The 57,671-nt window shown below is 29.8% G+C and carries 25 protein-coding genes (1 of these 25 running past the window's edge); 14 read left to right on the top strand and 11 right to left on the bottom strand.

Annotation, left to right across the window (positions count from 1 at the left end; translation table 4 throughout):
• The 6 genes from ACWXVN_RS02245 to ACWXVN_RS02220 form a co-directional block, all read left to right on the top strand.
• On the top strand, positions 1–7,878 hold the 3' portion of the coding sequence (locus ACWXVN_RS02245) for a hypothetical protein (protein ID WP_455978984.1). The gene continues 825 nt to the left of window position 1, outside the view; 7,878 of the gene's 8,703 nt are visible here — the last part of the coding sequence; the start codon falls outside the window, past its left edge; its stop codon occupies positions 7,876–7,878.
• 17 nt (positions 7,879–7,895) lie between these two features.
• Positions 7,896–8,117 (top strand): hypothetical protein, encoded by a 222-nt coding sequence (locus ACWXVN_RS02240; RefSeq protein ID WP_455978983.1) that lies wholly within the window; start codon positions 7,896–7,898, stop codon positions 8,115–8,117.
• Between the two features lie 349 nt (positions 8,118–8,466).
• Positions 8,467–16,506, top strand: coding sequence for a hypothetical protein (locus tag ACWXVN_RS02235; protein WP_455978982.1), 8,040 nt, complete (start codon positions 8,467–8,469; stop codon positions 16,504–16,506).
• Between the two features lie 89 nt (positions 16,507–16,595).
• Entirely contained in the window at positions 16,596–19,097 is a 2,502-nt protein-coding gene (locus tag ACWXVN_RS02230) for a hypothetical protein (protein ID WP_455978981.1), read from the top strand.
• Entirely contained in the window at positions 19,097–19,333 is a 237-nt protein-coding gene (locus ACWXVN_RS02225; protein WP_438341772.1) for a hypothetical protein, read from the top strand. The genes ACWXVN_RS02230 and ACWXVN_RS02225 overlap by 1 nt, the downstream gene beginning before the upstream one ends.
• Complete coding sequence (locus ACWXVN_RS02220; RefSeq protein ID WP_455978980.1) at positions 19,305–20,150, top strand: hypothetical protein; 846 nt, start codon at positions 19,305–19,307, stop codon at positions 20,148–20,150. The genes ACWXVN_RS02225 and ACWXVN_RS02220 overlap by 29 nt, the downstream gene beginning before the upstream one ends.
• Positions 20,151–20,174: 24 nt before the next feature.
• On the opposite strand, the gene ACWXVN_RS02215 is transcribed toward ACWXVN_RS02220, so the two are convergent.
• From ACWXVN_RS02215 to ACWXVN_RS02195, 5 genes are all read right to left on the bottom strand, one after another.
• Positions 20,175–20,474: an MMB_0454 family protein gene (locus ACWXVN_RS02215; RefSeq protein ID WP_455978979.1), complete on the bottom strand. Its 300-nt coding sequence runs from the start codon at positions 20,472–20,474 to the stop codon at positions 20,175–20,177.
• Position 20,475: 1 nt separating this feature from the next.
• Positions 20,476–21,039: an elongation factor P gene (efp, locus tag ACWXVN_RS02210; protein ID WP_438341769.1), complete on the bottom strand. Its 564-nt coding sequence runs from the start codon at positions 21,037–21,039 to the stop codon at positions 20,476–20,478.
• A gap of 15 nt (positions 21,040–21,054) precedes the next feature.
• Complete coding sequence (locus tag ACWXVN_RS02205; RefSeq protein WP_438341768.1) at positions 21,055–21,672, bottom strand: signal peptidase II; 618 nt, start codon at positions 21,670–21,672, stop codon at positions 21,055–21,057.
• Entirely contained in the window at positions 21,665–24,316 is a 2,652-nt protein-coding gene (gene ileS, locus ACWXVN_RS02200) for an isoleucine--tRNA ligase (RefSeq protein ID WP_455978978.1), read from the bottom strand. The genes ACWXVN_RS02205 and ileS overlap by 8 nt, the downstream gene beginning before the upstream one ends.
• Positions 24,317–24,417: 101 nt before the next feature.
• A complete protein-coding gene (locus ACWXVN_RS02195; protein WP_438341766.1) occupies positions 24,418–25,110 on the bottom strand; it encodes an NAD-binding protein in 693 nt (230 codons plus the stop codon).
• A 565-nt stretch (positions 25,111–25,675) separates the two neighbouring features.
• On the opposite strand from ACWXVN_RS02195, the gene ACWXVN_RS02190 reads away from it, so the two are divergent.
• The 5 genes from ACWXVN_RS02190 (at position 25,676) to ACWXVN_RS02170 (ending at position 46,800) form a co-directional block, all read left to right on the top strand.
• On the top strand, positions 25,676–27,112 hold the full coding sequence (locus ACWXVN_RS02190) for a potassium transporter TrkG (RefSeq protein ID WP_438341765.1): 1,437 nt from the start codon (positions 25,676–25,678) through the stop codon (positions 27,110–27,112).
• 19 nt (positions 27,113–27,131) lie between these two features.
• Positions 27,132–41,420: a GDSL-type esterase/lipase family protein gene (locus ACWXVN_RS02185; RefSeq protein ID WP_455978977.1), complete on the top strand. Its 14,289-nt coding sequence runs from the start codon at positions 27,132–27,134 to the stop codon at positions 41,418–41,420.
• A gap of 377 nt (positions 41,421–41,797) precedes the next feature.
• On the top strand, positions 41,798–42,193 hold the full coding sequence (locus ACWXVN_RS02180; RefSeq protein ID WP_455978976.1) for a hypothetical protein: 396 nt from the start codon (positions 41,798–41,800) through the stop codon (positions 42,191–42,193).
• 490 nt (positions 42,194–42,683) lie between these two features.
• On the top strand, positions 42,684–43,928 hold the full coding sequence (locus ACWXVN_RS02175; RefSeq protein WP_455978975.1) for a DNA cytosine methyltransferase: 1,245 nt from the start codon (positions 42,684–42,686) through the stop codon (positions 43,926–43,928).
• Positions 43,912–46,800, top strand: a complete 2,889-nt coding sequence (locus ACWXVN_RS02170; protein ID WP_455978974.1) for a GmrSD restriction endonuclease domain-containing protein — start codon at positions 43,912–43,914, stop codon at positions 46,798–46,800. The genes ACWXVN_RS02175 and ACWXVN_RS02170 overlap by 17 nt, the downstream gene beginning before the upstream one ends.
• Positions 46,801–46,884: 84 nt before the next feature.
• On the opposite strand, the gene ACWXVN_RS02165 is transcribed toward ACWXVN_RS02170, so the two are convergent.
• Positions 46,885–47,259 (bottom strand): NUDIX domain-containing protein, encoded by a 375-nt coding sequence (locus tag ACWXVN_RS02165; protein ID WP_455978973.1) that lies wholly within the window; start codon positions 47,257–47,259, stop codon positions 46,885–46,887.
• Positions 47,260–47,348: 89 nt separating this feature from the next.
• Here ACWXVN_RS02165 and tpiA point away from each other — a divergent pair, with 89 nt between their 5' ends.
• Positions 47,349–48,110, top strand: coding sequence for a triose-phosphate isomerase (gene tpiA, locus ACWXVN_RS02160; RefSeq protein WP_455978972.1), 762 nt, complete (start codon positions 47,349–47,351; stop codon positions 48,108–48,110).
• 49 nt (positions 48,111–48,159) lie between these two features.
• Here tpiA and ACWXVN_RS02155 read toward each other — a convergent pair whose 3' ends face one another.
• From ACWXVN_RS02155 to ACWXVN_RS02140, 4 genes are all read right to left on the bottom strand, one after another.
• Entirely contained in the window at positions 48,160–48,819 is a 660-nt protein-coding gene (locus ACWXVN_RS02155) for a ribonuclease HIII (RefSeq protein ID WP_438341756.1), read from the bottom strand.
• Positions 48,809–49,759 carry a Cof-type HAD-IIB family hydrolase gene (locus ACWXVN_RS02150; protein ID WP_438341755.1) on the bottom strand — a complete coding sequence of 317 codons (951 nt, stop codon included), beginning with the start codon at positions 49,757–49,759 and terminating at the stop codon, positions 48,809–48,811. Before ACWXVN_RS02150 ends, ACWXVN_RS02155 begins: the two co-directional genes overlap by 11 nt.
• Before the next feature lie 70 nt (positions 49,760–49,829).
• Positions 49,830–50,135, bottom strand: coding sequence for a hypothetical protein (locus ACWXVN_RS02145; RefSeq protein WP_455978971.1), 306 nt, complete (start codon positions 50,133–50,135; stop codon positions 49,830–49,832).
• A gap of 44 nt (positions 50,136–50,179) precedes the next feature.
• Positions 50,180–52,555, bottom strand: coding sequence for a phosphoketolase family protein (locus tag ACWXVN_RS02140; RefSeq protein WP_455978970.1), 2,376 nt, complete (start codon positions 52,553–52,555; stop codon positions 50,180–50,182).
• A 174-nt stretch (positions 52,556–52,729) separates the two neighbouring features.
• On the opposite strand from ACWXVN_RS02140, the gene ffh reads away from it, so the two are divergent.
• Positions 52,730–54,079, top strand: coding sequence for a signal recognition particle protein (gene ffh / locus ACWXVN_RS02135; protein WP_455978969.1), 1,350 nt, complete (start codon positions 52,730–52,732; stop codon positions 54,077–54,079).
• A gap of 108 nt (positions 54,080–54,187) precedes the next feature.
• Positions 54,188–55,867: a hypothetical protein gene (locus ACWXVN_RS02130; protein ID WP_455978968.1), complete on the top strand. Its 1,680-nt coding sequence runs from the start codon at positions 54,188–54,190 to the stop codon at positions 55,865–55,867.
• 43 nt (positions 55,868–55,910) lie between these two features.
• On the opposite strand, the gene ACWXVN_RS02125 is transcribed toward ACWXVN_RS02130, so the two are convergent.
• Positions 55,911–57,671 (bottom strand): hypothetical protein (locus ACWXVN_RS02125; RefSeq protein ID WP_455978967.1); only part of this gene is annotated, 1,761 nt, incomplete at its 5' end.

The raw sequence follows: 57,671 nt of genomic DNA, 5'->3' as shown, positions 1-57,671 counted from the left end.
CAAAGTGCACAATTAGACGAAGCAACAAAAGACTCGTATATTAAACAAGCTTCAAGCTTCAAGCAAGCAATATTTGATTCATATGCCAAAATTCCTGCTAACAACTTAACAGTTAAAGAAGATATTAATGACTTTATTGACACAAGTTTTTCAAAAATCAGTGCTAATTTCTTGTCACAAAATGATTTAAAACAAGCCATTCAAACTCTACAACAATATTTTGCTAACAACGCTCAAAACTATGGAATCTTAACAAATTGAGTAAATGACAACATTGTCAATGTAGACATACAAAATCCAAGTGTGCAACTTTATAACCAATTGCAAGACAAAAAAGTTTTATTCAACCTTGCTTGACGTTACACACAAAAACTTCATGAAGTCTTAGAAAACGCTAAAGATACTAATTTAATCACTTTAGAAGATTTTGAAAAACTTGCAAATGACCAACTACTAAAAACCAATGTTGATAATATTGGTGATTTTATTACTAACCTTTCAAATGTGTACAATAATTTAATCAGCACTATTGCTTATAATCAACAACTAGTAAATGAAATCAAAAAATTACAAGATCAAGTAAAAACATCAATCAAAAACGAAGAATTCACTGGCTTAAATGTTGAAGATAAGCAAAAACTTACTTCATTAGATAATTCAATTACAAACCACTTGTCTGTTCCACAAACTATTGAAGCGAATACCAAATTTTTAGCAAGTGCAATTGAATCATTGCGCGCTATTAACAAAGATGAAATCAAAAACTTGGTGCTAAATTTAAAAGCTATTCAAAACGATATTCCTGACGTTTCAATAAAACAAAATGTTCAGACGTTTGTTAATAAATGAGAGTTAAATGATGTTTATTTAGTTACAAGTCTTTACGATGGTGCTACTCGTCAAGAAATGCAAAATGATATTAATTGAGCGCAAGAAACTTTATTAAACCAAGAAGCTGCTATTAGTAGTGCAAAAGTGCAAAAACAAGTTGAGGATGCCAAAAAGACAGTTAATGATAAATTTGGTGACAATTCAAATGGTGGCAAAGAAAAATTACTTAACTTATTAGATGCTTTAAAAGCGAAAGCTGATTTAATTTCAAAAAATAACGATTTAACTTTAGAACAAAAAGAAGAACAGCTAAAAGCTATTGAAAAACAAATAGAATCAGTAACTACCAATCTTGATAAATACAAAACACTTGATGATTTGTTAAAACAAGCAAATGATTTAGTTGACAAATACAATCAAAATCCCGATCCTAAATTTAGTCAGGATATTAAAAATATCAAACAAATCATCAAACAAGCTGACGAATCATTCAGTAATCCACAAAACACTGATAAAACCATAGATTCAATTCAAAAAGCATTAGATGATGCAATCAAAAACACTGAAACAAAACAAAACCAAACCAAAGCAAATGAAATTTTTGATTCTAATTTAAAAGCAATTGTTGATGCTTTTAAAAATGCGCATGAAATTTCACAAACTCACGCAGTCGAACAATCATTTTTAAATAAACTTGACAAACTATCTCAAGATTATTCAAATGCTGAAAACGAAGAACAAAGAAACAATGTAAAAGCACAAATCGAAAAATTAAGTCAAAATGCTCCAAGTGGTGCAAGTTTAGAAATTTCACTAGCAAAATTACAACAAAGTTACGAACAAGCATCAATCAAGAAAGTTGACTTAGATAACACTGATAGCCATAAAGATTTTGATCAAGCATACCAAAAAGCAAAAGCACTTTTAGATCAGTACAACAAACCAGAAGCTTTTAATCAAAAAGAGGTTAGTGAACAAAAACAATACCAAGAAGTACAACAACAACTTGATGAAAGCAATAATGAACTTAACAAACAATTATCACTAGCTCTTCTTGATAAAAGCGAAAGAGATCTAAGTGATGCACTATATGAAGAAGATGAGCAAAATTCTCAGGAATCACCTTATAAAGAAGTAAATGAAGTAATTAAATCACTTTTAAATGAAAAAGAAAATTTACTTTCTTCTGCTGATCCTAATTTGGAACAATTACAACAATTAACAGATAAAATCAAAAAAGTTCTGCCACTTGTACAAAAATTGTCTAATGCTTTAAATTCATTAGATGATATCAACAAGGATGAAAATCCATATGCTTGGCAACATCTAAAAGATGCAATTTTAGACTCTTTACCAAGCGATAAAGATGATGATGACCAAATAAAACAAAAAATTGATAATCTAAACAATGCTCTTTCAAAAAATAAAGATTATATTGAAACAGAAAAGGCTATCAATAAAGCTAAAAATGTATACACAGATAAAGAAAAGAACTCACCAAATTTTGCTACTAAAGCTTCAGAATTAGAACAAAAGATAAATGATCTAGAAACTAAGGTTTTAAACAAAGATGCTTCAATTTTAGATCTAAAGAAAGCAAAATTGGATGCCGAAACATTGTATGACGAAGCAACAAAAGATAAAAATGATTTCTACAACAAACTAGAAGAAGTAAATTCTGAAATTTCTAAAAAAATCAATTACTTATTAAAAGATTCTTCACTGCGTGGAATCCAAGTTCCAACTCTTGAGTCTGTTATCAATCAATACAATGCCGATAAAAACTCTCCGGAATCTAACAGTGAAAATCTAAAAGCATATTTACAAAAAATGGATGACGCTTACCAAAAAGATATATTTAATGCTAAAAAAGACGAGACATTAAATAATATAAATTCTTTAAGGGAACATCCATACACTAATAATCCACTTGCTTCTGAAGTTGCTCAAAAGCTAGAAGAATATGTGCAAAATATTGTCAACAAAGCTAATGCTTTAAGCAGTTCGGATAAAGAAGAACTAAGCAAGTTAAAAGATAAATTAGATGCAATAAACTCTTTAGTGAAATCACAAAAAGAGGCTTTTGATCGTATTCAAAATCTTAAAAATCAAAATAATGATACTGATAACCAAAAAGCTGTTGATCTTGAAGATAAAATTAAACAATCACTACCATCTACAACTACAGATGAAAGTTCGCAAGAAATATTAAACAAAAAGCAAGACCTTGATAATGCAGTAATTCAAACCAAAACGTCACCAGAAAACAAAGAAGATATAACAAACAAAGTAACAGATGCTAAAAATGATTTTGACCAAGGTTCATTTGAAAATTTAGATCCTGATTTCAAACAAAAAATGGACGACCTTTTCAATGGGTTGCAAACTGATGCAAATAATATTACAAATAATGAGCAAGCTATTGAAGTTAACACTAAGTTAAATGATTTGATTGATTCAATTGATAATAGCAAGCAAATTGCTAAATTAGTTAAAGATACAAACGATTTTTATCAACAAAAAATGTCTGAAGTTGAAGATGAGAATCACGAAAAAACTCAATTGATCGAAAAAGCCTTAACCGAACTAAATAAAGCAAATGAGCAGTTAAAAGACTTATATGGTTCGAAAGATTTAAATGACAAAGATGTCTATGATTCAAAAGAAAAAATTGAAAATTTAAAATTACTAGTTGATTTAACAACAAGATTGCGTGAACTTTACCTTCTTTCTTTACAAAAAATTAATAGCATTAAATATCCAGAAGGAACTGGTAATTTTGGCTCAGCAAACGATGAGCAAGAGGCTTTTGAAGATTATGTTAATAGATTGTATTCAGGAGCAACAAGTGAAGTATTGAGTCGTGAAAACATAATTGGTTACATTGAAAAATTCAACGACATAATTAATTTATTAAACAAACAGGAAGAATTGATTACTAAGCAGCAAGAAGTAGCAGCATCAAGACTATACAGAACCGTAAAAGATGTAGTAGACGCCAAAAACATGGCTGATGCAATTTTAAGAAGTGTTCCAGTTGATGCTGTCTGAGGAAAACCTGCTATAGGCGATGTTGTTAAACCTGTTAATTACATTTTGAGTCTTCAAAAAGTTTTAGAAAACGATTTTGCAAAACTTTTGAATATTGCAAATTTAAGACAGCACATTGCTGATGACATTATTAACAGAAACCAAACTAACTTATTCGATTTAATTGAAGAACGTTATGACGAAATTTATTGAGTTGACCTAAATGAAACCGCTTCAAAACAATACATTAAGGCTTACTATGAAAACCTTTTAACTGAATTATCAAATGCTAATTTAGATTCGCTAACTAAAGCTCCTAGTGATTCAAGTTTTAGTAATTTAAACAATAAACTTGAAGAGATTAGAGCAAATGCTTTTGATAAATATGCTAATCTCTACTTCTATGAAGCAATTATGACTAATGTGAAAGCTGTAAAAGAACAAAATGATTACTTAAAAAGTCTTTATCCTGATGCTTTCACTGACTCAGAAGTTATTAAACAATACACTGAAAAACTATTTGGCTCAGCCCAAGATGTAAATCCTCCTGTTGTAGGTTTAGTAAATAAAATTACTGACAATTTATTAAATGATGACATTTCTAAAGATACACTGATTGAGTGAAGTAAAGAAATGTTAACAATCTCAGCTGCTTACATACCGGCTCTATATTATTCAAAAAACTATTATTTCACTGCATGACCACAAATCAAGTTATCAGACGAACAAAAAGCACCATTAAACGAAATAGTTGATCTAGCGTTACAAAAACTTAAATCACGACTAATTGTCAACGATCAAAATTATGATATTGTCATTCCTAGAAGACAACTAGAGTTAAAATATCTTCAATTTGTTCCTAATACTTACAAAATTGAAGTTCCAACAAATGGATCATGATCAGAATTGTATGTAAATAAAGATGCTTCTAATGCTTATACATTCAATCAAGCATTCTGAGACACATACAAATTGCAAGCCAACATCCAAATTGCTCAATCTTGATATGCACTAAAAGATACTTATGCTCAAGATGACACAATGAAAGCTGTTTTTGAAGAATTGAATCAAGCTATTCAAAGAGCAATTCAACACACAACTGAAACACTAGAACAAATCAAGCAATCAGATCCAGGCATTACTACTGACGATCAAGCAATTGTCGAAATGAGTAAAAGAAAAAATGCCTCATTCGAAGAACTAAGAAATATGCAAACAGGATTGTCGCACAAACTAAAACAAACCAAACTGGACCAAGCTAAAACCTTAGCAAACAACTTTGTAAAATTGAGCGTTTTAATGCTTCAAAATAATATTAGACCAACACTAGAATACTCAAGCGATCCAGATTTTACATACTTGTCTTCAGTTAAGGGTATCAATGATAAGGATACGTTCAATGAAATTTCTGAAAAATACAACTCATTACAACAAAAATACCAACAAAATGTCTTGAAATTGTATCAAGGTCTAAAAGCTAGAATTTATTGAGAACATAAATGATTAAAAGACTTTGCTGATTTAATAAATAGCGTCGAGGGAACATCAAAACCACAAGATTGAGAAGATTTAACTAAAGCACAATTGCTAAAAATTATGCAAGCAAGTGAAGATGATTTAAACTCACTAAACACATTCTTAAATGAGTTCAATTTTGACCTAACACAAGAATTAAGTGATGAAACCGTTAAACCAGGAAGCGACCTTTACGAAAATGTGTTTACTACTGCAGTTGATTCATACATGGCACAAATCAAATCACTTGATACACAATTACAAACACTGAATACTAAATTCATTAGTCCATTAAATAAATTAGCAAGAGAATATAGTGATTTCAAAAGTGATTTTGCCGCTAAACAAAATAATGATGCGTATGCAAATTACTTTACAACTATCTTAAAAAGCATTAATAAATATAGTGATATTGAATCAAGTCTAAATAGTTTTAAAGACGAAAGTCTAGATGCGGCCACAATAAGTGTTGTTGAAACACTTAGCTCGCTTGTTTCATCTCTAGCTAATAACGATTATACAGATACTTCAGTACAAGCTCAGTATCCACAAACTGGCGACCAAGTTCAAAAAATGAACAACGTAAAAGAAAAGCTACAAACACTAATTGGTCAAATTTATAAAAACCAAAAACAATTCAACAACCTAGTTTATGGTGCAAATGATAACGCTAATTCACTTGTAAAAATTTACAAAGACTACACTGAAACTTATTCTAATTTTGGTTTGCTATTTTCACAAGTTGTTAATAATATTAGCCCTTACAACATATACGAAAATAGCAACAATATTTCTAGTCGAAATCCAGATTTCAGTAATTTCATTAAAAATTCATATAAAGAAAAAGATGCAGTTGAAAAGTTAAAAACTGATATTTTAGCCAACTGACAAAAAGACGTTACTCCTTTCGACATGGTATTGAAAAACATTGAGAGTTCATACAATTCAATTAAGCAATTAAAAGATTGAATTGGTTACAAGGATAATCTAAATGAAATTTTTAGCTATTTAGATGTCGTTCCTGACTGACAAAAACCAAATGAAGCAAATTACAACGATATCGTTGTAAAAGAAGGAATTTGTGCTGAAGATATCGTTGAGAAATGAAATCAAGTAAATACTTCAAATGTTGAAGATCCTAATGAACCTAACCCAGAATATGACTATGCTTCTATTAAGGATAAAACTGAATTTTTAGACTTGTTCAATAAGTTCAATATTCTAAAGTCTAGTGAAAATCAGAAATTTAACCTAAATAATGTTGATGTTCAATTCTATAAAGCTAAAACTGATTCTCAATACATTAAAATATTCAACCAAACCGATGGTTTAACTAAGAAAATTAAATTTAATTTAAGGTTCATTTACAAAAAACCTGAAGGTAGTTCATCTTATCCAGGCGTAGATTACATTGCAAAATACTATGACGGTGTAACCATTTCAGTAAATACTTTGGACGAAGTTTTTATAACACAACAAAGCTTAGGTTCTAAAACAAAAGAAAAAAGCAAAATTTTCGACTGAAATAAAGCAGGTTGAAATGCACAAAATGTTATAAATAATTATGTTGGCGCATTTGCTAAATATTCACTCCTAGACATGGCAAAGCGTAATATAGACATATTTTCTTCAGAAGTAAAAAATTATGGAAATATAAACAATCCTGAATCAAGTACAAATAGCAGAGAAGATGCACAAAACGACAATTTAAAAGTAAAAGTGAAGTTAAAAGACGATTTTCTTTTAACATTACGAAAAAAAAGTCAGGCTGAACCACTATTCGATGGCGACTCATACAAACCATCTGTGTCTAGTGATGGAAATCAATATATTTATTGAACTGTTAAAGATATAAATATTAAAAAATATTCAGAATATGTTGATTATATGATTAAACTTCGTATAGCCTTTCCTATGGTAAAGGTCAAAAATTATGAAGAAGGTGAATTTAAAGATAGAGCAGTTTTAATTCTTGATTTAGATTTAGGAAATAGCCTTTATAAAAATAGTGACGAGGGAGAAACTAATCTTCTTACTGGATATATAAATGACAGCAATAATTATGTAAAAAAACCTAATACTTCTGCTAATTGAATGTTCAAAACTTATAACTTTGGAACTCTAGATGATAAAGCAACAGAAAAAACAGTACATCTAAATGATGGGACAACACAAACTTATAAAACCCAAATCAAAGCAGACAAATTAACTGAGTATTTAAATATGGCAAAGGCCGAAGATTTGTTGAATGATCTCGATGCTTTTAACACCAAACTTTTACTTAAAGATTCAATTGTGAATAATGATGAGACTTACATAAAAAGATTTGGTTATTTTACTGGCGAGAGCTTTTATTCTTTGTGACGCCCTTCACATGACAATCCAGATTTTGGGGGAGGGGTTTACGAAACTGCAATTACTCCAGAGGGTGAAATGACATCTGAAGTTTTTTCTTATAAGACAAACATCGACAAACTAGAAATCAAATTGAAATTACACTAATTTAAGAAAGGTAAAACATGACAAAATCAAGCAAAATATTATTATCACTAAGTGGAATTCTAGGTATTGCGGTTTCATCTTCAACAATTGCACTAGCTTTACAAAAGCAAGATTTTGACAAAAATAAAAATGACTTTTATAAAACTTTTGACCAGTCAAAAGATCAATTTCAAACATACAAAGATGTATGAAATTTCAGTCCAGAAGTAAAAGAAGAGTTAAATAAAAAAACTTACTAGTGCTCAAAATTATTGAAATGATGATAATAAAAATTTCAAAGAAAAAGTTACTGCCATCAATGATTTTCAAAATTCATTCTTTTCTAGTGTAATCGATGATTTACAACAAAATACTAATAGCAATCTAACTCAAGATCAGACTGTTGAACTACAAAGTTTTCTATATACTCAAAGAAGCAGAATACAGGAACAAAGTATTTATTCATATTATTTTGCCAACAATCCGCAATTCTCAACTGATATCGATAATTTTGTCTCAAACTGAAACTCGCTTTCGGTACAACAAAGACAAGAAAAATTAGCGGCTTTTAAAGATTTATTCACTACTTCAGTAGAAAAGCAAGAAAAATTGCTAAATGATGTACTTGAATCTAATGAGAGTGACTATTTAGCATCACTAAAAAGTGATATCAACTCTTTACCAAGTCAAGCGCTTAAAAACCAAGCCAATTCTTTAATAGATAATATTGAAGCCAAGTTGGTACAAAAATCATTTAGCTACAATGAAATCAATATTTTAAAAAATGATGCTAAAGAAATTGTTAATGTTTACAAGAAAGATAAACAATCTATTGACCAAACAGTTTATGAAATTAATGGTTATTTAGATCAATTAAATTCTTATTTGAAAAATAGCGATGCAAATAAAGAAATTGCTTCACAATTGCAGCATTTAATTTCTTCATTTAATGTTCGATTAAATTCATCTACCTCAAAAGATGATTTTGAGCAATTGAAAATTGACTTACAAAACACTGTTTCAAAAGTTTTTGACAATACTAAAAACATTGAAGAAATTAAATATAACTGAACCTCATTTCTTGAGATCCAGAAAAAACAAATTAAGCATTTGACTAAACAAGTAGAACAAATGCAAAATTCGAGTGCTTATGAAGACTTCGTTGCAAGTACCGAATATGATAAAGTTATCGAAGAGAAAGCTAAATATAGTGCTCAGCTTTCACAATTAAACTTATTAGATAAGAAAATTTCAACTATTCTTAAAAATTTAGATGAAAGTCAAAAACAAAACCTAATCAGTTTAGATAAAAATCATGAGTACAAAAATGCTTTAAATAATTTGATTAATAGCAATCTGACAACTGAAAGTTTAGACAAACAAATTAATGAAATTGCTAACAATGTTTTAGCCGATGTTAGTGCACAAGTTTATGCAAAGGAAACTAAAAATAACATCGAACAACTACTAAACGCCTTGAATGCTTATGCTGATCTAGGTTTAGCAAAAGAAAATAAACAACTTTTCAGCGCTCAATTGCAAGAAATGTATCTACAATTAGATTCAATCTTCAATAGCGATAAACTAAAACCTACTGATGCTAAAAAATTAAGTACTGCCCTAGAAGAAAAATGTCGTCAAGCATTGCTAGGAATGTTAAAGACTTTGGACGATACACTAGCCAAATTTTTAGCTTCAGTTTACAATGATGCAAACTCAGCTGACATTGTGAAAAGAATTCAAGATTTCATTGATCAAGAGTACTCACAACAAAATATTACTTCTGACACAACAAATAGCTCACAAGCATACAAAAACGCAATCATTCGTCGTTTAAAAGAATTAGCACGTTTACCTTTAATTAAAAAAGCCAGTCAAATTAAACAATATCTATCTAATACTACAGATAATGCTTACATTACTTATAATCGTAAAAATGATTTAATTTGAAAAAGCTCACAAGACATCCAAGAGCAATTACAACTTCTAAATGATTATCAATCTCAATTAGATAGTTTAACTAATGATGCCTGAAATGGTGAACCAACTGAAACAACAGCTAAAAATTTGGATGCTTTAAATGAAAAAATAGCATCATATGCAAAAAATATTGATGCTCTAAATAATTTAGATACAATCAATGAAAAAATCAATGACTACATTCAAGAAATTTTCAAAGATACAATTGGAAACGAAAAACTTGAAAAACAAATTATTGCTATTAGAAGTCTTCAAAATAGTTCACATAATTTATTTAAAGATGACAATGTTGATTCTTCAGCAATCAAAGATGTAAGTGACAAATTAAGTCAAGCCTTCAATCAATTACAAAGTACAAAAATCGATTCTAACTTATCTTCAAAAGCTGAAGATGCTAAAAAAGAATTAGACAACCTTTATCCAGATGAAGAAGATAAAAAGTTGACAAGTTATCAAAAATTAAGTCAAAAATTAAATGATTTAAGCAACAAAATTCAAAATCAATCACTTTCACAAGATGATGTTGATGCAATTAACAAAAACATTGATAATTTAGAGCAAGCCTTACCTTTGATTCGTAATTTAGAAAAAGGGACTCAATCATTAAATGATGCTGAAAATGAAGTATCTAACGATTCAGATGCCGGACAATATGTAAATAAAGCAAAAGAAGAAAATGATAAACTAAAACAAAAAATCAATGACTTAATTAATAATGTCAATACCGACGAAAACATCAATCTTGAAAATCTTCAAAACTTGCTAGACTCACTAAAAGAACGTCTACAGGACACAAAAAACAGTCTTTTAAAAGATAAAATTGCCAAAGTTAATGCTCAAATCAAAGACACAAAACCTTCAGACTATGTTGCGGGTGTTGCAATTAAGTATAAAAATGAAAAATCAAAAATCACTGATGGCTGATTTGAAAGTTTAATGAATAGCAATTCAGATGAAAAATTAAAAGATGCACTGCAAAAATTTGAAGCAATAAAATCTCTAAATGATTCACTAGTTGAAGCACAAAACTGAATTTTGCAACATAATAAAGAAACAAAATATCAAGAAATTATTGACAAATTAAGTGAACAAGTAGCAGATAATATGTTTGCTTATGATGATACTGTCGAAAATTCACAAAATAAAAAAGCAGAAATTGATAAAAAATTAGCAGAAGCAAAAGCTAAAGTTGAATTACTATCTTCAATCGATAATTTGAAGGCTATTTTAGGCAACCAAAATGACCAACAAAAAGCAATTTATCATGATTTGTCAAACGAAATCAAACAATTAGAAGCAGAATATAGTTCATACTTGGAATCTAATGATTTAACTAGTGAACAACTAGCCAACAAAAAAGCTGAATTAGATGCAAAAATTACTGAACTAAAAGCAAAAAAAGAAGCAATTGATACACAGTTGCAAAATCTAATCAATGATATTGACGCAAACGTTGTTAATAAGACAGATAAAGCAATTGAAGCATTGAAACAAGTAAGTGGTAATGAAAATGATTCATTCCCATTGTATGAAACAACTAAAGCTGATTATGAACAACAAAAAACTGATCCACAGATTGCTTTAGATTCGCTAAATAGTTTTAAAGATAAAATGCAAAAGGCGTTTGCTAAAGATAAGCTAAACAACAAATTAAATAAATTAGCTAAGTTAACAAATCTAGATGAGTTCGACACAACTAATGTCGAAAATCCAGCTTTAGATGCAATTAACAGTGTCAAAAAAGGCATTCAATCATTTGCTGAAGACTTAAAAAATAGACTAAGCCAAGACGATTTAAACCAAGAAGATTTTGATAAAATTAATGGCCAAATTGATAAGTATTTAGATTTAATTAATACTCAGAAAAAAGTCGCAAAACAACTAAAAGACTGATTAGCTACTGAAGATAGTCAACAGAAACAAAGTCTTCAAAATGCAATTCAAACATTATCAAAAGCATTGCAAAATTCACAACCAAGCATTGAAAAAAACTATGATGATACAGAAGCAAAAAATTCACAATTGCAACAAGTTTATGATTCGCTAAAAGATCAACAAAGTAACAAAGATGAAAACAAAGATGCAATAGATAATCAAGAAAATGGTTTAAGACAAGTACTTCAAAATACTTTAGCTGAAAACGCAAGCGACGTTGATAGTGAAGCACAAACTAAAATTAACCAACAATTAGATGAGTTAGTTAACAAAAACAATGGTGCAACATCTGATGAAGAAATTCAAAAAATTAAAGATTTTATCAATGACTTAAAAGCAAATAAAGATAACGTAGTTGAACTTGCTAAAGAAGTAAAAAATGCCCAAGACGCACTGAATGCAACAACTGATACTGACAATTCACACATTAATCGTCTAAAAGATAAAGTTAAAGATTTAATTAAGAAAGCTCAAGAAAATTATGTGCCACAGAATTTGGACACAACTACTCTATCAAAACTAAAAGATGAGCTTACTAAAGCAGTAAAAGAATTGAAAGATTCGACTGAACTTCAAGACTTAATTAAACAAGCAAAACTTATCCTAAATGGTGATAAAACTCAAGAAGGTATTGAATTCTATACATATAAAGGTCTAGAAGACAAATATCAAAAAGCAAGAATCAATCAATTTTTGGATAACATTCAAGCAGATTCATTAAACGAAGACGGAAGCCAAAACTCAGCCATTTTACCTCAACTAAAAGCAAGAGTTAGTGCAACAATAACCTTGCTAAACACATTAAAAGCCATATCACAACAAATTAATCAATGAAAAGGTGAACAAACTGATAAAAATGAAGTTTACAACATCGATATTGAAGCATTAATCGATACATTGTGAACTAACAGTCCACAACCAGAACAAAGATATCAGGATGACCAAGATAATGCTAAAATTTCGGCTAAAAACACAGCAGCATCTCAAAAAGAAAATGAAATCAAACAACTTCACAATCACAGACTTGCAAACTACAATTTAGCCAAAGAAATTTTAGAAAAGGCTGAGTCAAATGACTTAGCAAATTCACTTCCTGAATTCAGTCAAACGATTGCCAAACGTGTAAAAACATTGATGGCACTGAATGTATCTTCAACAGATGATAGTGTATTATTCAGTCAAAGTAATTCTGAAGCTATTAATCAACAACTACAAGTAATTAAAGATTCTTTTGACACCTTAAAACAACTAGCAACAGTAATTAAATCAATTGAAAATGATGGTTCATCAACTAAATATGCATTTAATAATGACAATGAAAACATCAAACCATTCTATGATGAATTTACAAACTTAATTGCTAGTGCTAAAAATCTATACAACACTAATGATGTAGCAAAAGCACAAGAGTATACTAAAAAATTGGCTTGATACCAAAAAGTTGCTAACTCATTTTTACCAAGTTATGTAAAAAGTATCAAAAAGGTTAATGGTAATGAACAATTATCAGATAAAAACTTGAACACAAAATTAGTGGAAAAATTAACATCGCAATGACTAGAAGCTAAAAATATTTCTCTCGATGCTAGTGAAGAAGATTTTGAACATGCACAAAGTGATTACGAAGCAAAAAATAATGCTGTAGTTGATTTAAAAAATGCCTTATTTGAATTAGATGAGGCTTTAATTGATGCGCAAAATTTCCTTGATTTTGAACCAACAAGACAAAATCAAGAATACATTCGTAGCAAGCAAACAAAACAAAGCATTGAAGCACTAAAACAAACAGTTGCGCAAGCCAGTGCAACTTTCCACAGTAGTGATTTATCGCTAGAAGTAGTAAAACAGGCTAAAAGTGATGTTTTAGATAAAAGCAATGAAGTAGCAATTAATATTTCGCATGATGTTGACAAATTAAAAGAAACTTGTCAAGCTCTTTACGACTATGTAAAAGCTAAAAATAATGATTCAACAACATGAAATGTAACCATTCCTGACGGATTCACATATGAAGTTTTAGATAGACTTAATAAAGCTAAATCAACAAATATCCATGACCATTCTTTCATAACTACTGAAATTCTTGACTATGGAATTAGAAAATTAACTGAATTCATGAATGATGTTTTCAATTACGAACAAAGCAGAATGTTTGAAAAAATTAAACTTCTCCAAGCATACAAAGATGCGTTCAGTAGTTCGAAAACAAGAGACTATGAAGGTGTGCAAGATGCATACGATGAAATAGTAAGCACACTCACTGATTTACAAAACATCAGCGATGCAAGTTTATTCAATGTATTTGGGTATGCTTCAGTTGATGCAACAAAATCTTTTGAAAGTGATTTTGTCGATACTGTGGAACAAAAAATTAGTGCAGTTCAATCTAAAATTAATGCCTTAGTGTCTAAAGCAAAAGAATTTTTCAGTATGTTATTTGATAATACTGCGGATAGCCCTCTTGAACAAGGTTTATTCTTTAGATTTGAAATTACTTTCTTAGGTGAGTATGCTTCTTATGAAATGCTTTATGCAATTGAACCTTACAAGATGATTAATATTGAAAATCCAAATTTAGACGTTTACAAATTTTTAGGCTTCAATGAATCACGAAGAATTTGAGTTGAAAAAATTCATCCTGCAATGCAAAAATATGCAAATTTGCTAAAGCAAGATAAACTTCTAAGTGGTTATGCAAGTGCCACAACCCTAGCAAAACTTATGCTAAACACAAATTCAACATTGAATGATTTTTATGATTTTTGAGAAACTCTGTTAAAAGAATATAGTGCGAAATATGAAGAAATTAGAAATTATTCTTTACTAAAAGAAGCAATGGCTGATATTTACGCAACAAAAGACATTAATAGTAATGACGCTAACATAGAAAGTATCAAATCTTCCATTAATAGCATATATAGCAATTATTTGGACTTAATACATGTAACAAGAACATGACGTGATTTGGTAAATCTCTTCTGAGTAAGTTCTAAAATTCCTGGAACTAATGAATTCTATGACTCAAAACAATTGTGATTTATAACTGACATTTCAAAATTAGCGCAGCTATCTACAATGATGAGAACAGTTAATGAGCAAGATCCAAGCGATGGACGACTTAATAGTTACTTTGCTTCATTAATGTCAAAATTAATGAAATACGACTACACCTATGGTCGAGGATATTTAGCCATAAGTGCTTCAAATACTGCTACAAGAGAACAATTCTATCAAGCACTGATGAAATATTCAAAACCAGGTGATACAGAAATTGACATCACCGAAAATGATGAAATCCTTTCACTATTTAATTTATTTGCATTTACTAAAAAAGACAAGTCAAGTGATCCATCTGATTTTAATTTAAAAAATGTAAGAGTTAAAATTGTAAAACAAGATGATGGTTCTTGATACAAAATACCTAACGCATCAAATTCTCGAAATATATCATTTAGACTTAAATATGAATATACCCCAAGCTACTTACCGGACTATATAAAAGTAGATCCAGTGTTAAGTATAAGAACGTGAAATTGATATGATCAAAGATCGATGGAATCATTGATAAAAAACGACAGCACAAGATTTTGAACTTCCGAAGAGGCTTCTGAGTTTCCGGCACAAAATAAATTTGGTGATGCTTCTGTCAGCTTCGTGGCTGCAGGTGGTTATGCTGGTACTGATGAAGACAAGCCTTTTACTGAAAGCAATAATAAATTTGGTTATGATGCAAAAACACCTTTCTTTGATGTGGCAACTTCAAGTTGAGACAAAAACTTAACCAAAGATCAATATGAGCAAAAGATTTCTGAAGACATTGCATGAGCAATTAAAAATTCAACTAACAGCCAGGCACTAACAAAAGTTTTCGTTGATAAAGAAAATAATGCTATTTGACAAGACGCGTCTTATGACAATAATCAAAGTAAGTTTGACATCAAGTTCACAAATCCTAGATTTATTAATTATCAAAATAATGGACACAGTGCTACATATCTAGATTTAGAGCATCAATTCCAAATTATGCAGATGAATATCAATAAAAGAGAATTAACTGTAATTCAAGCAATTCCAGGAGAGTTTATATCGGCTCCTTATAGAAATACAGAAGCTGACTCAGAATTCAATGATCTAGTTGGACTGGGCAAAGCATTCGTTCCTAGTGATGAAACCAGCGCTTACTCATACGTTAAGGAATATAATTCACCAACGGTTACAGTTTATTACTACAAATTCAATTTTGAATATAATGAAGAAGATAAAAAAATCTACATTTGAAATAGTTGAATGGAAAATCAAACATTCTATAAGAATTTTACAGTATGATCGACAGGCAAATTTTACGCACCAATGTTTACTGAGCATAAAGTTACTTACCCAGGACAAACTAGTGAAAAAACCATACACACAATATCACCAGTCGATGCAGCAATTCTTTTCTCTAGAGGTGATGTTATGCAACAAATGGGATTAGGAACATCAAAATCTTGAAACTATGATGATGCTAAAAAAGATACATATATCGACATAAGGGAAAATACAGATCATGTTTTAACAACAGAAGATGCTGCTGGAAAATATAATTCATTCAAAGTTTTCAAAAACGATATGAGTGGAAAATTAGTGTGATCAGATCCTGACAATCCTAAAAACACACACGTTACTGACGATCATACTAAAAAATCAATTTTATATAATGCTGGATTAATTAAATTCAAAACCCAAATTCAATAATACTTCAACGTGACACTCCAAAATTACTTGGAGTGTTTTTATTTTTAAAATTGGTTTCATTTTTTACTTTAATAAGTGAAAGGAGGAAAATGCAGAGTGCTGCAAATATTTACAAAAACACAAGAACAAATCCCAAAGATCGCAAAAAAATATTTGCATTTATCGCCTTAGGCTTAATGGCATGTGCAAGTGTAACAACATTTACAATTAGTGCTATTACACAAGTACAAAAAAAGTCAACGTTGCGCAAAAGCAATGAAAAAATAACGGATTTAAGAACTGAATTAAATGACTTAAATAAGCTTTTAATTGAAAAACAAAATCATAACAATGCACTTTTAGAACAAATAGAATCATTCAAGCAAAATGCTTCTTCTGACGAAAATCAAAAAATTGCTCTTAGTGAAAAATTACAATCTTTGACACAATTAGTAAAGAAATTAGAATTAGAAAATTTACAAATAAACAAAACGTTGCTTGAATCGAACAGCAAAATTTCAACACAAAATTCATCGCTAGAAGATTTAAAAACACAAAAGCAAAACTTATTAGTTGCTTTGTCAAAAAGCAAAAGTGAAGTTCAAAAATATAAACAAGAAATAGAAAACGTTAAAAGTGACTTAACTAAATCTGCAATAGAAGCTAAATTAATGTCCGATAAACAGATAAGTCAATTAGTAAATCAATTAGAACAATACAAAAAAGATTATGTTCTACTCACTGAAAAATACAATAAAAATCTTGCTGAGTACAATGCTAAGCTTATAACTAATAAACAAGTTTCAGATGAAGAAATACTTAGATTACAAAATGTTTTAAATGGTTTGAATGCTAAATATGCGGCTGAAAAAAATGAATTACAAGCAAGAAACAATACCTTAAATGAACAACGTGATAGAGAAAGACAAATCTATGAGTCGCGTATTGATGTTATTACAAACGAAAATGAACGCAATAAAAAGAACATTTCATCACTGAACAAACAAGTGGAATCTTTAAATAATGAAAAAAGCATTTTGACCAAAAAAATAGCTTCAGCTATTGAAGACAAAAAACAAACTGAAGATAAGTATAAAAGTATGTTAGGAGCTTTGAATACGAAAATAGACGAATTAAACAACGCTAATTTTGGTTTAAACAATAATTTGATAGCTTTACAAAAAGAAAATGAAGAAGCAATTAAGAAGATAAATGAGTTGCATGAATCAGAAACAACGAAGCTCAATATTTTAATTACTCAACTTAAAGCAGACAATTCAAAATACACAGAAAACGCAAAAGCATATGTTTTAGTAATTAAGGCAATAATTGAGAAAATGCTAATAAATGTTGAAACTACGTTCGCATCTGCTAAAGAAATTTTCAAAGGCTCAAGTTTTGAAAAACTTAAAGACTTTTATGGTAATACTGAAACATTTATAACATTTTTAAAAACATTCAAAAGTGACGTGCAAGCCATGATAAATGAAAATAAATTCATTCAAAAGGAAAAAATGATAACGAAATCCGAGACTATGATGTTGAATTTTGAGTCATGATTAAAATCTTACAATCTTTTGAATTGAAACGTTGTTGATGTTTATTTTAAACATCGTCAGACTATCTTGGAATTAAGAGACGAAGCAGCAAAACTTAATCAAAAAATCGGATTTCTTCAACAAACTATAACTAATAACCAAAACTTGCTTACTACATCACAAGGTAACTTAAACAAAATAAGCCGGGACTTATCTGTTGCAAGATCTGAAATTATTGGCTTAAAACAAGATGTAAAATCTAAAGAACGTACAATAAGTCAAAATGAATTAACAATCCGAAATTTAAAAGACGACATAAGTAAGTTAAAAGTTGAAAATGGTGATTTAGTAAAATACAAAAAACAACTTTCAGAAATGACTGCTAAATTTAACAAATCAAATGATGACTTAAAACTCGCTTTAAGTGAAATAGAAAACAAGAAAGCACTTATAGAGACACAAAATCAAAAAATTCAACTTTTAACCAACAAAGAAACAGAATTAACAAAACAAGTTCAATCATTAATTAAGGAAAAAGAACAACTTGCCACAAGTATTGCTGAATTAAAAACTAAAATTCAGTCAGTAGAAAGTTTATTGCTTCGCGCCCAAAGCAAGTGAGCTAAGGCAATAATAGATGCTAAATTTCAAACATGAAAATTATATTTAAACGATATCAATCGATATATTGGCTTCCACAACAATTTAAGTTCTAACTCATTTAGTGGTATTAATGCTAGAGCATACGAAATATACACATTGAATCAATTTGACGGCAATGAAAGTATTTTCATAAAATTGGATGGCGATTTTAGTGATGCATTGAGAAAATATTACAACACTTCTTACTATGAAGTAAACGATATGGATGACAAAATAAAAACACTAGCACAAAATATTAAAGCAAATAAATCAAGTTTATCAAAAGGATATGGCATTACCACTGCTAATCAATTAATCGATGGCATTAATAGACATATTTCAAATGATTTTTCATTTTTAAGTAGTCTTAGACTAAGTACAATGCAAAATCCACCAAAAGTTAGAGGAAGACCAAAAGGACCATACCATTAATGAATAATTTCAAAGAAATAAGTGACACAAATGCAGCAAAAATTCAAGTTGGAAGCTTGATAACAGTTCTTACTACACTGATACCGCTTGGAATAAACTTAATATCTTCACTGATTGGGATAGGTAAAATGGCAACATCACAAAGCGGAGAAATTAAAACAAAAGATGTAACATATAAGTGAACTAACGAAGCTGCCAAGGAAAATTATGTATTTCCAGTCCATTACAACATCTAATTTTGCAAATTACCAAGTTAGCAAAGAAGTTAGTGACGCTATTGATTATGCTAAAAAGAAAAATAATCATTTTTTTAGCTCAAAACAAAACTTGATAGCATCTTTAAAATATCTTTCACACTTATTACCTTACGATTTAATTAATATTTGACTGCTTGAAAAATATCAAAGCAAAGGTTTGGTTCATGATGATTTTGAAGGTTGAAAAAAACGTGGTTACTATGTTAAAAAAGGACAAAAAGCTTCCTACATAGTAATGCTTAAGAATGTTTCATTTTTGATTGATAAAGAAAATAATGATGTAAGTTTAGTTGAATTTAAAAGGGCTAATTCAGATCAGATCAAGAAGTATCAAAATGGCGAACTATTTCTGTTAAAAAAGAAAATGTATACGCTTGTACCTGTTTTTGATGAAAATCAATTAAACAAACCTTTTGAAAATAAAATTAAAAACGTCAATTTTGATACTTTCAAAAAGATTATTATCCAAATTGCTAAAGAGCTAAATTGCTACGCGGAATTTGATTTTAGTGACAATCAAAAATTTAAAAAGCAATTTTACAATGTGTTAAAGCTTGTATTTGATCTAAACAATTCTAATAAATCGATTGCCAGTTACAATTTAAACTTAGAAATGATAGCTTACTTGTTGTTAGAACATTTTAATTTAAATGATGTTAACGATTGATCATATGACTTTGAATTTTTGCAGTGATATGATAAGAATTTAGATGAAATAGAAAAAGAAAAATTAATTATAACAGTGCATAACATAGCTTTATTTTTTGCACAGAAAATTAAAAAAACCCTAGCCTAACATCTGGCTGGGGTTTGTGTTTAATTAATATGTTCCGCAATATTCTAAATTAACATTAATAGGTTTAACATTGATTAAGCTGAATGTTTTTTGTTCAACAAAAAAGATTAGATTCTTAGTTTCGAAAACAAAATCAGCATTTTTCTTTACTTTGTATTTAATTTTGTAAGAAACATTATTTTTGTTGTTATCAATACTAATTTGAAAATCATCTAGAATGTTAATATTTGCATGTTTTTGCTCACAAATGGCTTTTTTTAGTACATCGATGTGAACTGAATAAGTTACATTCATGCCTGAATTAACATTAATTCATTCTTTCATTTTATTTGTTTGCTCTTCCAACATATTTACCTGATTCAGTTGATACTAAAATTGTTTCTCCTTCTTTAATGAACATTGGAGTTTCAACTTCGAAGTTAGTTTCAACAATAACTTTCTTTTGTGGGTTATTTGCTGTGTTTCCTTTAACAGCTTCAGGTGCTGAGATAACTTGCAATTCAACGTTAGCTGGCAATTCAATGTCTAAGACTTCTGTTTCATATTTACGTACTAAAACTTTTAGTGAAGGTTTCAAGAAATTCATTTCTCACTCAACTTTAGCAACTGGAATTTCAATTTGCTCGAAAGTTTCTTGATCCATCAAAATAATGTTTTCTCCATCGCTGTATAGATAGTCCATTGAAGATTTTTCAATTCTAGCAGGCTTAACTTTATCTCCACCGGTGAATGATTTGATTGTAGTTGAACCACTACGTAGATTTTTAACTTTTGCTTTAACTGTTGCTTGTCCACGCCCTTGTTTTGAGTGTTGCGATTCTAAAACAACATAAATATCACCATCTAATTCAAATGTGATTCCTGGTTTAAATTCATTAACATTTAACATATTGTCTCCTTATGATTATTTTAATTGTTGATGTTGTGCACTAGTGTGTGCTGATTGGTTTTGATTTTGGTGCTTTTTAGAGTCTAAAACTCAAAAAACAATGTTTGAAATAACAACGTATAATGATGTGAAAATTGCTCCACACACTAAGCTTAAGTCTGCTCAGTTGAATACTCCGTGACTAGCTCAAGGAACGATAAAGATATCTCTTACTCCATCGTAGTTAATTCTGTCAGCCATATTTCCTACTGCACCAGCACTAATACTTGCTAGTCCAATAATAATCGCTAAATTTCTTTTGTTTGTTATTGATACCGTAATACCATAACTTAATAAAACTATTACAATACTCAAAAAATGTAAAAATCCATATGAAAGTGAAGAACCAAAGAAGGTTGTTCCAGGATTAAGAACATGTCTTAGGCCTCATAATCTTCCATAGTCAACTGCCAAGGTGGCATCGTTTTTATTATAGATTGAATATTTAGTTGCTAAGTCAATAACCAGCATTAATCCAAAAACAGCAAAAAAGATAGTTGTGTTTACAAGAAATGTGTAAAAAGTGATTTTTTTGTAGTGAGCAGCAATATCATGAGCTGCCTTTTTTAGTCATTTTTTAGCATTATTAAGCATTGATGACCTCCTCACATCTTGAACATAAATCATCTTTGATTTCACTAGATTCAAAATGGTTTCAACATCTCTGACACTTGATACTATCTTTTAATGGTTGTACTTTTGTTTCGTTAGCAAAATCTACTTTAGCTACCATCAATAGAGAAACTAAATCTAAAGACTTGATAAATTCACTGTCAGTTTTAATTGTTACGTAAGCTTCATTCACTCTCTTGAATTCTTGGTTTTTAATAGCATTTTCAATTAGTCTGTAAACTTCATCCTTTAGTTCAAAGAATTCTTTTCATTGATTTTCGATTGTAAAATCAAGTGATTTAGCTTTGAAAAAGTCAAGCAAGTGAACTGAAGATTTTTTATTTTGGTGTTTAAAATATTTATAAATTTCTTCGGTTGTAGTTGGCAATATTGGCGCCAAGGCAGTAATTAATGTTTCAATGATTTTGTAGAAGTTGTATTGAATTTGTAAACGATTTGCATTATTTTTAGCATCTGCATATAAACTATCTTTCGAAATTGAAATATAGTAAGAACTTAGATCAATAACGAAATTGTTGATATCCTTGATTACGTTAATGAAGCGATAATTTTCGTAATTTTCAACAATTTTAGCCTCAAGGTTTTTTCTTCTTTCATCGATTAAAGCATGGATTGATTCAAGTTTAGTTTCGTGGAACTCATTATCACTAATTGCTCCCAACATAAACTTAAATGTGTTTCTTAATTTACGGTAAATTTCAACATTTTGGTCAAGAATTTTGTCATTAATTGAAATATCAGAAGTGTATTCACTATTTGCAACTCAAAGTCTTAAAATGTCTGCTCCGTATTTTGAAACGATGTCCAAAGGTTTGATGATATTTCCCTTTGATTTTGACATTTTCTCACCCTTACCATCTAGTAAGAAACCATGTGATACTAATTGTTTATAAGGTGCTGTATCTCTTCAAGCAATTGAGTTGATTAGACTAGAGTTAAATCATCCACGATATTGGTCACTACCTTCAAGATATAAATCAAAAGGCGCCTTAATCCCTTCTACATCCAGACCAATTGAAGTTGAACCCGAGTCAAATCAAACGTCCATAATGTCATTTTCTTTGGTGTAGCCTAAATTACGGAATTTTTCTGGTAATAATTCATCCGCACTTAGTTCATATCAAATATCTGTTCCATGTTTTTCAACCAACGCAATAATGTGATCCATAATTTCATCGTTGAATACTGGTTCTTTATTTTTGTCATAGAAAACAGTAATTGGGACTCCTCAAGATCTTTGTCTTGAAATAGTTCAACTTTCTCTTGCTTCTAGCATTAGTGACAATCTTTTTTTGCTTCAATCATTGAAAGTTTGGACATTTTGAATAGCATCCATTATTTCTTTTTTGATTGGTTTTAAAGATACGAATCATTGTGGTGTTGCACGGTACATTATTGGCAAGTGTGTTCTTCAATCGTGTGGGTATGAGTGTTTAATTTTCTTGAACGCAAGTAGTAAACCTTTTTCTGTTAGAAGTGCTCCCACTTTTGGATTAGCATCATCATAGAATAAGTTAGCAAATTGACCTGCTTTATTATTTAATGAACCATCGTCTTCAACATGCATAATCATTGCTAAATTGTTCTTTTTCCCAATTAAAAAGTCATCTTCACCAAAAAGTGGAGCCATATGCACTAAACCTGTCCCACCGTCCAATGTTACGTGGTGACCTTCAACAATTGGACAAACTAAGTCATTCACTGGCGAAAGGTACTTAGCATCTAAAAGTTTTTGTCCTTTAAACGTGTCTAAAACTTGGTAATTTTCTCACTTAAAAATTTCAACTAAAGACTCAAGCAACTCTTTTGCAACAACGTAATTTTGATTATTAGCACTAACCTTAACATAGTCGAATTCTTTACTTACTGCTACCCCACTATTGGCAATTAGAGTTCAAGGAGTAGTTGTTCAAATTACAACGTTATCGTCTTTGGCTAAGACTTCATTTCCTTCAACAATTTTGAAAGCAACATACATTGATGGAGAGATATGATCGGCATATTCAACTTCTGCTTCAGCTAAAGCACTTTGACTCGAAGGCGATCAGTAAACTGGCTTTAAATCTTTGTAAATTAATCCGCGATTAATCATTTTTTGTAATAAACGCAATTGATCCGCTTCCATTTTTTTATCTAAGGTTTTATAAATGGTTTCAAAATCTGTAAGTAGTGATAATTGTTTGAATTCTTCTTTTTGTAATTCAATTTGACTTAGTGCATATTCGGCACAAGCTTTTCTTAGTTCTACAACACTGAAATCATTTTTATTTTTCTTAGCTTCAGAAAGCATTTTGTGTTCAATTGGTAAACCGTGAGTATCTCAACCAGCAACAAAAGGAGAATAAAATCCGGCCATATTTTTTTGACGAACAATGATGTCTTTAAGCACTTTATTCATTGCGTGTCCGGTGTGAATATGACCATTTGCATAAGGTGGTCCATCATGTAACACGAAACTTGGCAAGTTCTTGTTTTTAGCTAAAATTTGACGATACAACTTATCTTGTTCTCATTGTAAACGGTAACTTTTTTCTTTGTTAGCCAAGTCTGCTTTCATTGGGAAATCAGTCTCAGGCATTAACAACGTATCTTTGTAATCTTTCATATTGCTCCTCGTTTTAAAATCAATCATTTTTTACAATTTGACGTATTATGTAATATTTTACCAAAATATTAAAGAAAAACCGACAAGCAGTCGGTTCACTCTTAGCTCTTCACTTCTGAAAATCAGTCAATGATATTGATAATGTCTTCCAATTTTGCAATTACAGTAACTAAATCTCCTTCTTCGATGACGAAGTCCCCTTCAGGTAAAAAGCTTGAAAGTCCACGTTTTATTAACACAATTGATGCATTTTTGCTACGAACATCTAGTTCACGAATGGTTTTTTTAGCTAGTTTTGGGTTCTTAATGTAGGCTGAACCAAACACAAAGCCATCCCCAGCGTCTTCTAAGTCTTGCGAGTATGAAATTAGCGATTGGTTGGCAACAATTAAAGCAGTTTTAATTCCCGCTTCTTCTTCAGGACTAATAATGACATTTACTCCGATTTGCTTTAATACCCGTGAGTGACGTACTGAATTTGCTCTGGCAATGATGTTTTTAATTCCAATTTCTTGTAACGCTGCCACAATTTCAATGTTATCTCCAGTTGCAACAACAACGGTTTCAATGTCGTTAATTGCCATTGCCATTAGCGCTTTAGGATCGGCCGCATCTGCCACAAAAACTTTATTTACTTCATCCCGGAAAGGAATTAAATTCTTTTCACTTTCGTCAATTAAGGTTAGGTGTAATTTATTATCATAAGTTTTAATTAAATTTTGGACAACACTTTGTCCATAACGACCCATTCCGATGATGCAAATTTCAACAATTTTTGACTTATTTTTTTTCATTTTTACCTCTGTTTTTTGCAAAATATTGCACTTTTTACGTTAACTATTATAAATATTTTAATTTGTGTTAAGCAATTTAGCACAATTTTAGTTTCTTAAAAGTCCAAAAACAGATTTTTTAAAGCCTTTAATCCTTATTTTTGGTATACTTACTTAAAATTTTTTTGTTCCTAATTGGCAAAAAACACAAATCCTCTTTCAAATTATTTATTAATAAATAATTGAGACCTATCAATCCTGATAATTTGTTAAAAAATACGTTTCGAAGCTAAAAATTAGCCTTTTTTTGCCTTTTTTTGCCTCGAAAAGACCTAAAAAATATTTTTTTATTTACTATGTAAACAAACTAAAAGAGTAAGTTTCGGATATTTGTAGTAAAATCTTCAATATGAAAAAAATAGCCAGCAAAGGTAAAGTAGTCAAAAAGATATTTAATTTCTTTAACTACTTTAAGCGAATGGGAAGTATCAAACATATTTTTCTCATTTACCTATTAATAACCTTTATTATAAGTTTTCTCTTGTATTCGAAAATTACTTGAAATCTTGATAGTAACGGACAACCTATGGGAAAAAAAGATTTTTCTTATAGTGATGCTTTATTTTTAGCCGCTAGTGCATTTAGCGATACCGGGCTAAGTTCTGTTAATATTAGTGAACATTTTAATGCCCTAGGTCAAGCGATAATTGCAATTGGCATATTAATTGGAGGTTTTGGTTTTTTTACCTTGAAGCTTTATTTCTTCAACTTGGTAATAAGACACTTTGGATGAAAAAGTACTAACCATGATGTCTCTTTAACTCAATTTGAAAGAGGAACGGCCGTCATTGGTGATACAAAAAGACTAGTTAAAGTCAGTGTGACCACCTTATTTATCACAATTATCATTAGTTCGATTGTTTTATTTTTATATTTTTACTTTTCAAATGATGGTTTTTATGATGATAAAGCTTGAGTACAAGACTGAAAAGCACATCATAAATTTGATCGAGTAAGTAGTTTTGATCCGATAGTAAGTGGCAAGTTCGACCCTAAGGGTAATATCGAAATGTCGCTACGGTATGCTGTTTTTCACTCAATCAGTGCAGTTAATAATGCTGGATTAGACATTTTAGGTGGTAAATCTTTACAAGTTTATTACACAGGATACGGAATTCAAATCATTTTACTAATTTTATTCATTATTGGGGGAGTTGGTTTTCCTACTATTTATGACATCTATCGTAAATTAGAATCACTAGCCACCAAAAAGCGTTACCGTATCACTTTATTTACAAAACTGAATATCACAACATGATTAATCATTTCAGTAGTTGCTATTGCCTTGACTTTTGCTTTAGAAACAACGGCATCCAGTCGCATGGCATTCTGAAAACAAGAACAATATGGTTCAACAGCTAACAAAAGCCTAGCTATTTTCTTCAATACAATGGCAACTCGGAGCGCTGGATTTTCAACTATTGATTTTTATGTTTTGACCCAACCAACCTTAGTTTTACACGGAATTTTAATGTTTATTGGGTTTGCTCCTTCGTCAACAGCTGGAGGGGTAAGCAATATCACTATTGCAATACTATTTTTAAGTATTTTTAGTGTTATCCGGGGAAGAAAAAATATTGTTACTTTCCGTCGTCAGATCGGAAAAGAAACCCTTATCAAAGCAATTAATGTTTTTGTAATCGGGTTAGTTTTAGTATTTATTGGTATGTTAGTAGTCACAACTTCAGCAAACGGACTAACAAATGAATCATGAAAAGATTATGACGGTTCACAAAAGAAATTTAATTTCGTTTTAGTGTTTTTTGAAACTTTATCAGCTTTCGGTAGCTCCGGAATATCAACTGGACTATCGGCTAACCTTAATATTTATTCAAAAATAACACTGATTCTATTGATGTTTATTGGACGGATTGGAATTAGTTCAACAATTCTAATATGAGGAAGACAAAAACACTATAGTTCAAGAATTCAATACATTTATGAGGATATTTCAATTGGATAACTTGGAATAGGAGATTAGTATGCAAAAGAAAAGAAAAATTGCTGTTGCTGCTTCATTAGGGCTTTTAGCACTATTAGGAGCAACAATTCCTACATCGATTTTATTGACAAAGAAAAACTCAAAAGAAGAACCTAAACCACCAGTAGTAGAAAATAGTTATGCTATTAGTGGAAATATCAAATACGCTGCTTTAGGAGACTCTATTGCAGCTGGTTTTAATGTTAAACTAGGATTTGATCAAGGTGGATATTACGATAGTGAAAACAAAGAAGTACAAGGAATGTCTTATTCTTCTTTTATTGCCAATGCAATTCGTGAAACCAATCCTAATCGCCTTGAAAGCTTTTATAATTTCGGTTTGTCAGGAACAACAATCACGGATTGACTATATCTTTTAGACCCACAATCTGCAAGCGAAAATGAAAAGCAAAAAGCTACTTCGAACTTGAAATTTGACTTAAATATTGATAGTGACAGCAATAATCCAATCACTATCCAAGGACAAAAAAGATTGCAATATTTATTCAATAATTTTGAACAAGCTAACAATGAGTTTGGTATTTTACAGCAACAAATTAAGAATGCTAATTTGATGACTATTTCACTTGGGGCAAATGATTTCATTAACCAAGTTGACTTATTCAGTATTCTTTCAACGTTAAGTTTTGATGAAACAAATAATTCTGAATTAATCAAAAAATATTATGATGATTTTATTTCACAAGCTCAACAAGCAAGCCAAAACATCATTGAAAATTACACAAAATTAATTACCAAACTTAAAGCAATCAATCCGGATTTAAGAATTAATTTAATTTCTTATCCAATGCCTTTTTTAAGACTTTCACCACTTATTGATAAAAAATTCAGTCTTTTAACTACTGATTTGACTGAAAAAGCATTAGATATCTTAAATGGTGCAATTAAACAAACAGCAGCTAATACCGATGTTCAATACATCAATACTTTTGACAAAATTTACTGACTAAAAAACGCTAACTTGTTATCAAGTAATATTTTTGACATTCACCCAGATATTGCTGGATACAAAAAAATGGCACAAGATATCTTCTTGAAAATGTCATTAACTCAAGATGAAGAAAACGGTCAAATAGTGGCTGATAAAGATTATCTAGATAGTGATGCAAATAGTTTTAAACAAAGTCTAAAATTTGCCAAAAGCAATATAGAACTAAAAAGAATTGTGTTGAAATTGAGTGCTTCAGGAGTGCAAAACACCGATTCTATTGATGTTAGATATGACTTTGAACAAACCGTTTATAACAAAGCAATTTACAATTTCTTATTAAAAAATCCAGTTGTTGATTATGGAAAATTAATTAAATTCTGAACTAACGATTCGGCCTTATTATTTGAAAAAGAAAATTTTGAATCTTTACTAAAACGAATGTTTAAAAATATTGGTGTTGACTATGATCAAATGCCAAATATTAAAGCATTTTTTGCTAAATTGATTGCCGACAACAAGCAATCTTCATTTATGTCGAAATTAATTGATGCATTTGTTGAATCAAAATATATCGATAAGCTTTTTGCTAATTTACAAGCTGATTTAGACAAATTAATCAGTGAAAAACAAATTGAAAACATTTCAGTTAATGAAATTCAAAACGTTTTTGAAAAAAACATTTTCAATTTGCCACTAATTTTTGCAACCTTAAAATCGATTTACAAGTCTGATGTAGTTAAAAATGAGGAAGATAAAAATTACTTCAAATCATTACAAAATGCAATCGTTAAAGATTTGTTAACAAGCAAAATTGTCTTAGAACTAATCGATAAAGATCACAAAGATGTTGTTAATGCAATTTTAAATGATGAAAAAATCAATAATTCTATTTCTTCTGCGGCTTCAGCAGTTTTAGATGATTTTATTGATAATTATGATTTTTATTTTGCTTCTTCATACTCAATGACCGACTTATTAAGCAAAGTTTACGAGCGCCACGGCGCAGAGATTCGTAAAGTTATTGCTACACTTATCGACTTTTTAGCTAACAATAGTTCATTTGAAAAGTATGTTTCAAACGTTGTAATTAATCAATTAGAAAATACTTTTGCAACAAAATATAGTGATGAACAAAAGGCCAATATTGCCCACTTTGCAGTTCAAAGTTTAAAAGTTATTCCAAGCAAACCATATTTAGATGGAATGCTAGATTTAATCATTTCTAACTTTATAAAAAGCATTGAAAACAACAACTTTAACTTCAAAAACTTTATGCTTCAAAGCATTTATGGTGCAATTTTAAAACCATATAAAGGTAATGAAAATGCTGAAGTTATTTTAGATTTTATTAACCAAATAGGTAATGATGAAAAATATGCAGCAGGTCTAAAAGATATTCTTGAATCATTCGTTAACAGTAACTTGATTACTGATATTTCATTCACTGACTTAGGACAAAGTCAAATTAGTGTCGAAGAAATCAAAAAATTAGCAGTAATCTTGATTAATAATGAACAGCTAGTAACTAATGAAAATCTAAAACAAATCCTAAAAGATATTTTCAAATTATTAGTTGAATCAAACGTTTTAAGATCTGACTTAATTCCACAATTTTTAAGTGCCTATGCACAAGGGAATTTAGTTAATAAAGTTTATGCCTTCTTAGATAAAAACAACCTAGTTAACGGACTTAATTTACGTTATCTAAATCAAGGTGGACTAAGAGAAGCACTAAATGAATGAGTTTCAGCGTTATTAAACGATATTTTTAGCAGTTCTAAATTTAGTGATGCATTAGTAGAAATTTTCAATAATTTTATTGATAATATCGCTAAATTCAAAGGTGCTACATTTGAAGAAATTCTGGCTAACTTAGTAAAAAATATCGATTTATTGAAACCAGAAAAAGTACTTTCAGCTCTAGCAGATGTAATTAACCAGGACTCAAAATCAAAACAAAAAGGTTTAGATCTTTTCTATAACGCTTTAGAAGTTTATTTTGACATTGAATTATCAGGACAACAAAAAACCTTGTTGCAACAAAATATTGCAGCTGTTCTTCAAAATTTACCAAATACTGTTTTATTTAAAGAATTAATTCAAAAAGTAACACAAACTGAAATTCAAAACAAAACTTCAGCTGATTTTTTTGAAGAACTCGCTAAAAACATTAATAGTATTTTCAAAGTTAATACAATCGAACTGATTAACAAGTTTTTTGGTGTAATTTTTGCAAAAGATAATAACAACAACGATTTTGTTAATGTTAAATTAGACAAATGACTATTAGCATTGCAACCAATCGTGCAAAGCCCTAAATTCTACAATGTTGTATTCGATAATTTAAAACTTAAAGACAAATTAATTAGTTTAATCAAAAATATCGATCTAAGTTCATTACAACTAGAAGATAGTTTAAGACAACAATTGCAAAACATCATGAACCGTTTAGGTTATGTAGTCGAAGAAAAATTTGACACATTAGTTAAAGAAGCACTTGAACAAATTTTTGCTTCTTTATTCAATGAAGAATCAATCAAAAGAGCACAAGCCAGTCCACACAATTGATACAAAGACTATGCAACAGTCAAAATCACTGAAGCAATTGATAAACTATTAAACAATGTTTTAAGTACTTTACTAAATGATTCTGAAAATACTCAAAGCATTGCTTCATCAGTAGCTGATTTCATTGTAAATTACTTAAAACAACACATTCAAGCTACACAAAGTGATTTTGACACTATCAAAAAACTACTTGAAAAAGTTTTTGCTGAACTTACTCAAAAAGATTTTGTTCGTTCAACAGCTAAAAGTATTTTTGACAAATTATTGAACTCAATTAATCTAAGTGATGATTTAGTTGTTTCACTTCAAAATACAAATTTAAGTAATTTATTGAATGTAAAAAGTGTAATTAACACTATTTTGATTGATAACATTGATAAATTACTAGATCTTCTAACTGATAAAGAAATTAACACCATTGTTCGTGTATTAGACAATAACTTCGATACTGTGGCCAAACTTTTAATGCCGAAAGAAAACAAAAATTCTGAAACTAATGCTGAAGTTAATAGTGGAATCACAGATAATGTTGAAGTTAACATTCAAATCAATGGTGAAACAATATTTAAAGTAATTAAAGCGTTTAACAAAAAATTAACTGCTTCGCAATATAGTCAAGACACTAGAAATCACTTGAATAGTTTAGTTGATAAACTTTCAAATAATGACTCAATTAAAGACTTTTTTGTTCAAAAAATCGCTTCTCTACTAACTATTGACGAACAAAAAGGTGAGGAAATTTGAAACTTACTAGCACAAGATAGTCAAACTAAGACTATTCTAAAGGATGTTTTAAGTCAAACTTTAACTGCTAACAATTCAGAAGTCAACAAAGCTAACAACTTTGCTAATTTAATTACTATCTTTGTTAACAAGAACAGAGAAGAACTTTCATCATACATCGATTCACTAGTTCAAAAAATTAACAATGTTTCAGTAATTAGAGATTTTGTTATTGACAAAATCACTGATTTGATGAAAAAAGAGTTAAAAATCGACTCATTAAACAAAGAAGTAACTACCGATATCAAAGAAATTCTTTCGCAAGTTATTTCTAAGGCTAATACATTGGATGTTTACCAAAGTTTAAAAAAACAAGTACTTGATAATTTCAATAAACTAGATCAAAAAGATATTAATGATTTAAATTCAATTACCTGAGCTAATTTATTCGAAGGCTTAACAGTTGAAACATTATTAAATAAACACGACATTAACTTGCTAGTTAATGCTCTTTTCACTAATGAAAATGTAGCTCGTTTAACTAGAATTTGACTGGCAATCAAAAAACCGGTTCTGGATTTAGTGTTAAGCGAAAAAACTAACGAACAATCACAAAATCAAGAAGCAAGTGATGAAAAACAACAACAAAGCAGTCAAAACACAGATCCATACATTGGAATTATCAAGAAAATTATTAATTCTGTAAACTTTGAAAACGAACAAATTAAAACTAATTTGACTTCGTTTATAACTTTTGCTATTAAAGATTTTGTTGAAAATAACTTATTTGATATCAAACAAATTAAAGATGCTTTAACTGAAGATCAAATTACATTAATTAAGCAATTAAGCATTAATTTCGTTAGTGATCCAGATTTTAACGAACTAGTAAGCTCATTTGTTACAAGTGTTATTGCTTCAAATCGTTACGAAAATGTAACATCAACAAAAGATTTTGTTAATCAATTAGTAAAAGACAATGTTGACAAGGTCATTAATTTAGTCAAAAAATCATTATCACAAAGTTTAACTACAGAACAAAATCAACAAGCTTGAATAGATTTAGTAAACGAATTAATAATCAAAGAATTAAAACTAAATGATGAACAACAAGCGACTTGAAAACAATACTTTGAACAAGTTGCTAAAAGATTACTTTCTGTTATTCCTTCAACTGAACTTTACAATAGTGCATTCGCAAAAATAAGTGAAATTTTAACTAAAAACGATTTATTAACTAGCCTAACTGAGATTAATCAAGAATTAGTAAAACTTATCAAACAACAATTATTAAATGTTGATTTTGTATTTGATTCAACATCGAAACCAGACGTTGATAAGATTCTAAATGCTTTATTTGTTTCGACTGACACTGAAGATCAAGATGTTGAATCAATTTATCAATTATTGGTAATTGTTATTGATTCTCTAAAAGATGAAGAAGGTGAACCTTTAGACTGGAAATCACTAGTTGTTAAAATAGTTAAATTAGTAAGCAATTCAGTAACTAGCAATGGTGAAATAATAGCCCACAAACTAGTCAAATTAGGTCTAAAACTAGCTGATGGCGAAATTCAAAATCAAATCAATAAGCTAGATCTTTCAGAAGAGATAAAACAATTAATCAATGATTTTGAAAAACAAGCTTTAGAAAATAAACAAATTATTTCGCTTCTAGAAAAAACAATTTACAATGTAATTTCTAGTCCTGACTATCAAGGAATTGAAACTTTTGATGCTTTAGTTAATAAAGCATTTGAACTAAACAAAAATGATTTCATCTCAACAATTAGTTCAGTTGCAAAAGACTTCATTTCACAACCAGATAATAAAGCAAAACTGGCTAAAATCATTGCTTCTACAATTAATGAAAAACTTAACAATTTAGCAAGCAAACAAGAAAAAAACGCTTTGCAGAATTTAGTGCAAAAACTTCTTGAATTTGTGTCTTCACAAGACATAATTGATACTATTAGCAAACGAGTTCAAACAGTTCTTGAAAACCAAAATAATTTAATGGTTGATGGCAAATTGAATACTGATGTTTTCCAATCCGTTATCAATGGATTATTGAATGAAGAATTTTTAACTTCAGTCTTTAATACTGAAAATGTACAATCTTTATTACAAAAAGTATTGGGAACTGAAGAAAATGACACTGAATTAGATGATTTAGTAAATATCTATCATTACGTATTAAAAGTTGTAAAAGACCAAAACAAATCTTCACAAACTAGTGATCAAAATACTCAAACAGATTCACAACAAACAACAGGTAAAAACACTATTTCAATCCCTGAAATCAATTGGGCAAAAGTAATAATCAAAGCATTTAGTAACTCGTTACCTGATAGTTTTGACAAAAAAGATGTTTTAGTTAACAAACTAGTAACTTTATTAACTAAAGTTGCTGCTGATTATCTAGACAATGAGTTAACAAAATTAGATTTTTACACATCATTAACTCAAGAACAAAAAGACTTATTGCAAAAAGTTAAAGCAAAAGTTTTAAATTCTTCAAATCTTCAAAACACTCTAAAAACTGTTTTATCTGACTATTTATCAACAGATAAATATCAAAATGAAGAGACTGTTGCTGATTTTGTAAATGATTTTGTTAAAAACAATAGTCAAGTAGTTCTAGATTATGTAAAAAATGAAATTTCTTCATTACTAGGTGATAATGAAATTGCACAATCTTTAAATGATGTGCTTCTTCACTTAATTGAAGAGAAATTAGAAATTAAAGAAGAAGATAAAGCAACATTTGAACAAAATGCTGCACCTTTAGTTTCGCGTCTAATTGCTAAACTAAGTTCTAGTGACTTGTATGCTAAAGTATTCGAAAAATCAAAGGAAATTTTCGATGCAAAAGATTTACTAACTCCAGAACTTGCAATTAATCAAGAATTTGTTGAAGCATTCAAAAAACTTTTTGGCTCAATCAATTTTGTATTTGACAATGCTTCTAAAGGTGATGTCAAAGTTTTAGCAAACATCATTTTTGACGTTAATGACAAAGAAGATAATGATGTTAAACAACTAGCAAAACTTTACAAAATTCTATATCCAGAAATTGTTAAATTAATCAATAAATCGCAACAAAACGAAGGTTCACAAGGTTCTGAAGATAGTCAAGATAAACAGACTTTAGACTGAAAAGACTGAGTCGTTAAAACTGTTAAAATGCTAAATAATTCAGTGGATGAAAACGCTGATATCATTAGCAAAAAAGTTGTTTTATTGGGACTAAATATTGCAAGCGAACAATTAAATGATTTAGTAGATAAGAGTCAAAATCTAACTCAAGAACAAAAAGACTTAATCAAACAAGTTATTGAAAACGGTTTTGCAAATACTAAATTCAATGAATTTTTAACCAGTGCAATTCAACAATTAATTAGTCAAAATGACTATGATGATTTAACTACTTTTGATGCCATAGTTAATAAAGCTTTTGCCTTAAATAAAGAACAATTAGCTCCAATGCTAGAAAACTTAGTTTCTGATTTAATGCAAAATGAAAATTTAAAGACTAATTTAGCCAAAATAATTGTCGATTTAATCAATACAAATCTAAATAACTTAGCTTCAGAGCAAGATAAACAAGCAATGATCAATGTGGTGCAAAAACTACTTGATTTTGCAAACCAAAATTCTGTGTTAAATCCAATTATTGAAAAAGCCACTCAAGTTCTAAATGCAAATGAAACAATCATTAGTGATGGAATGTGGAACAAACAAGTTGTTCAAGATATTGTTAATGCTTTAGTTGATAAAGATTTCATTAATAGTCTACTAACTGATAAAAATATTCAAGCACTAGCTGAAAAAATCTTGGGAACAGGACAAGGAAAAGATGAGCTAAATGATTTAGTTCAAGTCTACCGTTATGCTCTTAAAGTTGTTAAAGATAAGGCAAATAACCCGCAAGAAGCAAATACTGATTCACAACCAGAAAATACTAACGAAACAGATAGCAATCAATTCAAAATAGAGTTGCCACAAATAGATTGAGGCTTACTAGTCTTACAAGCTTTCCATAACTCAATGCCAAATGATTATGCAAATCAAGAAGTAATCATCAATAAACTTTTAGATTTAGCTAAATTAATTAGTCAAGATTATTTAGATAACGAGTTTAAAGAAACTGCAACATTTAAAAACTTGACAACCGAACAACAAAATCTATTTAATGTTCTAGAAACAAAACTATTAGTTTCTGAAAATGTCGATAATGGACTAAAATCAGTTCTAAAAGATTATCTTGCTAGCGACAAGTACAAGACTAAAACTTCAGCAGCAGACTTCGTTAATTCACTAGTTAAGGCTAACGTACAAACTGTAACGACTTCACTAAAAAGCGAAATTACTAGTCTTTTAAGTGACAACGATGTTAAAGAGTCGATAATTCAAGTTGTCTTAAAACTAGTTGAAAAAGAACTAAAAATTGAAACTGAAAAAATTAGTGATTTTGAGCTTAATGCAACTCCACTTCTAAGCCGTTTACTAGCTAAAGTTTCAACAACTACCTTGTTCCAAAAGGCATTTGAAAAATTTGCTTCAATCACTGAAGCTAACGACTTGTTAACAGCTTCACTAGAGTTGAACAACACTCTTGTTGAAGAATTGAAAAAAGAATTCTTAACTTTTGATTTTGTGGTTAAAAATACTGCAAAACAAGATATCAATGTTGTTGCAAACACAATTTTTGACTCAGCTGATGCACAAAATCATGATGTTGAACAATTATTTAAACTTTACGAAATTGTTTATCCAAACTTAAAAGAGTTATTAACTTCAAAACAACAAGAATCAAAATCTACAGATGCTGAAATCAGTCAACCAGTTGATGAGAATTCACAAGCCAGTCAAGGTCAAACACAAGAACAATTAACCTGAAAAGATTATGTTGTTAAAGTCGTAAAACTTCTTTCAAATTCAGTTTCAGATAATAGTCAACAAATCAGTCAAAAAGTTGTGCTTTTAGCGCTAAAAATAGCTAATAAACACTTAGTTGAATTCTTAGATAATGAAAACAACAACACTCTTAGCCAAGCACAAAAATCACTAATTGCTTCACTAAAAGATGTAGCAATTGAAAATCCAAAACTAAACCAAACCCTTGCGAATGCTGTTGCTAACTTAATTGCTTCTGAAAACTATAAACAATTAGAAGATTTTGATGCAATAGTTAACAAGGCATATAACTTAAATAAAGAAGCTATCATTGATTCACTATCTTCAGTCATAGCACAAAGTTTAGCAAGCGAAGACATCAAACAAAAACTATCACAAGTTATTACTGAAGCAATTAATACTTCTTTTGATAAACAAGCAAACGAACAAGATTTACAAGCATTAACTAACCTAGCAAATAGACTAATCGATTTTGTTAGTGAACAACAAATCTATGACTTAGTTTTAAATAAAGCTAAATCATTCCTAGCAACAAAAGATAGCATTATTACAAATTCCGCTTGAAACACTAACCTGGTTCAAGAGTTTGTTAACGACGTAATAAATGAAGAGTATCTAAAAACCATCCTTAGTGCACAAAATATTCAAAAATTACTTGAAAAAGTACTTGGATTAACTGCTATTGAGCAAGAATTAGATGACTTAGTGCAAGTTTATGACTATGCATTTAAGGTAATTAAATATAAAAATGAAAACTCTTCACAGGAAGCTAACACTGAAAGTCAGGAAACTGTTGATAATAAATTCCACTTATCAGTTCCGAGCTTAAATTGAAGTTTAGTTATTGCTAAGGCACTTCATGGATCACTTCCTGAAGAATATGAAAACAATGCAATCATAATTTCAAAAATAGCAAAATTAATTAACAAAGTTGCTAACGAATTTGTTAACAAACAATTAAAGGATTTACCAGAATATGCAAATCTAAGTCAAAATCAGAAAGACTTGATCGAGCAATTACGTCAAAAAGTTTTAAATCAAGATGATTTGATTAGCCTAGTAAAAGATTTAATTAAAGATTTTGCTTCAACTCACAAATATGAAGAAAAACAAAGTATTGAAGAATTTGCTAATGCTGTAATAAGAGCAAATACGCAAAGAGTGATTACATATCTAAAAGAGAAAGTAGCATCTCTATTGCAAGATGATGTAGTAAACAATTTAGTCGCTAAATCGTTAGCAGATGTAGTACAAAAAGCAACAAAACACAATTTTGTCGAAGACCAAAGAGAAAGTTTTGAAAGATTAGCACAAAGAATTCTAAAAACAGTTGCTAGTGTTCCTGCATACAACGTAATATTTAATAAGATTTCAACAGTCTTGAGTGAAAATGATATTTTTGCCTTAAATTGAAAAGTTAAAGATGAATTCATCAGGGCAATAAACAATATTTTTAGCTCAAGTCAAGCAATTGGTGAATTGTTAGATCAGCCAAGTCTAAAAGCAGTAATTAATGCTATTTTTGACACTGAAAACGATATCGATCAAGCGCAAGACGACATCTTAAATGTTTATAAATGAGCAAGAACTATTGATAACAAACAATCTTCATCAAACAACACTCAAGAACACTCAAATACTGATAAAAATACTGATTCAGAAAATCAAGACACTGAGCAAGATACTGAAAATAGTCAAAAAATTGATTTAACATCACTTGCAACGAACATCATTAAAACCTTAAATGGAGTTATTGAACAAGATAATGTAAAACTAAAAAGTGCAGTTGCTAATGTAATGTATAACATTGCTAAATTTGAGATTAGTAATTTAGACTTAAAAGATGTATTGAAAGATTATGCTTCGCAAGAAACTAACATCAAAAACTTGTTATTGGCAATTTTGGAAAATCAAAAACCAACAGATCTTGAGTCAATGAATACCAGTCTTTTAACTTCATTGATTTTCAAATTCTTAGATAAAAGTTATGATTTAACGCCAGCTCAAAATGCCAACGAAGTAATTAAAACATTCATTAAACTTGCTAAAGGTGATGTAGTAGTAGGAATTGAAAACTTTATCAATTCAGTTCTTTCAGATGAAAATATCAAGTCTTCATTAAAAGAAATTCTTATTGAAGTACTTGCTAAATATGTTGGTGTAGAGCAATTAACTGATGACCAAAAACAAGCAACTAGAAATGTTTTGGAAAGTTTATTCACCTTTATCAAAGGCACAGATGTTTACACAACAGCCTTAACGAAAATACTAGACAAACTGCAAGATGTTGACTTTATTAAGGATTCACAATTTAATAAAGCAGGAATTGTTAGTGCAGTTAAAGAAGCATTTGAAGATCTTGATCTAAGTGAATATGTCACTGAAAAGAACACAAAATTACTAATTAACTCTATGATTAATTCAGAACATTCAGCAAAAGACTTGATGACTGTTTACAAATTAATTAGATCTAAGAGTCTAGAAGCAATTAAACAAATCACAGATAGCAATGGCACAGACTCTTCAGAAACATCAAATCCTGAGTCAAGTTCAGAATCGAATAGTCAATCTGAAGAACAAGCAAAACAAAAATCGAACAAAATTATGAATGCCATTTTGGTTGTTCTAAAAAGTTTGAATGGTTCAACAAATGAACAAATTTCTCGTTGATCTTCTGACTTTGTATCGCAATTCATTAGATATGAATTAGGCATTGAAACAGAGAAAAACTTAGTAAAAATCAATTCCGATTTCATTTCAGATCCTACAGTGCAACACATTCTGTCAACTGCTGTTAACAATGAGGAAGTTGATGCATTGTTGCAGGGAATAGTACAAAAATACTTGTCAAATAAATTAGACGAGTATCAAAATGCTGAAGATTTAAACAATTTTGTAAAACAATTCATCTCCCTAAACATTGAAGATCTAAAAAATATATTGATCAAAGGTTTAGACGCAGCATTTTCAAAAGAATCAAATACACAAGAATTCTCACTAGACTTATTTAATTACATCAATAATAAATACAAAATAGGCTTAACAGTTGGCAACGAAAATGTAATTCAATTCAGATACTACATTGAAGCATTATTATCAAAACTAGCAAAACAAAACTTTGCTAAGAGATTGATTTCTGATGCAATGGAACAACTGAAAGATTTAGATATTCTTGATGGAATGGTACTAGACAGTAAGATTTTTGACAAACTATTAGTAAAAATCATCACTAATATTGATTGAAATGCAATTATCACTAGTGAATTACCTGAATATGTAATTAATACTATGATTCCTGATGAATCAATTGATTTTGCTGATAGCAAACAGCAAGATGAAGCTGTAAGTACTCAAACAGATAAACTTGCCAACTTCTTAGATTTCATTATGCAAATTGTTAAAAAGATAACAGAACAGGAAGCGAAAGCAAGCGAAGGAGCAACAAGTGATACTCAAGACGTTCCTTCAACTGAACAGGATCCAGAATTAGAACAAAAGAAACGTGAAAAACTTGAAGGTATTGTTCTTAACTTGCTACGAGTATTTAACAACTCAATTCCTAACCCAAATAATGAAACAATTCCTAGACTCAAAGCACAAATTATTTCTGATGCATTTATTCGTCTAGCACGCAATGCTATTTCCAACATTAATATTGCTTACTTGTTAGGAATTACTGATGAAGAGCAAGAAAAAGAAGTTAACAAACTTGTTAAAGACATTTCAACATATGATAGTATCAGTAGATTTGTTCGCCAATTATTAAGCGATTTCTTCACAAGTGATCTAAAAACTTGAAAAGAATATACATCAGGTGATGAACAAAGTCTACAAAAGGTTTTAAGCCTATTAATTAAACACGAACAAACGCCAGTTAAAAACTTCATTAAAGACACTCTTCTAACTTTCATTGGCAAAGAAGAAAACCGAAGAATTTTTAGTAAAGCGGTATTTAAAGTTATGAAACTTGATAATACTACCGATGATGACATTACTACATTCAGTACATTTATCCAAAGAGTGTTGCCTCAAATCATTAATACTAACTGATTTGAAAATAAAATTCTAAATCGTTCATTCTGATGATTACAAAAAGAAGCCCTAAATTTCAATATCTTTAAACCAACAGAATTCATTACCAGTGCTATGAATAAAGTAATTTCTAGAATACCAATCGATGATATTACTATTCTTAATAGTTTGATGGGAAGAACTGATAACTGACCAATAGGTCCAACAATGATGGTTAAACTTATTAACTTATTTATCGGAAAATCAAATTTTGAAGATTCTCCACTATATAATGGTTTAAGAAACTTAAATATGGATCCAGATCCTTCAAAAAGAACAAGTAAGAAAGATATCGATAAAATTACTGGAAGCTCATTTTTTGAAGTAATCGGAAAGCTAACTGCCAAATCTGGCACAGCAAATGTTCCTGAAGGTGAAAATAAAGACTACTGAGTACCAAGTCCGGGAGATATCGTAAGTTTCCTTTCTAAAACATATGAATTATTGGCTGTTGCCTGGACTAATGCAAAAGTTCCTGATGATTATAAAGATTTCAAAAAACGTCGTCAATATGAAGAATACAAAGCTGTTTATAGAATATTTACATTGGTAAATTACGCAGTATTTAATATGTATTATCGTGAAACTTATGTTGATGATAGAGAAAAAGGATTTATTGGAATGTTTACATCAAATGTTGCAACATTCTGAGCATTACAGGAAGATAATGCTAGTGGTGTCCCACTCAAAAAGTTCTTGGCTTACTATTTTAAAGGTGGGAACAAAACCAATTACGACAGAATAAGAAATGAGTTGAATCTTTATTACACAAACTATAATTGACCTAGATATTATTATGTAGAAGAAAAAAACTATACTCCAGACTCAATATTCTTTATTTTGATGACTTCTGGATTTAAAGCGGGAGATCCAAAAGCAACAAGTCTTTATATCAACTTTGATGCTTATGGTGATGGTCGTCCACATATAACTAAAAAAGAATATGTTCTTAAAACCATAAAAGACGGTGGGTGAGCCATCTCAATGAATAATTCAGGAAAAGTTTCTATTAATAAATATTCAAAAATGGATCAAATCAAAAAAGGACAATACTAATAATATTTTCAATCTAACAAGAAGAGCAAAACATATTGTTTTGTTCTTTTTTTGTTTGCTTTTTATCGCAAACTTGAAATAAAAAAGTGAAAATCCCCCTAATTTTTCGAGTTTATGAGGTAAACATGGTTACAAAAAGAGCTAACTTGGTGATTTAAAAATCTAAGTTATGAGTTGTTAAGTTGTCAGTTGCTAAAAAACTTTTGTTTTGCAAATTTTGTTGATTGGGCTCTAGGATGTAGTCAAAAAATGCTTTGACGAAAGGTAAAGTAGGTCAGTTAACTGAGCTAAAATTTTCGTAACTTTCTGTTAGTTAGTCTTCTTTTGTTAACGGTTTTTTCATGTTAGTCTCCTTGGGGGTTTTATAATTTACTTATATGAAAGTATTAAAAACCTTTAAATTTAAATTGTTTTTTTGAATAAGTTTGACAATCATTGGTGTCTTTGTAATTCTTTTTACTTCTATCTTTTTACATTTGGGTAATGATGCAATAACGGTTAAGAATGGTGCATGAAACGGTAGTTTCAATTTCGCACAAAAGCTTGTTTGAGGTGGTTCTAATCCATTAATAGTTACCAATAAGTATGAAGCCATAAACGATTTTTACATCATGACATATCACAGATCGGTTCAAAACACCCTTTATGCCTTTTGTTCTCTTTTCATTATTTTTGGTATCTTTTTAACAAGTTTTGCAGTTTACAAAATGGTAAGAGTTATTAAATTAAACAAATTAGAAGCACAAGCACAAAAAACCAAATTAGTTAGTTAATTTTTAGAAAGGATTAAGAAGTGGTCAATAGACTGCTTTTTAATTTATTTATGAGTTCTTGAGTGAACTTGTTTTGTTTTTTTCACTACGTTATTCGACTAACTAAATGCTTTTTGAGTAATTATTGAAAGACTAATACAAACAAGATGCATCAAAAAGACTCAAAAGATACAAAACATTTGTATCAAAACATCTTTTTTTGTATTTTCGAGAAGAAACATTAATATAACAGCTATAATCGTCTTTTACTAAAAAGGCTGTGCTGTACTGAAAAAGTATTACAGTATAATTAAAATTATGTCTAAGTACAAGATAAATATGAAAACAAATGATACATTAAGTAACGTTATTTGACGCGAAGCGTCTCTCTCTCTCTCTCTCTCTCTGAGCTCAATTTAGAAACATTTTTAGTATAAATGTTCTAAACTTTTTCATCTGCAATAATTTAATCAATACTTTTTGCCTATAGTTTTCTATAGGTTTTTTAGCTTTGACTAAAATCAGAGTTTTCGAAGCATTTGCAGGTGTAGGAGCACAACATTTAGCGGCAAAAAATGTTAACAAGAAAAACAATGCTAAAGATTTTTTCAAGATAGTAGCGACAAGTGATTGAGACGTGAGAAGTAACATAAGTTATGCTGCTTTTTATCACAACTTGAGTCCGCAAAACATTAGTGACTATATTCAAAAGTACAACATAACTGAGCAACAAATTAAAGATTTTATAAATGGGCAAACTTTTTCACTAGACAGTAAAAAACCGATGAGAAACTTTAATTTTAATAACAAGGCTTTTGCTGAAGCCATATTTGTTGCTAACAAACTAAGTAACAATTTTCCTGACATCACACAAGTTCAAGGTAAGAATTTAGATGAATTGAAAATTGATCTATTTACATACTCGTTTCCATGCCAAGGTCTTAGTGTTGCTAACATGGGGCGCGAAAAAGGGATTATTAATGAAAGTTCAACTTCACACTTAATTTGACAAGTCGGAAGAATTTTAAGTGAAATGGAACACAAACCTAAATACTTATTATTAGAAAATGTCACTCAATTGGTTAAAAAATTCGGTCACGAATATGATGAGTGAAAAGCATATTTGCAAAAAATGGGATATAAAACTTTTACAACAATTATTGATGCTCGTGAACATGGTTCATTGCAAAAACGACAAAGAGTTTTTGCTTTAAGCATTCAAAAAAACAGTGTTCCTAAGTGGTTGAAAAACGATATAGCTTTTGACACATTTATCAAGAAATTAGGCAAAGAATATACTCGATCAAGAACTAAAACGAAAGAAAAATATTTCAATGAAATCTTTAGCTTTAACTCAAATAAATATTTAGACGAAAAAATGCAAGCGGCACTTAAAGATACACCTTCAAGACAAAAATACATAAAAGAAGGAAGACGAATATCTAAAGAAGACTATGAAAAAGCTATTCCAACGGTAACTACAAGACAAGATAGATTTCCTAATGTTGGTATTATTCCAATTAACAAAAATGAGAAAGGTTTTTTAAACTGACGTCTCATCACTCCGCGAGAAGCGTTTAGAATTATGGGCTTTACAAACAAACAATATAACAAGCTAAAACCATTCATTGACTCACAAATTACTAACTGAACTGCCTTGTACCGCCAAGCTGGTAATTCAATTGACGTTAAAGCTATTACCCCTGTTTTTGAATTAATTTATGAATTGGAGAAAGAGAATGATCAGAAAAAATAACCTCGAATACTGAACCATTGGTACAAATGTAAGTTCGTACCTTAACACCATTTTCAAAACTTGAATTGATAATCAAAAAATACGCAAGCATCTTCTTGAGGAACCTTGTGATTTTACTATTATTTACGAAAATATTGAAAATAATGACTGTGAGCTATATTTTTACGATAAGTTAGAAAACTGTTTTGTTTATCAAAACAAAAAAATTCACAAAAATTCCACTATTACTCAATTTTTAAGAACTTTGATTTTTGCTAAGTTGATTGTTATCAAAAAAGAAAAGGGTGACAAAGGAGAATATGTTGAATTCTCACTAAGCGAAGAAGCAATAGAGATTGTAAAATCGCATGCAAGAGATCAAAATTATGACATATTAATAATGGAACTCAAAAAGTATGTTTATAAAAAAACAATGGATCAAATGCTTGATTTAGTAAAAACTAAAGACTTTTTTGATTTACAATCACGAAAATGATATGACAACCAAAAAAATAACTTTTTTTATTCATTAATATTTACTATTGTTTACGAAAAATCTGATGCCAACAAGAAAAAACGACTTGAAAATATTTTAAAAAGTAAAGATAAAATAAAATCACTTGGCTATTTCAAATTCATTAGTGAATATAAAGAACTTTTCACAAACAATGATAAAGTAATTCATGATTTTGAAGGCCATGTAAAGATATTCAAGCAGTGACTTTATGATTATCACAATCTAGACATTAGCAGCGACTCAATTCAAACTACCATAACTACTTATTTTGATAAACTTTCAAGAGATAACAAAGTTTGAAACTTTAAAGACCCCAAAAAAGAAAGAAAGAATGATTGTAATTTTTCGGTTCAAATAGTTAATATTCAAAAATATTTTGAAATATTATTCCTTAATAATCCAGAAAATAAATTTTCTGTTTTTATCCCTCATTTTCAACGTGGCTATGCTTGAAACAAGGAGTTAATTCAAAGATTAATTAAAGATATTTTTGAATTAGTCGATTCTGAAAACGAAGAAAAAACACTTGATTTAGGTTTCATATCTTTATATCAAGAAAAATTAAACTCGACATATTGACTAATTGATGGTCAACAAAGAACAATGACATTATTAATTATTTGCTATTGAATCATTGTTAGCCTAGCTGTTTCTACTAAAAACAATGATTTAGAAATAAATGGTTGAGATACATTAACTAAATTATTCAAACCCAAGGCAAATGATAAATCTGAAATTACTTCTTTCTATGTTTTAGATAAGTTTGAAGATCTTAAACAGATCGAATGCTATAAAAACCTAAAAGATTTCTTTCTAAACCCTGAAAAATACAAAAACGAAGAGCCAAAAGAATTTTTCGAAACAAAAGAATTGATCGAATCAGAGCTAAATGCTTATATTGTCGAAGATCGACCAAAAGCACTCGCAAAATTTGTTGATTATCTATTTAACAATGTTTTTGTCACCATAAAAGTAATGTATAAACAAGAAGATGTTTATAAAGTATTTGAAAGTGTTAATACGTTATCAAAACCCTTACAAACATACGAAGTATTTTTTTCAAAGTTGTATTCATTATATGTAACTTATTACCTTGACAAAAATGATGCAGAAAAAAAATATCAAGATTTTAAGAGTGAAATCGATCTAAAAGGTAACAATAAGAATATTTTAGATCATGTGCTTTACATAAGCAAACTCACCAATTACAAAAAATCCAAAACTGAAAAACTCAACATATATAATGTTGGTAAATATGTCGAGGAAATTATCAAATTTCAATCTAAAAATGGAGTTTTTGGCAGCCATTCACAAGAACCTATGGAAAATTTAGAAGAAAAATTAAAAATTGAGTTTTGAAGAATTAGATACATTAAATATGGAATTTTTAACAGTCCAGGAATATATGGCTATGAGAAAACAAATCAGCTCAAATACATTTACACCCTTATGATTTCAAAAGTAAATGGGATTTTCAAACAAACTGAGCCGACTGGAAACTTGTTGGATGTTACTATTAATTTAATTTATGTTATTTTGGACAAATTTGGTGTTTTCAATGAGGAATGTTTAAAACAAAATGAAATTCGTGAATTAAAAATATGACTGCTAACGCTTGAAAAAATCTTAATTTGGTGAAAAGCGGATGGGAACTTTGGTGGTGAATCACAAGGAGCAAAATTTGACAAAATAGCAGTCGATATTTTGGAATATGATGAACACAATTCCCAATATAAAATTAATGACCAAAAAACACTAAAGAATCGTTTGATCGAAGCAATTGCCAACATTAAAGATGAAAATGATTTTGACAAAGATTTTAATAAAGTAATAGAAAATGGATTGAATAAATGAAGAAATGAAAATACTGATAATAAGAATGCTTGAAATAAAATTTATAGCAAAATTTGACATAAGTTAATTTTGGAACACATCTATCAAAATAATATTAACTCTAGCACTACATCCATTGATGAAGTAGATACAATATATAACAAAATTGACTATAAGATAAATAAACGTACAAACAAGGCTAATGAAGTAAGTTTAGAACATTGTCATCCTCAAAAGCCCAAAGAAGGCACTGAGTTTTTCAAAAACAACGAAGATAAAAAATATCTTCACTCAATTGGGAACACTTGCTTGCTAATGAAAAAAGTAAACTCAAGCTTGTCAAATCAACCATTCAATTCAAAAATAAATAAGTATCCTGTTGATAGTATTCATTATTCTCGAAATGCAATGAAATTTTCAAATGTAGAAATTCAGTCTATCGATTATCTAAATCAATCAAATGACAAAGACATTATAAAAAACATCAAAGACAGACAAGATAATATTATTAAAGCATTGCAAGAAATTTATAAAGGCGTTTAATAATACAGATATTAGATTGCCCTTAGTCTCTAAAAGTTAAGCAAAAACTGGCAAACGCCAGTTTTTTCTTCTTCCTTCTTCCTTTTATAGTTTTGAAACAAATTCGTGTGCTGCTTTAGTCATCGGAATTTGCAATGCTTCTTCTTTGGTTACCCATTTAGCTTCTTTGTGTTGTAATAACTTGATGTCACCCTTCACTTCAATTTCATAGAAGTTAACTTCTAGCTTCCCTAATTCGTGAACGTGTGAAATTTTTCTTAAAAACTTGTAATTTACAACATCAACATCTAATTCTTCTTTGATAATGCGTTTTAGTTGTTCTTCTTTATCTAGTCCAAAATCAAATTTTCCACCAGGCAACTCAAATAGGTGTGGATTGTGTTTGTGTTCTGGTCTTTTAAGCATCAAAAATTTGTTTTCCGAATTCTTAATTAATCCTGCTACTACTTCTAAAATCATACTTTTATTATAAATATTAAATGGCCTTGGAACTCAAAAATTTCTTAAAAAAGTTATAATTTTTTTATTAAGTGTGAAAGAAGGAAAAAATGGATAAATATTTTTTAATTGGTAACCATAAAATGAACTTAACATTCACTGAAGAAATTCAGTTCATGGTAAAGCTAGATGAATACTTTTCAAAGCGTAAAAAAAGTAATGGTGTATTCTTTGGAGTAGCTCCATCGTTGTGTAATTTAGCAGTTAAGACATTGCCAGGAGTGAGTCGTTCAGATATCAAGGTAGGAGCACAAAATATTTCTATGTTTGATAAGGGGGCTTACACCGGTGATATATCAGCTGCACAATTAAAAGATCTTGATTTGGACTTTGTAATTATTGGACACTCGGAAAGACGGCTATTTTTCGAAGACAACGGGCACAAAATTAACCGCCGTATTAAAAATGCATTGACTGTTGGATTACATGTCATTTTGTGTATTGGCGAAACCTTAGAAGAGTATGAAAACAACCAAACCTTAGACTCACTAATCAAACAACTAGATGAGGCATTAGAAGGAGTTAGTGACCTTAAAAATGTTATTGTTTCATATGAACCAATTTGAGCTATAGGAACAGGAAAAGTTGCTTCAAACGAACACCTTATTAAGGTTTATGATGTACTAGGTAAAAAACTACCAAACGTACGCTTTATGTATGGTGGTAGTGCTAAACCAGAAAACATTAAACACTTGCTAGAAATCCCTTACATAAGTGGTTTTTTAGTGGGTAAGGCATCATTGCAAGCTGAAAGCTTTTTTGAAATGCTAGAAATTATGGATAAAAACATTGAACTGTTAAACCAAAAATAGTTATCCAATTAAAACTAAAGCCAGTCTCTGAGTGAAACTGGCTTTTTTGTTAACCTAGAATGGCATCGGTAGTTTTGAAATTAGTTTTTGCAACAACATTAAGCTCTTCTTTGCCATAGATTTTGATAAATTCTTTACCAAACTCAATGATTTTGTTGCTTGCTCCAAATGGAAAAATTACTTTATATTTTTCATTTTGTTCTTGCATTGCTTTTAAAAAGAAATAACGTGCCAAAATTGAAGCAACTGCAACACTTAAATAATTATCTTCAGCTTTGGTTTCAAATAAAACTTCGTAATGCGGTTTTTGAAAATTTAAATTAGTTTTAGCTAATCTTGCTTCATAGCCAGCAATGCTGCGGAGAGTAGAAAATTGGTCAATAATGGCCGGCTTAGAGATTTTTTCTTGTAAAGCAACAATATTTTTGTAGTGATAAAGTAATTTAACTTCATTAACATTTAAAAATCGAGCAAGACTATTGTTTCCTTTTTGGGTTAAAGTTGTTTTTGTATAAAAAACCTTGTCAAGAATTTGACTAGCAATCTTGACTATTTTTTTATCTGATAATTTTTTAGAATCTTTAACACCTAAATTAATAATTTCTTCTTTTGCTTGGTCTGGCACATAAGCTGCTACAAAAATAATGGGGCTAAAATAATCTCCAACTCCGGTTTCATCGCAACCGATCAAATCTAAATTATTTTTCATCTTCGTAAAAGTGTGAAGCACTTACTAATTGTAATTTTTCTTTATCTAATTCTTTATGGAAGGCTTTGGCTTTTTTGATGTATTTTTCAGGATTGTTTAGGAACTTTTCAATAAAAATACCAACAGCTCCTTCTTTATTAGTTTGTTTCATTTTTTCACTTGCCAATGATTTTATGAATTGTTCGGCATTAGCAGGGGCTACTCCAATGTTACATGTTTCAAACATACTTGCATCATTGAATGAATCTCCAAAAGCAATAGTATCATCAATATCAATATCGTAGTAACGCATTAATAAACTAATTACTTTGGCTTTTGTTACTCCGATTGAAGTAATATCAACAACTGGAGTTAAACCTTCTCCTTTAGATCAAGAAGAAAATTCTCCTAAGTCTCCATATCTTTTCTTTAGATAACTTAATAGTTCAACAACATCAGTAGTTGGTTTAACATCAAAAACAATTCCTGTTGGTTTTAAAGGTAATTTAGTAAGTTCAATTTTTTCTTTAAATTTTGTTGCTGTATTGAAGTTGAAAACTCTTTCTAGAGCTTCATCGCGGTGCATTAATTGTACTCAGTCAGGTCCTTCAATAGCATAGTTAGAAATTTCTGCTTCAACCTTTTTATCACCTAAAATGTATAAAACTTCATTTAAATCTAAATAAGAAATAGTTGGGATAAAAAATGGGTCATTAGGATTATGAATGTGTGCTCCATTATAGTTTCCAACAATAGCATTAAGTCCTAAGCGATCATAAATTGGTTTTGTACTTCTTCAAGGACGTCCAGTGATGATTGAAACAACGTGTCCTTCATCAACTGCTCTTTTAATTTGTTCAACTGTTTTTGGGTGAATAGTTTGTTCAGCACTACTTGCTAACAAAGTACCATCCAAATCAATTGCGAATAGAAATTTTCTTTGCTTGTTTCTTCGATCCATATATCTCCTTATTAAAAATTATAACTTAACACACAAAAAAGCGAAAAAATACTCATATCGTGTACTTTTTTTACTTCTTCTTAAAGATTAAATAAACAATAACAGCAATGATTCCTACTACTGAAATACTAAGTCCAGCAATAATTAAAGCATTTCAAGGAGCTGTGCTTTTAGCAACAGTTTTAGTTTCTTCTTTAGTAGGAACGAGTGTTGTTTGGTTTTCTAAGTTAGTAATTATCGGCTCGGCATTATTTTTTTGAGTCTTTTGATTGTGATTTTGACTCATATTTTGAACAACAACTGGACTAGCAACAACAGTCAGGCCAGTCAAAGTTAAAAGTGATGTTAGTGCAAATATTTTGGCTAGTTTTTTCATATTTAAAATTATACAAAAAGCCCGAATCAATCGGACTTTTGTAATTATTTAATAGGTTGTCATTTTCAGTTTTTAACTTCGTCAATGTCTGTTCCTGTTTCACGAATATATTGGTTATGGTAAGCAATTTTTTGCGCCATTTCGTTTACAAAATCATTTGCTTTTTGATCATATACTGCTTTAGCTGCAGTAGCTGCGATGTCGAAACGATCCATTTTACTCATTACCCGAATATCAAATGTTGTGGTAATGTCTCCATTTTCACGATAACCATGAATGTGAAGATTGTGATTGTGACGTTTAAAGAAAATATCTCTAATTAAAGCTTCATATCCGTGGAAAGCAAAAACAATAGGTTTATCTTTAGTGAAGATTTTGTCAAATTCTTCGTCTGTTAGTCCACGTTCATCGATTTCTGGACTTCGCAGTTTTAATAAGTCAACAACATTAACAAAACGAATTTTTAAATCTTTGTATTGATTGTGTAACAAGTTAACTGCTGCTAGTGCTTCGATTGTAGGTTCCGTTCCAGATGAAACCATTACTAAATCAACATCTTTGTCAGTAGCAGTTGAAGCTCAATCAATAACTTTTAGTCCCTTGTCAACTAATTCTTGAGCTTCTTCAACACTAAAGAATTGGTCACGAACTTGTTTTGAAGCGACAATTAGGTTAATTACATTACGGTCTGAAAATGCTTTATCCATAACTGCTAATAATGTATTTGTATCAGCAGGTAAGTATTCACGAATGTATTTTGCTTGTTTGTCTGCTAAGTGCCCCAAAATTCCAGGATCTTGGTGAGTATAACCGTTGTGGTCTTGTTGGAAAGCAGTTGAAACAGCCATGATGTTTAATGAAGGATAATCATTTCTTCAGTGCACTTCATCAGCCTTTTTGATTCATTTCATGTGTTGAGTAATCATTGAGTCAACTACTCTTAGGAATGCTTCATAACTAGCAAAAACTCCGTGTCTTCCGGTTAATACATAACCTTCTAAAAATCCTTCAGCTTGGTGTTCTGAAAGTTGTGAATCAATAACTCTTCCTGAAGGTGCTAATCATTCATCTAGTTTTGGATTAATACTTTCTAATCATTGACGTTTAGTAACTTCGAAAACTTTACTTAAACGGTTTGATTTTGTTTCATCAGGTCCAAAAATACGGAAGTTTTCAGGGTTATTTGTAATCATTTTTGCTAAATAACCACCTAATTCAACCATATCTTGTGCTTTCATTTCACCTGGTTGTTTGAAATTTAAAGCAAATTCTTTTCAGTTAGGTAAATCTAATTTGACTGGTTTGATTCCTCCATTGGTGATAGGGTTTGTTGACATTCTCTTGTCACCTTTTGGAGAAATTTGACGGTATTCATCTTTGAATGTTCCGTTTTCGTCGAATAATTGGTCTGGGTTATAACTTCTCAATCAAGCTTCCAACTTATCTGCATGTGACATTTTGTCAGCTGCTACCGGAATAGGAACTTGGTGCGCTCTGAAGCTTCCTTCGATTTGAAGATTATCTCATTGTTCAGGTCCAGTAATTCCTTTTGGAATCCGAGCAATAAGAACTGGTCAATTTTGGCGAGTTGCGACTTGTGCACTTTTAGCACGTGCTTTTTGTTGAATTGCAAGAATTTTTTCAATTGCTTTATCCATTTTTGAAGCCATTAAAGCTTGTTGGTTTGAAGTATTATCAATTTTAACGAAGATAGGATCTCAACCTAATCCTTTAAAAAACATTTCTAGTTCTTTATCACTTTTACGTTCCAGAATTGTTGGGTTTGAAATTTTTCCACCATTTAAGTACAAAATTGGTAAAATTGCTCCATCTTTTACTGGGTTAATGAATGAATTTGAGAATCATCCAGCCATTAAAGGTCCAGTTTCAGCTTCTCCATCTCCAATGACTGTTGCAGCAATCACATTTGGATTATCTAAGATTGCTCCCATTGCATGGCTTAAAGCGTAACCTAATTCTCCACCTTCGTGAATTGAACCGGGAGTTTCAGGAGCGGCATGAGAAGCAATTCCGCCTGGGAATGAGAAAATTTTGAATAATTTTTGCATCCCTTTTTCATCTTGAGTAATTTCTGGAAATAGTTCTGAATAACTTCCATCTAAGTATGAGTTTGAAACCATAACTTGTCCACCATGTCCTGGTCCTTCGATGTAGAACATGTTTAAATCGTATTTATTAATCACACGATTTAAGTGGGCGTAAATGTAATTTTGTCCTGGGATAGTTCCTCAGTGCCCAATTGGATAAATCTTAACATCATCACTTGTTAAAGGTTTACGTAATAATGGATTGTTTCTTAAATACATTTGACCAGCAGAAATGTAAGTAGCCGCTCTAAATCAAGCGTCTAATTTGTCAAAGTATTCTTTGGTTGAAAATTTATCGTTTTTGAATTTCATTTTTCTCCTTCGTAATAATGTGTATATTGCTTATTTATTGTACCATTAAAAACCTTCAAAATGCAAGTGCTTGCAAAGAAAAAATGAGTAATTTTGTTTATCAATTTGAGTCTTTATGGCTGTTAAAAGTCACTGCAAGTGCTTAAAAAAGGTTTTAGGTTATAATTAAATATTATGTTTGAATTTATTGGTAATAGAATACAAAAATCAATTGAAAAAATGAATAAAAAAACTCGCATTGAGGAAGCTGATGTTTTAGAAATAATCCGTGAAGTAAAACTTTCATTACTTGAAGCTGACGTTAACTTAGAAGTTGTTAAAACTTTTACAAAAGAAGTGAAAACAAAAATTCTTGAAAGTGGAAAATTAGGTAATTTAGACACACAACAAACCGTAGTTAAAATCTTCCAAGAAGAATTAGTTCGAATTCTAGGTTCAAAAGCAACAGAAATCAAGATAAAATCACAACCTACCAAGATTATGATGATTGGGCTACAAGGTAGTGGGAAGACAACATCGACTGCCAAATTAGCAGCATTTTTAAGAAAGAAAAAAATCGCTTCTAAGCCATTATTAATAGGAGCGGATATTTATCGTCCGGCTGCTAGAGATCAATTACAATCTCTTGCAAAACAAATTGATGTTGATTTTTATACTGAAAAAGTTGATGACGCATTAGCGATTGTTAACAACGGATTACAACAAGCCAAACAAAACAGCAACGATTTAGTAATTGTCGATACAGCGGGACGTTTAGCAATTGATGAAAACTTAATGCAAGAGTTAAAAAATATCAAAAAGAATATTCACCCAGACTACATTTTCTTAGTAGTTGATGCAATGAGTGGGCAGGATGTTATTAATGTGGCCAAAATTTTTAATGATGAGTTGCAACTAAACGGAACAATTATTACTAAACTAGATTCTGATACTCGTGGTGGAGCTGCTCTTTCAATCACTCATCTTTTAAATGTTCCAATCATTTTCATCGGAACAGGAGAAAAAATTTCCGCTTTAGAAGCCTTTGATCCCCAAAGAATGGCAAAAAGAATTTTGGGAATGGGTGACATTGTTGGACTTATCGAACAGGCAGAAGAAAATATTGATGAATCAAAAGCTCGTAAATTAGGACAAAGATTTTTTAGTGGTCAATTTAGTTTAGAAGACTTAATGGAAACAATGGCACAAATCAAGAAATTAGGAAAAATGACTAAAATCTTGAAAATGATTCCTGGTTTAGGAAATAAAATTGACGAAGATCAAATTTCAAGAGCAGAAGAAAAATTCGACATTTACAAGATTTTAATGGACTCAATGACCAAAAAAGAACGTAAAAATCCTAAATTATTAAAAGATGCAAACCGCAAAGCAAGAATCTTGAGTGGTTCTGGTCGTAGCGCGCGTGAATACAATATGTTAATAACTGATTATGAGCGCATGGCAAAGCAAATGAAAGAGATGGCTTCGGGAAGAGGTCAAATGAATATGGCTCAATTGATGAAAAACGGTGGTTTCGGTTTCTAAGTAAAAATAACCCAAAAATTTTACCTAGAAGCACTTTTAGTTGTAAAAAGGATAAATAATGAAAAAAGAGTTTTATGAAGTGCATTATCGCTATCAATTAGTCCACTAGTGTTAGTTCCAACTGCATTAGTTTCTTGTGCTAATAACGCCCACGATAAACAAAGAATTGCTGATTTTAGTCAGCAAGTTTTTGACTCAAACTACATTAAAATTAAGCAATCGAATGAAAATCAAAACCTTTTAGATAATCTTGAAAGTCAAGTTAAAAAATCTCCATTCGAAAACTTAAGACTGTTTTTTAACATTAAAATTCTTGAAGTCAAAAATCAAAATTACAACTCTTTAGAAACTTTTAAACAACTAAAAAGTGACATTGATAACCTTTTTTCAACTGAAAATATTGCTACTTTTATTAAAGAATTTGAAACAAAAAATAATATCAATAAGAAAAATGATTTAGTAGTTCAAAACCTAATTAACGATAAATTTTCAAAAGAATACAACGATAACATTTCGTTACTTTTAAATCAAAAATCAAAATATCAAAATGATAATAATGTAACCAAAATTAGAATTAACAATCTAAAAGATACTTATGAAACAATACAAAAAGCAATTAATGATTTTTATACTAAATTAAACACTTTATATAGTGGTAATAGTGTTGTTTTTAAGCGTATTTTCAAACTGTTAAGTCAAAGATTTGATACCAAAATTAATACAATAATTGAAGAATACAAAACTTTTATTGACACAAATCCTAGTGTTTTAGTTAACCGTATTAATCGTTTAAGCATTGAGTTTGATAACTTAGTAAGTAAGTGACAAGCGTTACTAAATGGTAAGGATTTTATTGAAACTTATAATACTTATTATGCTAAGTTTTTAAATCCTGAATTAAAAGAATTTTACACTGTTTGAAAAAATAAATTAAATCAGGAAATCGAAAAAATTGCGTCTTGAAGTGACAGTGAATTAGAAAATAAATTAACCGTTTTGTTTACTTCAATGCGTGATTATGCTAATGATACCTGAATGGTATTTTCACAAGATAAAGCAGTTAATTTAGATAGTTACACTCACATTACTCCTTTCGTTGAAAAGGATTTGTCAAAATCACATAGTTATGAATTCGATATGGTGTATAACAGTATGCTATATAAAACAATTTGAAAATTATTCCGCACTTGAAAAATAAAATGAAAAGACTTAAATGAAGCACAAAAACAAGAAGTAAGACAATTATTTGAAAAACAGATTTCAATCGTAAAACACTTCGTTTCACAATTAATTTCTAAAGACTTTAATTTAGACCAGGTAGCATTAGTTTTGACTAGATTTTTAAGTGTCAAAGTGATTTACAATTCCGAAACTGGTGATAAATTTATTGATAGACGCACAATTTTTGATACCCCTATTGATACTACTGATTATGCTTATTTTAATTGTCAAGCATATAGCGAATTTATCTACATTGCTTTAGATATGCTAGGATACAAGAATTTAATGTTTTATGGAAATTACTATGAAATATCTAATAATGAAGATTTTCAACACGTCAATGCAGGACTAGTTTTGGACGGTACTGAAATGGTAATTGACGCAACTTTCTACGACAAAATTTATGATTGAAAAAATAGTTTTGACTTGGAAGAAAACTCAAAAGGATTAGAATATACTAATACTCATTATCTTATGACAAAAGCAAGTTATATGAATAAATATAACCTTTACTACGACAAAACCCCTATCGAAATTAAATACACTAACGACAATCTTCCATTTTAGTAAAAGAAAAGTAGACTCCAAAAAAGTCTACTTATTTTATTAATTAGTTATTTCCTTTATAGTACGATAGTGCTTGATTGACTCTTCGCAATAAGTCGCACATTGAAAGAAATGCTATCGCTTCTTTTTCTAGTCAGATTTGTGAATCAATTCTTATTATCTCACTTTGAAGTTGTAAAGCATTAGAAGCATATGTTCTTGGTGGACTTGTCTCGTGTCTCATTAATTCATAAATACCGTTTTCCACGTCTTTTTTAACTTTTTTATAAAGATTTCTAAGTGCTTCTTTTACGTTTTCAAGTCCTAATGCTGACAATTCCCTTTCAATATAATCATTTTTTCCGTTACCGCTAATATCCGCACCAGACATTGCTCCATAATTGTCTTGCGCAACTCCAATTGCATATAGCATTTCTTCTCGATTTTCATATCAAGGAGTGCTAAAAGGTACACTCACTTCAGTAGTCAAGTCAACTAAGTTTACTTGTTTATACACATTATCAATAGTTCACACAAGTTGTTTCATTTCTTGTTTTTCACTATTAGTTCTTTGTCTTGAAGTTAATTCTTTAACTTTTTTTAGTGTTTGCAATTTTTTAAGTTTTTCAAAATCTTCTTTTAAAAGGTTTCAATTTAACATATAGTTGTCAGGTTTAAGCGATCGCACAATAGCAACCTTTGCTTTGTTTGTTAAGTCAATTTCACTGAATAAACTATCAAAATCCCTTTGTCCTTGTTCTAATTGTTTAAAGAATTCTTCATTAGGTACACTTCAAGAATAATACTCATTACCTTGAATATCAGGACGTTCTCAATTAATCACTTTGTCACCTTGTAAAAATTCTAGATATTGTTTTGAAAACACTAAAATGTTGTTAAACTTTTCAATAAATTTCTTTGCTTCACTGAACTTTTTTCAATCTTGATAATCAAGAATATATAAGTTCAATTCCTTGTTTTCTCCTTTTAGTCTATTAATTCCCTTAGTGTTTTCCGAAATTGTTGTATTTAATGTCTCAATTTGTTTTTTTAGTTCACTATTTTCTTCTCTTAATCTTTCTTCTTCTGTTTTATTATTAGTTAGTACATTAATTTGTTTTTGTTGTTCTTCAATAGTTTGGTCTTTTTGTCTAATCTCACTATCTTTTGCTTGAATAGTTGCTTCTAAACTTGCTTTTTGTTGTTTTAAACTTTGAATTTCGCGACTTAAAGTTGAAATTTGACTATCTTTTGAAGTGATTTGACTATTTAAACTATTAATAGTAGTTTGTTTTTGTCTAATATCATTATCTTTCGAAGACACTTGACTTCTTAAGTCACTAATCGTTCTTTCATTTTGTCTAATTTCACTTTCTTTTCTAGTTTTATCTCCTTGCACTTGTAAAAGAGTTCTTGTTGTCGTAGTCAATTGACTTTGTAAATTATCTCTTGCTGATTGTAATTCTTGTTTTTCTCTTTCAAGTTGACTAATACGTTGCTTATCTTCTTCTTTTGATTTTTGCTTTTCTTGTGCTAATTCACTTTCTAATTGACTAATACGTGTGTCTTTTTGTTTAATTTGTTCTTGTAAGTTCGACACTTGACTACTCAAGGAAACTTGTGATTTTTTCAGTGTATCTAACTCGCTAGTTAAACTACTAATCTTTGCTTCTAAGGTACTAATTTGTTCCTGCAATTGTGTCTTTTGAGTCTCTAAAGTTTGAATTTGTGTGTTCTTAGTTTCAACTTGTTTACTCAATTGTTGCTTTTGAGTTTCTAATTCTTGTTTTTGTGTACTTAAAGTTTGATTTTGTTTTTCAAAACT

The sequence above is a fragment of the Mycoplasma sp. 4044 genome (assembly GCF_053851695.1).
Note: the sequence above shows the minus strand (reverse complement) of the source record. Positions and strands in the feature narration are given on the sequence as shown.